67 protein-coding genes, 3 pseudogenes and 1 other annotated feature (2 of these 71 cut by a window edge) are annotated in these 55,587 nt (G+C 35.6%); of the genes and pseudogenes, 50 read left to right on the top strand and 20 right to left on the bottom strand.

Going from position 1 to position 55,587, the window contains the following annotated elements; translation table 11 throughout:
* The 13 genes and pseudogenes from ACK1U5_RS11775 to ACK1U5_RS11715 form a co-directional block, all read left to right on the top strand.
* On the top strand, nucleotides 1–102 hold the 3' portion of the coding sequence (locus ACK1U5_RS11775) for a hypothetical protein (protein WP_000356684.1). The gene continues 93 nt to the left of window position 1, outside the view; 102 of the gene's 195 nt are visible here — the last part of the coding sequence; the start codon falls outside the window, past its left edge; the stop codon is at nucleotides 100–102.
* A 99-nt stretch (nucleotides 103–201) separates the two neighbouring features.
* Nucleotides 202–519, top strand: coding sequence for a hypothetical protein (locus tag ACK1U5_RS11770; protein ID WP_000502197.1), 318 nt, complete (start codon nucleotides 202–204; stop codon nucleotides 517–519).
* Nucleotides 520–996: 477 nt separating this feature from the next.
* Complete coding sequence (gene nrdI / locus ACK1U5_RS11765) at nucleotides 997–1,356, top strand: class Ib ribonucleoside-diphosphate reductase assembly flavoprotein NrdI (RefSeq protein WP_000959447.1); 360 nt, start codon at nucleotides 997–999, stop codon at nucleotides 1,354–1,356.
* The gene (nrdE, locus tag ACK1U5_RS11760) at nucleotides 1,343–3,427 is read left to right on the top strand and encodes a class 1b ribonucleoside-diphosphate reductase subunit alpha (RefSeq protein WP_001215839.1); all 2,085 of its coding nucleotides are present in this window, start codon (nucleotides 1,343–1,345) and stop codon (nucleotides 3,425–3,427) included. Before nrdI ends, nrdE begins: the two co-directional genes overlap by 14 nt.
* A 154-nt stretch (nucleotides 3,428–3,581) precedes the next feature.
* Nucleotides 3,582–4,160: pseudogene (locus tag ACK1U5_RS11755) on the top strand (ribonucleotide-diphosphate reductase subunit beta); the annotation flags it as partial.
* Between the two features lie 189 nt (nucleotides 4,161–4,349).
* Nucleotides 4,350–5,123, top strand: coding sequence for a GIY-YIG nuclease family protein (locus tag ACK1U5_RS11750; RefSeq protein ID WP_000274263.1), 774 nt, complete (start codon nucleotides 4,350–4,352; stop codon nucleotides 5,121–5,123).
* A 129-nt stretch (nucleotides 5,124–5,252) separates the two neighbouring features.
* Nucleotides 5,253–5,648 (top strand): annotated as a pseudogene (locus tag ACK1U5_RS11745) (ribonucleotide-diphosphate reductase subunit beta); the annotation flags it as partial.
* A 216-nt stretch (nucleotides 5,649–5,864) separates the two neighbouring features.
* Nucleotides 5,865–6,245: a GntR family transcriptional regulator gene (locus tag ACK1U5_RS11740; RefSeq protein ID WP_000687512.1), complete on the top strand. Its 381-nt coding sequence runs from the start codon at nucleotides 5,865–5,867 to the stop codon at nucleotides 6,243–6,245.
* On the top strand, nucleotides 6,242–6,940 hold the full coding sequence (locus tag ACK1U5_RS11735; RefSeq protein ID WP_030024219.1) for an ABC transporter ATP-binding protein: 699 nt from the start codon (nucleotides 6,242–6,244) through the stop codon (nucleotides 6,938–6,940). The genes ACK1U5_RS11740 and ACK1U5_RS11735 overlap by 4 nt, the downstream gene beginning before the upstream one ends.
* A complete protein-coding gene (locus tag ACK1U5_RS11730) occupies nucleotides 6,937–7,728 on the top strand; it encodes an ABC transporter permease (protein ID WP_113710733.1) in 792 nt (263 codons plus the stop codon). The genes ACK1U5_RS11735 and ACK1U5_RS11730 overlap by 4 nt, the downstream gene beginning before the upstream one ends.
* Nucleotides 7,729–7,742: 14 nt before the next feature.
* On the top strand, nucleotides 7,743–8,645 hold the full coding sequence (locus ACK1U5_RS11725; RefSeq protein ID WP_000528818.1) for an ABC transporter ATP-binding protein: 903 nt from the start codon (nucleotides 7,743–7,745) through the stop codon (nucleotides 8,643–8,645).
* Nucleotides 8,645–9,421 (top strand): ABC transporter permease, encoded by a 777-nt coding sequence (locus tag ACK1U5_RS11720; RefSeq protein WP_000475428.1) that lies wholly within the window; start codon nucleotides 8,645–8,647, stop codon nucleotides 9,419–9,421. The genes ACK1U5_RS11725 and ACK1U5_RS11720 overlap by 1 nt, the downstream gene beginning before the upstream one ends.
* Before the next feature lie 56 nt (nucleotides 9,422–9,477).
* Nucleotides 9,478–9,855 (top strand): annotated as a pseudogene (locus ACK1U5_RS11715) (AbrB/MazE/SpoVT family DNA-binding domain-containing protein); the annotation flags it as partial.
* Nucleotides 9,856–9,884: 29 nt separating this feature from the next.
* Here the strand turns inward: ACK1U5_RS11715 and ACK1U5_RS11710 are convergent.
* Both ACK1U5_RS11710 and ACK1U5_RS11705 read right to left on the bottom strand, forming a co-directional pair.
* On the bottom strand, nucleotides 9,885–10,067 hold the full coding sequence (locus ACK1U5_RS11710) for a DUF3913 family protein (RefSeq protein WP_000707107.1): 183 nt from the start codon (nucleotides 10,065–10,067) through the stop codon (nucleotides 9,885–9,887).
* Nucleotides 10,068–10,167: 100 nt separating this feature from the next.
* Entirely contained in the window at nucleotides 10,168–10,620 is a 453-nt protein-coding gene (locus ACK1U5_RS11705; protein ID WP_001175505.1) for an Lrp/AsnC family transcriptional regulator, read from the bottom strand.
* A gap of 126 nt (nucleotides 10,621–10,746) precedes the next feature.
* Between ACK1U5_RS11705 and ACK1U5_RS11700 the strand changes: the two genes are divergently transcribed.
* The 3 genes from ACK1U5_RS11700 to ACK1U5_RS11690 all read left to right on the top strand — a co-directional run bounded on the left by ACK1U5_RS11700 (nucleotide 10,747) and on the right by ACK1U5_RS11690 (nucleotide 12,207).
* Nucleotides 10,747–11,157, top strand: a complete 411-nt coding sequence (locus ACK1U5_RS11700; RefSeq protein WP_000439753.1) for a carboxymuconolactone decarboxylase family protein — start codon at nucleotides 10,747–10,749, stop codon at nucleotides 11,155–11,157.
* 10 nt (nucleotides 11,158–11,167) lie between these two features.
* The gene (locus ACK1U5_RS11695) at nucleotides 11,168–11,722 is read left to right on the top strand and encodes a cysteine hydrolase family protein (protein WP_000184430.1); all 555 of its coding nucleotides are present in this window, start codon (nucleotides 11,168–11,170) and stop codon (nucleotides 11,720–11,722) included.
* A gap of 86 nt (nucleotides 11,723–11,808) precedes the next feature.
* A complete protein-coding gene (locus ACK1U5_RS11690; RefSeq protein ID WP_000435266.1) occupies nucleotides 11,809–12,207 on the top strand; it encodes an SseB family protein in 399 nt (132 codons plus the stop codon).
* Between the two features lie 27 nt (nucleotides 12,208–12,234).
* Here ACK1U5_RS11690 and ACK1U5_RS11685 read toward each other — a convergent pair whose 3' ends face one another.
* Nucleotides 12,235–13,155 carry a S66 peptidase family protein gene (locus tag ACK1U5_RS11685; RefSeq protein WP_069604780.1) on the bottom strand — a complete coding sequence of 307 codons (921 nt, stop codon included), beginning with the start codon at nucleotides 13,153–13,155 and terminating at the stop codon, nucleotides 12,235–12,237.
* A 115-nt stretch (nucleotides 13,156–13,270) separates the two neighbouring features.
* On the opposite strand from ACK1U5_RS11685, the gene ACK1U5_RS11680 reads away from it, so the two are divergent.
* Entirely contained in the window at nucleotides 13,271–14,359 is a 1,089-nt protein-coding gene (locus tag ACK1U5_RS11680; protein WP_069604781.1) for an NAD(P)H-dependent flavin oxidoreductase, read from the top strand.
* Nucleotides 14,360–14,380: 21 nt separating this feature from the next.
* On the opposite strand, the gene dltD is transcribed toward ACK1U5_RS11680, so the two are convergent.
* The 5 genes from dltD to ACK1U5_RS11655 all read right to left on the bottom strand — a co-directional run bounded on the left by dltD (nucleotide 14,381) and on the right by ACK1U5_RS11655 (nucleotide 18,706).
* Complete coding sequence (dltD, locus tag ACK1U5_RS11675) at nucleotides 14,381–15,556, bottom strand: D-alanyl-lipoteichoic acid biosynthesis protein DltD (RefSeq protein WP_001030268.1); 1,176 nt, start codon at nucleotides 15,554–15,556, stop codon at nucleotides 14,381–14,383.
* Nucleotides 15,553–15,792 (bottom strand): D-alanine--poly(phosphoribitol) ligase subunit DltC, encoded by a 240-nt coding sequence (gene dltC / locus ACK1U5_RS11670; RefSeq protein ID WP_000807310.1) that lies wholly within the window; start codon nucleotides 15,790–15,792, stop codon nucleotides 15,553–15,555. The genes dltD and dltC overlap by 4 nt, the downstream gene beginning before the upstream one ends.
* A gap of 68 nt (nucleotides 15,793–15,860) precedes the next feature.
* The gene (dltB, locus tag ACK1U5_RS11665; RefSeq protein ID WP_000127953.1) at nucleotides 15,861–17,036 is read right to left on the bottom strand and encodes a D-alanyl-lipoteichoic acid biosynthesis protein DltB; all 1,176 of its coding nucleotides are present in this window, start codon (nucleotides 17,034–17,036) and stop codon (nucleotides 15,861–15,863) included.
* Complete coding sequence (gene dltA / locus ACK1U5_RS11660; protein WP_069604782.1) at nucleotides 17,033–18,547, bottom strand: D-alanine--poly(phosphoribitol) ligase subunit DltA; 1,515 nt, start codon at nucleotides 18,545–18,547, stop codon at nucleotides 17,033–17,035. The genes dltB and dltA overlap by 4 nt, the downstream gene beginning before the upstream one ends.
* Nucleotides 18,548–18,559: 12 nt before the next feature.
* Nucleotides 18,560–18,706 (bottom strand): teichoic acid D-Ala incorporation-associated protein DltX, encoded by a 147-nt coding sequence (locus tag ACK1U5_RS11655; RefSeq protein WP_000440293.1) that lies wholly within the window; start codon nucleotides 18,704–18,706, stop codon nucleotides 18,560–18,562.
* 337 nt (nucleotides 18,707–19,043) lie between these two features.
* Between ACK1U5_RS11655 and amaA the strand changes: the two genes are divergently transcribed.
* The 5 genes from amaA (at nucleotide 19,044) to ACK1U5_RS11630 (ending at nucleotide 22,117) form a co-directional block, all read left to right on the top strand.
* Nucleotides 19,044–20,213, top strand: coding sequence for an N-acyl-aliphatic-L-amino acid amidohydrolase (gene amaA, locus ACK1U5_RS11650; RefSeq protein WP_001082785.1), 1,170 nt, complete (start codon nucleotides 19,044–19,046; stop codon nucleotides 20,211–20,213).
* 224 nt (nucleotides 20,214–20,437) lie between these two features.
* Entirely contained in the window at nucleotides 20,438–20,620 is a 183-nt protein-coding gene (locus ACK1U5_RS11645; protein ID WP_000929021.1) for a hypothetical protein, read from the top strand.
* Nucleotides 20,613–21,059, top strand: coding sequence for a flavodoxin (locus ACK1U5_RS11640; protein ID WP_000041153.1), 447 nt, complete (start codon nucleotides 20,613–20,615; stop codon nucleotides 21,057–21,059). Before ACK1U5_RS11645 ends, ACK1U5_RS11640 begins: the two co-directional genes overlap by 8 nt.
* Nucleotides 21,060–21,083: 24 nt before the next feature.
* The gene (locus ACK1U5_RS11635) at nucleotides 21,084–21,857 is read left to right on the top strand and encodes a hypothetical protein (protein ID WP_069604783.1); all 774 of its coding nucleotides are present in this window, start codon (nucleotides 21,084–21,086) and stop codon (nucleotides 21,855–21,857) included.
* 98 nt (nucleotides 21,858–21,955) lie between these two features.
* On the top strand, nucleotides 21,956–22,117 hold the full coding sequence (locus ACK1U5_RS11630; protein WP_000651084.1) for a hypothetical protein: 162 nt from the start codon (nucleotides 21,956–21,958) through the stop codon (nucleotides 22,115–22,117).
* A gap of 2 nt (nucleotides 22,118–22,119) precedes the next feature.
* Here ACK1U5_RS11630 and ACK1U5_RS11625 read toward each other — a convergent pair whose 3' ends face one another.
* Nucleotides 22,120–23,022, bottom strand: a complete 903-nt coding sequence (locus ACK1U5_RS11625) for an aminoglycoside phosphotransferase family protein (RefSeq protein WP_000378981.1) — start codon at nucleotides 23,020–23,022, stop codon at nucleotides 22,120–22,122.
* 83 nt (nucleotides 23,023–23,105) lie between these two features.
* Here ACK1U5_RS11625 and ACK1U5_RS11620 point away from each other — a divergent pair, with 83 nt between their 5' ends.
* On the top strand, nucleotides 23,106–23,624 hold the full coding sequence (locus tag ACK1U5_RS11620; RefSeq protein WP_000715262.1) for a hypothetical protein: 519 nt from the start codon (nucleotides 23,106–23,108) through the stop codon (nucleotides 23,622–23,624).
* 83 nt (nucleotides 23,625–23,707) lie between these two features.
* Here ACK1U5_RS11620 and ACK1U5_RS11615 read toward each other — a convergent pair whose 3' ends face one another.
* The 3 genes from ACK1U5_RS11615 to ACK1U5_RS11605 form a co-directional block, all read right to left on the bottom strand.
* Nucleotides 23,708–23,857: a hypothetical protein gene (locus ACK1U5_RS11615; protein ID WP_000743742.1), complete on the bottom strand. Its 150-nt coding sequence runs from the start codon at nucleotides 23,855–23,857 to the stop codon at nucleotides 23,708–23,710.
* Between the two features lie 18 nt (nucleotides 23,858–23,875).
* The gene (locus ACK1U5_RS11610; protein ID WP_000341062.1) at nucleotides 23,876–24,049 is read right to left on the bottom strand and encodes a hypothetical protein; all 174 of its coding nucleotides are present in this window, start codon (nucleotides 24,047–24,049) and stop codon (nucleotides 23,876–23,878) included.
* Nucleotides 24,050–24,125: 76 nt separating this feature from the next.
* Nucleotides 24,126–25,484 (bottom strand): MATE family efflux transporter, encoded by a 1,359-nt coding sequence (locus tag ACK1U5_RS11605; protein ID WP_000665550.1) that lies wholly within the window; start codon nucleotides 25,482–25,484, stop codon nucleotides 24,126–24,128.
* Between the two features lie 186 nt (nucleotides 25,485–25,670).
* On the opposite strand from ACK1U5_RS11605, the gene uppP reads away from it, so the two are divergent.
* Nucleotides 25,671–26,462: a bacitracin resistance undecaprenyl-diphosphatase gene (uppP, locus tag ACK1U5_RS11600; protein ID WP_000796256.1), complete on the top strand. Its 792-nt coding sequence runs from the start codon at nucleotides 25,671–25,673 to the stop codon at nucleotides 26,460–26,462.
* A gap of 29 nt (nucleotides 26,463–26,491) precedes the next feature.
* Here the strand turns inward: uppP and ACK1U5_RS11595 are convergent, their stop codons facing one another.
* Nucleotides 26,492–27,079: a thioredoxin family protein gene (locus ACK1U5_RS11595; protein WP_113710732.1), complete on the bottom strand. Its 588-nt coding sequence runs from the start codon at nucleotides 27,077–27,079 to the stop codon at nucleotides 26,492–26,494.
* Nucleotides 27,080–27,112: 33 nt separating this feature from the next.
* Complete coding sequence (locus ACK1U5_RS11590; RefSeq protein WP_069604785.1) at nucleotides 27,113–27,544, bottom strand: regulatory YrvL family protein; 432 nt, start codon at nucleotides 27,542–27,544, stop codon at nucleotides 27,113–27,115.
* A 160-nt stretch (nucleotides 27,545–27,704) separates the two neighbouring features.
* On the opposite strand from ACK1U5_RS11590, the gene ACK1U5_RS11585 reads away from it, so the two are divergent.
* A complete protein-coding gene (locus ACK1U5_RS11585) occupies nucleotides 27,705–28,124 on the top strand; it encodes a MarR family winged helix-turn-helix transcriptional regulator (RefSeq protein WP_000081432.1) in 420 nt (139 codons plus the stop codon).
* A gap of 154 nt (nucleotides 28,125–28,278) precedes the next feature.
* Entirely contained in the window at nucleotides 28,279–28,434 is a 156-nt protein-coding gene (locus ACK1U5_RS11580; protein WP_000184928.1) for a hypothetical protein, read from the top strand.
* Nucleotides 28,435–28,456: 22 nt separating this feature from the next.
* Here ACK1U5_RS11580 and ACK1U5_RS11575 read toward each other — a convergent pair whose 3' ends face one another.
* Nucleotides 28,457–29,692: a dicarboxylate/amino acid:cation symporter gene (locus ACK1U5_RS11575; protein ID WP_113710731.1), complete on the bottom strand. Its 1,236-nt coding sequence runs from the start codon at nucleotides 29,690–29,692 to the stop codon at nucleotides 28,457–28,459.
* Between the two features lie 1,271 nt (nucleotides 29,693–30,963).
* On the opposite strand from ACK1U5_RS11575, the gene ACK1U5_RS11570 reads away from it, so the two are divergent.
* On the top strand, nucleotides 30,964–32,307 hold the full coding sequence (locus ACK1U5_RS11570) for a TrkH family potassium uptake protein (protein WP_069604955.1): 1,344 nt from the start codon (nucleotides 30,964–30,966) through the stop codon (nucleotides 32,305–32,307).
* 35 nt (nucleotides 32,308–32,342) lie between these two features.
* On the opposite strand, the gene ACK1U5_RS11565 is transcribed toward ACK1U5_RS11570, so the two are convergent.
* Nucleotides 32,343–32,717, bottom strand: a complete 375-nt coding sequence (locus ACK1U5_RS11565; RefSeq protein ID WP_000136535.1) for a hypothetical protein — start codon at nucleotides 32,715–32,717, stop codon at nucleotides 32,343–32,345.
* 188 nt (nucleotides 32,718–32,905) lie between these two features.
* On the opposite strand from ACK1U5_RS11565, the gene ytfJ reads away from it, so the two are divergent.
* Nucleotides 32,906–33,373, top strand: coding sequence for a GerW family sporulation protein (gene ytfJ, locus ACK1U5_RS11560; protein ID WP_000204234.1), 468 nt, complete (start codon nucleotides 32,906–32,908; stop codon nucleotides 33,371–33,373).
* 108 nt (nucleotides 33,374–33,481) lie between these two features.
* Nucleotides 33,482–33,571, top strand: a complete 90-nt coding sequence (locus ACK1U5_RS11555; protein WP_000608227.1) for a hypothetical protein — start codon at nucleotides 33,482–33,484, stop codon at nucleotides 33,569–33,571.
* A 352-nt stretch (nucleotides 33,572–33,923) separates the two neighbouring features.
* Here the strand turns inward: ACK1U5_RS11555 and ACK1U5_RS11550 are convergent, their stop codons facing one another.
* Together ACK1U5_RS11550 and ACK1U5_RS11545 are read right to left on the bottom strand one after the other, a co-directional pair.
* Complete coding sequence (locus tag ACK1U5_RS11550; RefSeq protein WP_000101017.1) at nucleotides 33,924–34,163, bottom strand: YkuS family protein; 240 nt, start codon at nucleotides 34,161–34,163, stop codon at nucleotides 33,924–33,926.
* 86 nt (nucleotides 34,164–34,249) lie between these two features.
* Nucleotides 34,250–34,489, bottom strand: coding sequence for a DUF3911 family protein (locus ACK1U5_RS11545; RefSeq protein ID WP_000752512.1), 240 nt, complete (start codon nucleotides 34,487–34,489; stop codon nucleotides 34,250–34,252).
* A 59-nt stretch (nucleotides 34,490–34,548) separates the two neighbouring features.
* On the opposite strand from ACK1U5_RS11545, the gene ACK1U5_RS11540 reads away from it, so the two are divergent.
* The 21 genes from ACK1U5_RS11540 to ACK1U5_RS11440 all read left to right on the top strand — a co-directional run bounded on the left by ACK1U5_RS11540 (nucleotide 34,549) and on the right by ACK1U5_RS11440 (nucleotide 53,135).
* Nucleotides 34,549–34,785 carry a hypothetical protein gene (locus ACK1U5_RS11540; RefSeq protein WP_000794204.1) on the top strand — a complete coding sequence of 79 codons (237 nt, stop codon included), beginning with the start codon at nucleotides 34,549–34,551 and terminating at the stop codon, nucleotides 34,783–34,785.
* A 118-nt stretch (nucleotides 34,786–34,903) separates the two neighbouring features.
* Nucleotides 34,904–35,800, top strand: coding sequence for a branched-chain-amino-acid transaminase (gene ilvE / locus ACK1U5_RS11535; RefSeq protein WP_001005486.1), 897 nt, complete (start codon nucleotides 34,904–34,906; stop codon nucleotides 35,798–35,800).
* A 15-nt stretch (nucleotides 35,801–35,815) separates the two neighbouring features.
* Nucleotides 35,816–36,043 (top strand) — a binding site (T-box leader).
* A 72-nt stretch (nucleotides 36,044–36,115) separates the two neighbouring features.
* The gene (gene ilvB, locus ACK1U5_RS11530; protein ID WP_000095832.1) at nucleotides 36,116–37,816 is read left to right on the top strand and encodes an acetolactate synthase large subunit; all 1,701 of its coding nucleotides are present in this window, start codon (nucleotides 36,116–36,118) and stop codon (nucleotides 37,814–37,816) included.
* The gene (gene ilvN / locus ACK1U5_RS11525) at nucleotides 37,813–38,322 is read left to right on the top strand and encodes an acetolactate synthase small subunit (protein WP_000822952.1); all 510 of its coding nucleotides are present in this window, start codon (nucleotides 37,813–37,815) and stop codon (nucleotides 38,320–38,322) included. Before ilvB ends, ilvN begins: the two co-directional genes overlap by 4 nt.
* A 26-nt stretch (nucleotides 38,323–38,348) precedes the next feature.
* Complete coding sequence (ilvC, locus tag ACK1U5_RS11520) at nucleotides 38,349–39,359, top strand: ketol-acid reductoisomerase (RefSeq protein ID WP_069604954.1); 1,011 nt, start codon at nucleotides 38,349–38,351, stop codon at nucleotides 39,357–39,359.
* Nucleotide 39,360: 1 nt separating this feature from the next.
* Nucleotides 39,361–40,881 carry a 2-isopropylmalate synthase gene (leuA, locus tag ACK1U5_RS11515; RefSeq protein WP_069604953.1) on the top strand — a complete coding sequence of 507 codons (1,521 nt, stop codon included), beginning with the start codon at nucleotides 39,361–39,363 and terminating at the stop codon, nucleotides 40,879–40,881.
* Nucleotides 40,882–40,958: 77 nt separating this feature from the next.
* Nucleotides 40,959–42,023, top strand: a complete 1,065-nt coding sequence (gene leuB / locus ACK1U5_RS11510) for a 3-isopropylmalate dehydrogenase (RefSeq protein WP_000415386.1) — start codon at nucleotides 40,959–40,961, stop codon at nucleotides 42,021–42,023.
* On the top strand, nucleotides 42,023–43,417 hold the full coding sequence (gene leuC, locus ACK1U5_RS11505) for a 3-isopropylmalate dehydratase large subunit (protein ID WP_098202679.1): 1,395 nt from the start codon (nucleotides 42,023–42,025) through the stop codon (nucleotides 43,415–43,417). The genes leuB and leuC overlap by 1 nt, the downstream gene beginning before the upstream one ends.
* Nucleotides 43,395–43,976 carry a 3-isopropylmalate dehydratase small subunit gene (gene leuD, locus ACK1U5_RS11500; RefSeq protein WP_000433189.1) on the top strand — a complete coding sequence of 194 codons (582 nt, stop codon included), beginning with the start codon at nucleotides 43,395–43,397 and terminating at the stop codon, nucleotides 43,974–43,976. Before leuC ends, leuD begins: the two co-directional genes overlap by 23 nt.
* 309 nt (nucleotides 43,977–44,285) lie before the next feature.
* Complete coding sequence (locus ACK1U5_RS11495) at nucleotides 44,286–45,548, top strand: ATP phosphoribosyltransferase regulatory subunit (protein WP_000170293.1); 1,263 nt, start codon at nucleotides 44,286–44,288, stop codon at nucleotides 45,546–45,548.
* A complete protein-coding gene (gene hisG / locus ACK1U5_RS11490) occupies nucleotides 45,524–46,159 on the top strand; it encodes an ATP phosphoribosyltransferase (RefSeq protein ID WP_001244487.1) in 636 nt (211 codons plus the stop codon). Before ACK1U5_RS11495 ends, hisG begins: the two co-directional genes overlap by 25 nt.
* 11 nt (nucleotides 46,160–46,170) lie before the next feature.
* Nucleotides 46,171–47,460: a histidinol dehydrogenase gene (gene hisD / locus ACK1U5_RS11485; RefSeq protein ID WP_000402914.1), complete on the top strand. Its 1,290-nt coding sequence runs from the start codon at nucleotides 46,171–46,173 to the stop codon at nucleotides 47,458–47,460.
* Nucleotides 47,460–48,044: an imidazoleglycerol-phosphate dehydratase HisB gene (hisB, locus tag ACK1U5_RS11480; RefSeq protein WP_001249951.1), complete on the top strand. Its 585-nt coding sequence runs from the start codon at nucleotides 47,460–47,462 to the stop codon at nucleotides 48,042–48,044. Before hisD ends, hisB begins: the two co-directional genes overlap by 1 nt.
* Nucleotides 48,045–48,674, top strand: coding sequence for an imidazole glycerol phosphate synthase subunit HisH (gene hisH, locus ACK1U5_RS11475; protein WP_069604951.1), 630 nt, complete (start codon nucleotides 48,045–48,047; stop codon nucleotides 48,672–48,674).
* Nucleotides 48,647–49,366, top strand: coding sequence for a 1-(5-phosphoribosyl)-5-[(5-phosphoribosylamino)methylideneamino]imidazole-4-carboxamide isomerase (hisA, locus tag ACK1U5_RS11470; RefSeq protein WP_000402298.1), 720 nt, complete (start codon nucleotides 48,647–48,649; stop codon nucleotides 49,364–49,366). Before hisH ends, hisA begins: the two co-directional genes overlap by 28 nt.
* Entirely contained in the window at nucleotides 49,360–50,118 is a 759-nt protein-coding gene (gene hisF, locus ACK1U5_RS11465) for an imidazoleglycerol phosphate synthase cyclase subunit (protein ID WP_000880110.1), read from the top strand. The genes hisA and hisF overlap by 7 nt, the downstream gene beginning before the upstream one ends.
* Entirely contained in the window at nucleotides 50,115–50,420 is a 306-nt protein-coding gene (gene hisI, locus ACK1U5_RS11460) for a phosphoribosyl-AMP cyclohydrolase (protein WP_000803962.1), read from the top strand. The genes hisF and hisI overlap by 4 nt, the downstream gene beginning before the upstream one ends.
* Before the next feature lie 10 nt (nucleotides 50,421–50,430).
* Entirely contained in the window at nucleotides 50,431–50,754 is a 324-nt protein-coding gene (gene hisE, locus ACK1U5_RS11455) for a phosphoribosyl-ATP diphosphatase (RefSeq protein WP_000426357.1), read from the top strand.
* 12 nt (nucleotides 50,755–50,766) lie between these two features.
* The gene (locus ACK1U5_RS11450; protein WP_000861846.1) at nucleotides 50,767–51,783 is read left to right on the top strand and encodes a histidinol phosphate phosphatase domain-containing protein; all 1,017 of its coding nucleotides are present in this window, start codon (nucleotides 50,767–50,769) and stop codon (nucleotides 51,781–51,783) included.
* 68 nt (nucleotides 51,784–51,851) lie between these two features.
* On the top strand, nucleotides 51,852–52,019 hold the full coding sequence (locus ACK1U5_RS11445) for a YozQ family protein (RefSeq protein ID WP_001118880.1): 168 nt from the start codon (nucleotides 51,852–51,854) through the stop codon (nucleotides 52,017–52,019).
* Nucleotides 52,020–52,163: 144 nt separating this feature from the next.
* Complete coding sequence (locus ACK1U5_RS11440) at nucleotides 52,164–53,135, top strand: NAD(P)-dependent oxidoreductase (protein ID WP_001062829.1); 972 nt, start codon at nucleotides 52,164–52,166, stop codon at nucleotides 53,133–53,135.
* Between the two features lie 30 nt (nucleotides 53,136–53,165).
* Here the strand turns inward: ACK1U5_RS11440 and pssA are convergent, their stop codons facing one another.
* Nucleotides 53,166–53,867: a CDP-diacylglycerol--serine O-phosphatidyltransferase gene (gene pssA / locus ACK1U5_RS11435; protein ID WP_000285417.1), complete on the bottom strand. Its 702-nt coding sequence runs from the start codon at nucleotides 53,865–53,867 to the stop codon at nucleotides 53,166–53,168.
* A 188-nt stretch (nucleotides 53,868–54,055) separates the two neighbouring features.
* Nucleotides 54,056–55,587: the 3' portion of an LTA synthase family protein gene (locus ACK1U5_RS11430; protein ID WP_000939082.1), read on the bottom strand. Its footprint extends 355 nt past the window's final position; only the last 1,532 of its 1,887 coding nucleotides appear in the window; the start codon falls outside the window, past its right edge; its stop codon occupies nucleotides 54,056–54,058.

Raw genomic sequence — 55,587 nt, 5'->3', positions numbered from 1 at the left:
AGAGAAGTTGTTGTAAATAGAGAAGACTTTAAGCATTTCATTGGTAACGCACAGCGAGGCGGGCAAGTGATTTATACATATTCAGAAACGCCACGTTCATAAAGGAGAATTTTGATCAGCAGGGCATCTCTCACTGATTAGTAGCCTTCACCAAACGGACGTTTCATGCGGGATAAATAAAAGATAAAGGAGAGGGGAATTATGGGCGATTTTAAACAAGGCATTTTACCACATTGGGATTATATGTGGAAAGATAGAGCCGGCAATCGATTTATGGGAATGGTTATGTATCCAGAGAAACGAAAATGTTCAGCAAAAATGCTTCAGAAAATAAAAAGAGCATATGAAGAAGCAATAGAAATTAAAGTAACTGTACAAGTTCAACATACATATCAGTACGTAGAAGGACTGATTGTATACTTTGATGAAGAGGCTCCTGTATGTACAATGCTTGATAAAGATGAAAATCCACATCATATATTTGTAAAAGATATTTTGCGCATTGAGTACTCTGAATAAACTTTTCATAAATAAATTGAAGTTCCATAATAATAATCTTTTTCTATAATAGTTATCTTTTAGTATGTAACGAAAAACGAAAGTATATGTATAATATATTTAATAAGGTAAATTTGATAAATGTAATCGTTTTTTAGAGCAGATTATAGTTTCATATCTGTTCTTTTTTGCGTGATGCTGGAGAAATATATTTCTTCAGCATCTACCGTTTTATGACAAAATATATTGTTAACTTTTTTAAAAATAAGGTTAAATTCGTTGACAACTTTTTTGAAAAGCACTTTATTGACATGAGTTTTAGAATGTTGTTTCATAGTCATTGTATTGAAAAAAAACGGCTATCATGTCGAAAAGTAAAAGTTAAAAAAAGAAAGAATTTATACATATATCTTGTGTCTTATTTTGAAACGTAATACAATATATAGAGAAATCAAGAACAACATATAGAGAATATAGATTTGAGAGGGAGGGTCGGAAATGTTAGTTGCATATGATTCTATGACAGGAAACGTGAAGCGTTTCATTCACAAATTAAATATGCCGGCCGTTCAAATTGATGAAGATCTAGTAATAGATGAAGACTTTATTCTTATTACGTATACAACAGGTTTTGGAAATGTACCAGAACGTGTTTTAGACTTTTTAGAGCGCAATAATGAAAAATTAAAAGGCGTATCTGCAAGCGGCAATCGTAACTGGGGAGACATGTTCGGTGCAAGTGCTGACAAGATTTCTACTAAATATGAAGTGCCTATTGTATCAAAATTTGAGTTATCTGGAACAAATAACGATGTAGAATATTTTAAGGAAAGGGTGCGGGAGATTGCGACACATTGAACTGAATAATGAAATCACGCAAATGCAGGACGGTTTTTATCAGCTTCATAAAGATAAAGAGGCATTAGAAGTCTTTATGGAAGAAGCTAGAGAGAATACCGTTCCTTTTAATAGCGTGGCAGAGCGAATGGAGTATATGAAAGAACATGATTACTATTACAACGTTCTGGACGAGTATAGCTTGGAGGAAGTAGAGGAAGTATATAACATCGCTTATGGTGAAAACTTCGAGTTCCAATCTTATATGGCAGCATCTAAGTTCTACAAAGATTATGCGTTAAAAACGAATGATCAAAAACAATACTTAGAAAGCTATGAAGATCGTGTAGCAATTGTTTCATTATACTTAGGACGCGGTGATGTTTCGAAAGCAAGACAATTCGCAAGCATGATTGTAAAACAAAACTACCAACCAGCGACACCAACCTTTTTAAATGCGGGAAGAAGCAGAAGAGGAGAAATGGTGTCTTGTTTCTTGTTAGAGATGGATGATAGCTTAAATTCAATTGGCTTTAACATTAATACTGCGATGCAATTATCAAAAATCGGCGGGGGAGTAGCTTTAAACTTATCTAAGCTACGCGCACGTGGTGAGCAAATTAAAGGTATCGACAACGCTGCAAGTGGCGTAGTACCTGTTATGAAATTGCTTGAAGATTCGTTTTCATATGCGAATCAGCTTGGCCAACGAAAAGGTGCCGGTGCAGTATATTTAAACATTTTCCATTGGGATATTATTGAATTCCTTGATACAAAAAAAATAAATGCCGATGAGAAGAGCCGTATTCAGTCTCTATCAATCGGAATTATCGTTCCAAGTAAGTTCTTTGAGCTTGCTGAGAAAAACGAACCTTTCCATGTTTTCGCGCCTTATACGGTTTATAAAGAATATGGCAAGCATTTAGATGATATTGACATTGATGAAATGTACGATGAATTAATGAGCAATCCGAAAGTGAAGAAGAAGCCACTAGATATTAGTGCACGTGATATGCTTATTAAAATCGCTATGATTCAGCTTGAGTCTGGTTACCCATACTTAATGTTTAAATCAAATGCAAATAATCAACATCCATTGAAGGATATTGGAACTGTGAAGATGTCGAACTTATGTACAGAAATCTTCCAGCTTCAAGAAACTTCAGAAATAAATGATTACGGTACAGATGACATTATCCGTCGTGATATTAACTGCAACTTAGGATCGTTAAATATCGTAAACGTAATGGAAAATAAAGAAATTCGTGAAGCAGTTCATGCGGGAATGGAAGCTTTAACAGCTGTTTCTGATATGACGATTATTCCGAATGCACCAACTGTGAAAAAAGCAAATGACGAGCTTCATTCAGTTGGACTTGGAGCAATGAACTTACACGGATATTTAGCAAAAAATAAAATCGCTTATGAAAGTGCAGAAGCGAAAGAATTCGCTCGTACATTCTTTATGATGTTAAATTACTATTCTATTGAGAAAAGTATGGAAATCGCTACAGAAAAAGGCGAGACATTTAAAGACTTCGATAAATCTGATTATGCGAATGGCACATACTTCGAAAAGTATGAAACGACAGATTACAGTCCTGTAACTGAAAAAGTTCAGCAACTATTTGAAGGAATTCATATTCCGACAAAAGAAGATTGGACAAGTTTAAAAGAGCAAGTGCAGAAGAATGGTTTATACAACTCATATCGTCTTGCCATTGCTCCAACACAATCAATCAGTTACGTTCAAAATGCAACTTCAAGCGTAATGCCGATCGTAAGTCAAATCGAATCAAGAACATATGCGAATGCGACAACATATTATCCAATGCCGTATTTATCAAAAGATACGTTCTGGTACTATAAATCTTCTTACGATATGAATCAGTTTAAATTAATTGATTTAATCGCAGAAATTCAAGAACATATTGACCAAGGAATTAGTACAATTCTTTACGTTAATAGTGATATTTCAACACGTGAATTAGCACGTTACTACATCTATGCACATAAAAAAGGCTTAAAGAGTCTGTATTATACGAGAACACGTAAATTAAGCGTGGAAGAGTGTGTGGCTTGTACCGTTTAATGGCATATTGCCATACTAAATGAATAACCCAATAGTATGAGCAGGGTTATGAACCCTGCTCATACTTGGTTTGTTCTACTAAACGGTTAGCTTTTCATTGTTAGATGGAAATTTAACCGTTCAGTAGAACAATAATAGATATAGGGGTGATTCAATGCGCGCTGTTAACTGGAATAAAAAGGAAGATGATTTCAGTTTAATGTTTTGGAAGCAAAACATCGCTCAGTTTTGGACAGAAGAAGAAATCGCGGTTTCGTCTGACAAAAATACTTGGGTGCAATTATCGAAAGAAGAGCAAATTGCTTATAAGCGTGTATTAGGTGGTTTAACACTTTTAGATACGAAACAAGGTGGCGAAGGAATGCCACTTGTACTTGTTCATCTTGAAAATTTACAAGCGAAAAGTGTATTAGCTTTCATGGGAGCTATGGAAGAAGTACATGCGAAAAGTTATAGTCACATTTTCACAACATTAGCTACAGAAGAAGAAATTGATGATATTTTTGACTGGGTAGACAATCATCCGTTACTTGAGAAAAAAGCTGGTATTATTACTAGTTACTATCGTCGTTTATTAAAGCCTGAAGTAACGAAAAAAGAGTTATACATGGCAATGGTAGCAAGTGTGTTCTTAGAAAGTTACTTATTCTATAGTGGATTTTTCTATCCACTTTACTTAGCTGGTCAAGGTAAACTGACGGCAAGTGGTGAAATTATTAACCTTATTATCCGTTAACTTATGGCGGCTTTTGGTAGAGATACCAATTGAAAAACCCTTTTAATTGCTGGGACCCCCTATTGTAAATTTATCTGTATTATTATTGATGAATATATGCATTCAGGTTATTCTCTAACTATCAATAGATGGAAAGGAGAATAGCTGATAGGGCAATCAGCAGCGAAGCCTTTATCTAGCGATAACATGTACGGAATTTACTATTTAAAAATCAATGGGAAGTATTATATTGGTAAAGATGTGAACGTTTCAAATTTAAAACGAATTAGGGAACATATGTGGATGTTAAAGAGTGGTACACATTATAATAGGTATTTACAAGCAGTATACTGTAAATATGAATCCACTTTAGAATATGGAATTCTAGAGGAAATAGAATGTTCATTGGAAGAATTGAGTGAGATTGAGCAACAGTATATTTGGCTGTATGATTCTTATAATAATGGCTATAACTTGACGTTAGGCGGAGAAGGATTGGGTGGAATTAAATTCACTGAAGAACAATTAGAGAAGAAAAGGCAACGTGTTATAGGTGAAAAAAATCCACAATCAAAAATTACAGATGCACAATTTTTTGAGATTGTAGAACTACTAAAGTGCGGAAAGACAAATCCAGAAATTGCTGATATGTATAATCTTCATCCTAATTATGTATCTTTAATTCGACATAAGAAACGTTATAAATATCTTTGGGGAAAAGTGCAAAATTATATGCCGGTTAAATCTGAACACCAACTGAAAACAAGGGGACGTGTGACTCTTGAAATGTTTTTGGATATCGTTCAGATGCTACAAGCCGGTGAATCTAATGCATCCATTGAAAGAAAACATGGGTTATCGAGCGGCACAGGAAGCCGTATCAGACATCGAAAACTGTATAAACAGTGGTGGGTGCGATACGTAGATAAAGGAACGTTCAACGACTATCCCAATGGCGGTGAAATTCCGCAAGAGGAGTAGGGCCAAGCGGTGGGTGAGAATCCCTTAAATCGAAATGGAGGGCTACCTGAGAAGGTAGATGATATAGTCTCTTCTTACAGGAAACTGTAAGCTGTATAAACGGCATAGGAGTAGCGAACTTATGTGAAGGTAAAGGATGAGTCAATTCACGGCGTATTCGTCGGTATTTTAGCACAACAAATCTTCGCAGAACTTTCTGTAGAAGAGCAACAAGAAGTGCAAAAAGAAACACAAGAGTTATTAATGGAACTATATGAAATTGAAATGGCCTATACAGAAGAAATTTACACTTCTATCGGTCTTGTAGAAGATGTAAATCGTTTCGTTCGTTACAATGCAAATAAAGGGCTTATGAACTTAGGGCTTGAGCCGAAGTTTGAAGAAGAAGAAATTAACCCAATCGTTTTAAATGGTTTACGTACAGATACGAAAAACCATGATTTCTTCTCTGTAAAAGGAAATGGTTACGTAAAAGCAACGAACGTTGAAAAGTTAGCTGACGATGACTTCGTGTTTAACTTTTAATATAGGATTATAAGGAAAAGCTGTCTTATTGATTGATAAGACAGCTTTTCTTTATAATTTTGTTTACATAACACTATTATTTTTGTATAGCGATTTATATTTGGGAAGTTCTATTCGGTTAACGGATAGAACTTTTTTGTAATTAAATGGGTATTTACAAACCTTTTGTATCAGTGTATTATTTAACTAGTACACCGATACAAAAGGAGGGAAGAAATGAAAATAGAGTTTTCTCCAAATACACCAATTTACATTCAGGTAATGGAATACATAAAAAAAGAGATCGTAACAGGACATTTATTGCCTGGTGATAAAATTCCCTCTGTCCGTGAATTAGCGAGTGAATTACAAGTGAATCCAAATACGATTCAGCGTACATTTCAAGAGCTAGAACGGGATGGAGTTGTTGTCACACGTAGAGGAATGGGACGGTATGTAACGAATGAAGGGGAGAAAATTATGGAGCTGCGAAAAGAGATGGCGAAAGAATTACTTCATTCTTTTATAGATGGAATGGACAATTTAGGTTTTTCAGAAGAAGAAATTCTTACAATTCTTCGTTCTTCATTACATGATAAGAGGGAGGAGAGCCAATGACAGAGCTATTGAAAATAGAAAACTTATGGAAGAGATACGGATTAAAAGCAGTGATCCGTGAATTAAACATAGAGATTACGGAAGGGAAAATCGTTGGGCTTGTTGGAGATAACGGGAGCGGGAAAACGACGTTATTGAAAATGATTGCAGGCTTGCAACACCCTTCTGAAGGTAGTATTACAATAGACGGTAAAAAGGTAGGATTACAGACGAAAGAAATCGTTTCATTTATGTCCGATAAGCCAGTCTTTGATGATTGGATGACTGTAAAAGATGCTTTATTTTTTTACCGAGATTTTTATAAAGACTTCGATATTCAAAAAGCGGTAGATACGATTGCAGAATTTAAAATACCGTTAGAAGAAAAAATTACAGCATTGTCAAAAGGTATGGTTGAGAAGCTGCAGATTATTTTAACATTTTCTCGAAAAGCGAAGCTATACGTACTGGATGAGCCATTGGGCGGGATAGATCTTGTTTCTAGAGAACATGTACTTGAGCTAATACTTAAATTTTATCGTGAAGATTGTACGCTACTTATATCGACTCATTTAATAAGAGAAATCGAAAATATATTCGATGAAGTAATCTTTTTGAAAGATGGAGAAATAATATTGCATGAAAATGTGGAAGAACTACGATTTCAAAAGGGTAAAGCAGTACATGAGCTGTTTAAGGAGGCCTATGAGAAATGAGTCAGCTTTTTCATTATCTGTATAATTGTAATAAGAGAAAGATAGCCATTATTTACTTTGGTTTTATTACAGTTTCATTCATTCTTTTATTTAATATGAAAGGAGTTTCAGGAGTTAGAATTTCAGGTAGGCAAGATATAATTATTATTATATTCTTTATCGTACTAGGTATAAATGGATTTGCAATTCTTTTAACAGGTATATCGTCTTTTCGGAAAATGTTAAAAAACTCTATGCTACGTTATACTTCTATTTCAGCAAAAAAGTATATATGTGCAAATATTTTATTCTGTGTACTACTCTTTATGATTTTGCTAGGAATAGGAATCATTTTTCTATACTATTTTTCTTTAAATATTTACAATGGAAAAACTAATTTAGGTATTCAGCAAGCAATACACAGTTTATATAATTATGGAATATTACATCATATGTTATCTATTTTCTTATGGGGACTAGATTTTCTTAATATGCTAGTTTCTATTTATTTTATTATAGTAATTGTAAAACTATTCAATGTGAAATCATCGATGAATAAAGTTGCTTGTTTAGTTTTATTCGTCATTTTTACCGCATTTAATGGAGGAATAACGTATATTTTTCAGCAAATAGAAAAGTATGTGTTTGCTATAAATAATATTGGATTTATAGATCAAAATGGTTTTTTAAATACATCATTTTATTCTGGTACAGAGGTTACAATTTTAAATCTATTTTTTAATTGTTTATTAACAATTATATTACTAGTAGTTACAGGTCACATTATCGATAAAAAACTAGAAGTCTAAAGGAGGAATCAGCATTGGGAAACGTAGTAGTAAAGTTAGAGAATGTTCGAAAAAGGATTGGTGGAACGGAAATTATTCGTGGTTTATCATTTGAGGTTCGTGAAGGAGAAGTATACGGATTCCTTGGGCCGAACGGTAGCGGTAAGACGACGACGATCCGTATGATGACAGGTCTTATTTCAATGACAGAGGGCGATATTACAATTTGTGGACATAGTATTCGCTCGGAGCGTGAAAAGGCACTAGAGCAAATTGGAGCGATTGTAGAAAATCCTGAACTATATGATTATATGACAGGAATGCAAAACTTAAAGCATTTTGCGAATATGGCCATTACACCAATTAGTAAAGAGCGCATTGCTGAGATTGTAAAGCTTGTTGAATTAGAGCATGCGATTCATAAAAAGGTGAAAACATATTCACTTGGTATGAAACAACGTTTAGGAATTGCACAGGCATTACTTCATCAGCCGAAAATCTTAATTTTAGATGAGCCGACAAATGGATTAGATCCAGCTGGTATTCGCCAAATTCGTGATTATTTACAACGTTTAGCGAAAGAAGAGAATATTGCTGTAATCGTATCAAGTCACTTATTGAGTGAAATTGAATTAATGTGTGATCGCGTCGTTATTATTAAACAAGGTGAGTTTGTACAAGAGTACAACTTACATGAAAAAGTGAAACATGATGAGGCAGCCGTTGTAGCGTTTGAAGTAGGTGAAGTTCAGAAAGCAAATGAAATCATTAAAGGTAAAGCAAAAGGGAATGTAATTGTAGCATCTGTAACAAAAGACAACATTCCGCAACTTGTAAAAAAACTTGTTCATGCTGATGTGCTTGTATATGGCGTTACTGTTCAAAATAAAACTTTAGAGGATGAGTTCTTAGCGATTACTGGGGGAGTGAAAGCGTAATGTTTAAATTAATTCAAAATGAATTTTTAAAGTTGCATGCGAAAAAAGGTATGTATATTTTAATTGGTGTCATTGCGGCACTCGAAATTTTAGGTACTTTAGCAATGTTGAAGTGGGGAAAAGGTGATGAGTTTAAGGGATCATATTTAGATTATGCAAACTCAGAGATTGGCTTAATTGTTTTATTTACAACGATTTTTGGGATTACACTTGCTGCCCGTACTCTTACTGATGAGTTCCAAAAAGGTACAATTAAACAATTGTTAATCCGTCCAAGAAAAAGACTTGCAGTTTTATTTTCTAAATATATTACAGTGTTATTAGCAATGTTATTTATCGTATTAGCTGGTATGCTAATTGCAATGATTATTGGCGGTATTGTAATGGATGGTAGTAAAACAGAATTAACGTTAGGAATCGTAATGAAGTCAACTTTATATCAACTACTTTCACCGTTCTTTTTTGCAACACTTGCATTTTTCCTAGCAAATGTCTTTAGAAAATCTGTATTACCATTAATTATTACGATGTTCCTATTCTTCTTACAAGGTGCAATTAATATGGTATTAATAATGTTTGCAAAAGGTGTAGCGAAGTTTGTAGTATTCAACCATTTGGATTTAAGAGCTTACGATAGTAATAAATTAATCAATGGTGGAATGGAACCAACATTTACAGAATTTACGTTTACAACTTCATTATTACTTGTAGTTGCATACTTTGTTGTGTTACTTGTAGCATCAAGTGCATTATTCCAAAAACGTGACGTATTATAATAAAAGAAATCCCCGCTTGTAAAAACGGGGATTTTTATTACATAAAATTCACTTAGATTGCAACAAGTATGCAATTTTTCGGTGGAGAAGAAAGTGGTACAATCTCAATTACTGAATTACAAGCGCAAAGTAATTTATGGATTGGTATCGGTCTTACAGTTGTTGGATTACTTTGGTTAATTCCTTATGTTTGGAAACAATGGCGTACAGTAAAAGAAGTTGGCGTGCCACGAGTACGTTTTATAAATGAGCAAAAAGTAGTGAGTTCATCCCAAGAAAATGAAGTGTATAGTCAAGTGATCGTAACCGATAGATTGATGGCCATAGAGTTACCAGATGAGGCTGTAAATAAGCTTCGGTTAAAAGAAAATGATTATGTAACAGTATCTGTAGAAGAAGATAAAATCGTTATAAAGAAAGCACATAATAGATAATTAAAAAGTAGCTCCTTAGGAGCTACTTTTTAATTTGTAATAATTTCTACACGAAAATTATTACCGTTCTTTACATATTTAATATCTGTAACAGTGCGGACCGTCTTTAAAATCTCCACTTTTTCACCAATTCGTGGGATGGTCGGAACATTGTCCCAAATACCAAGCAAGTCATCTAATTGTGCCGTTTTTTCATAAAACCAGATTTTCAATGTAAAGCCCCTTTCTCGAACTTTATGTATTTTAATACATAATATATTATTTTTATTCTTATTGTAAGGGGTTTTTTTATATTTTATGAATAAAAATAAATTAATCTTCTGGGAAGATATGTTCAATATCAGGAGTAAGAGATACTTCTGATAATACGATATGAGAAACGGTCGTTGCATATGAAGAAACATCATTGATAAATTCTTCCAGTTCAACGAGTGAAGGAACAGAAATTTTTACAATGTAGCATAAGCTTCCTGTTACTCGGTAACAAAAACTTGCAGATGGATAAGATTGAATAAACTGTTGCATACGTGTTGTATCACCATTTTTTAAAGTGATTTCTAAAATACAATCTAAAACGAGTCCTGCTTTTTTATAATCAATATCGATTGTGTATTTTTGAATAACACCTTCGCTTTCGAGCTTACGAACACGTTCTGAAGTAGATGGAGCAGATAAGTTTACTCGTTTCGCCAATTCACGCATCGAAAGGCGACTATCATTATATAATTCATTTAAAATTTTCCGATCAACACGGTCTAATTGCATTTGTAAATATACCTCCAGTAAAATGATGATTTTTGTAAAGGGAAAATATAAATTAAGATTCATATGAAATGTAAAGTGAACGTTATTTATTTTACAATAAAACAGAAGGAAATAGGAGGGGAAATGATGGAGAGAATTTCATTATCAAATGTAGGAGATACAAAGTTTCAAAAGTTATTAGGGCATAATTCGGATATATTACATTCGTGGAGTACGTTAGAAGATACACTGTACAATAAAGGAACTCTTTCAGCAGAGTTGAAGGAGCAAGTGAGAAGAACATTAGCGTATGGGAATGAATGTCCGTACTGTATGGCAAAAGGAAGACCTGATGATATGCAAAAGGCAGAGGAGATTGGTGTAGCCGTTACTTTTGCGCATACATTTGTTCATGACCGAAAAGCAATAGATGATACTATGTTTCACGTATTAAAACAATATTGGACAGAAAAAGAAATTGTAGAGCTTTGCGCCTATGTTTGCTTTATTACTGCGTCACAACAACTTGGTTTTCTATTTCAATTACAGCCAAATTAAGGGGGAAATGATGACAAATCAAATAGCACTTATCATAATCGATGTACAAAAGGCATTTCAATTACCAGATTGGGGCGAGAGAAATAATATTTTTGCTGAAGAAAACATGAGAATTTTATTAGAAGAATGGAGAAAAAGGGAACGACCAGTTTTTCATATTCAACATGTAAATAAAGAAAATGCTCAGTCAATGTTTTATGAGAGAGCGGAAACGGTAAACTTTAAAGAAGAAGTGCAACCACTACTTGGTGAAGTGGTTATTCAGAAATTCGTTAACAGCGCGTTCATTGGGACAAATTTAGAAGAGCAATTAAGAAAGAACAAATGTAATGCAGTAGTGGTTGTAGGATTAACGACAAATCATTGCGTGGAAACTACAACACGAATGGCAGGGAATTTAGGATTTACAACATATTTAGTGAGTGATGCAACGGCTACTTTTAACCGTAAAGGTTTAGATGGTAAGGAGTATAGTGCAGAAGATATTCACAATATGACACTTGTAAATTTACATGAAGAGTTTGCTACGATTGTGACGACAAAAGAAGTATTAAAATTATTTTAAGAAAATAATTGCAAATTATGTGGAAAAAAATAAGAATATTTCGTATAATCTAAGTACAATCATTTTGAAAATAGGGGTGGCATCATATGGAGCAAATTTCAGTAAAGAAATTAGAAGAGGTACTTGTTGTAGCAGGGGATGATAAACAGAAGCAAAAGGAATTTTATGAATTGCTCTTATCTACTGAGTTTTATGTTGCTGGTTCACTAGAAGCAGAGGACGGGGCAACAGAGGGAATACTTCGTTTGCGTCATTTCCAAGGAGAAGGTAGATGGATCGTTCCGTTCTTTACACAAATGGAATTTGTAAAAGATGTGTTGCCAGAAGGAACGCCCCTTATTACGATACGTGGGAAAGAGTTATTTGGTAGCATTGAGAAAGATGCTACAGCTGTATTAAATGTTGGTACTGATATAAGTAAAACATTTATTCCAGAAGAAATTGCAGATATCTCATCTGGACGAATTTTTAATTATTATAAGTAAAAGGAAAAGCGTAATCGCTTTTCCTTTTTAATTTGAATATGGAGTGGCTATACCGGAAGAAATAGAGACTGTTTTATTATTCGTGTTTATTGTCGCTGTAGCTCCAAGTGGAATACCGATGTTTGGACTTATATGTCCAATTGGTAAACCGAATAGGACCGGTATATAATATGGTACGAAATATTCATATAATATTGCTTGCAATGATTGAGATGGCTTTGAAGGAGTGCAGTCGTGACAACTTGTGAAAATAACGCCCCTGCATTCATTAAACTTTCCAGATAAAAGTAGCTGATTTAACATACGGTCAATGCGGTACGGTTCTTCACCAATGTCTTCAAGTAATAAAAGTGTATTGTCCGTATTTATCTCGTAGGGCGAGCCAATTATACTTGTTAACACAGCTAAATTTCCGCCAACTAACGTACCTGTAACTGTACTGTGAGAGCTAGATACGATACATTCTGATGCAGATAAAATGGTTGAATACGGATGGAATAGCTGATTGAAAGAGGATAAAGATAGGGAATCAATACCTTTTCCTAGTTCTTCAATCATCGGACCATGAAATGTTATAAGCTTTGCATAACGTGAAACAGCAGTATGTAAAGCTGTAATATCGCTATATCCCCAAAAGATTTTAGGGTTTTGCCGAATGATTTCATATTGAATGTGAGGGAGGAGACGAGCACTTCCGTAACCACCTCGTGCACAGAAAACGGCCTTCACTTCATTATTTGTAAATGCTTCATGTATATCGTCAAGCCGAACTTGATCACTTCCGGCTAAAAATCCATATTTCTCGTAAACGCTCTTCCCGATTATTACGGATAACCCCATCTCTTGTAATACATTCACACCTTGTAATACATTTTCGATTGTAGGTGGACCAGATGGTGCAATGATCATTACTGTATCACCTTGTTTTAATGCATTTGGATAAATCATTAAGCTCAGCCTCCTTCTCTTTCAATATATTCGCTTCATATGAAGTTCAACCCTTGCAAAAGCAGGGGAAAGCTTATCAAATAAAGAAGATATAAGGGAAATAGGAGGGAAAATGATGTTTACAAGTCGAGTAACAGATATATTAAAAATTGAGTATCCCGTTGTTCAAGCCGGTATGGCAGGCGCGATTACGACGCCAGAACTTGTTGCAGCAGTAAGTAATAGCGGAGGATTAGGGACGCTCGGAGCGGGCTATATGAGCCCAGAACAAATTCGTGAAGCGATTTATAGAATAAGAGAACTAACAGATAAGCCTTTCGGTGTTAATTTACTTGTAACGAAAGAGATAGAAATAGAAGAAGAGAAGGTAAATGAGGCGAAAGTATTACTAAGCGGAGTGAATAGAGAATTAGGTATAGAAGTAGAAGGAACGTTAAAGCTTCCAAAAAGCTATAAGGAACAATTACAAGTGCTATTAGATGAAAAAGTACCGGTCGTTAGCTTTGCATTTCAAACGTTAGAAAAAGAAGAAATAAATGATTTAAAAAGAAGTGGAATAAAAGTTATCGGAACAGCTACCCATGTGAAGGAAGCGAAAGTACTTGCTGAGCTAGGAGTAGAGATTATTATTGGGCAAGGTAGCGAAGCAGGAGGGCATAGAGGAACATTTATTGGGAAAGAACGAGATGCTATGATTGGTACTTTTGCGTTGATACCTCAGTTAGTAGGGGCTGTTCCACATATCCCAATTGTCGCAGCAGGTGGTGTAATGAACGGACAAGGGCTTGTTGCGGCATTGGTACTAGGAGCAGAAGGTGTTCAAATGGGATCGGCCTTTTTAACAAGTGAAGAGAGTATTACGCACGATGTGTATAAAGAAGCGGTTTTACATAGTACAGATACGAGCACAACTGTAACTCGTGCGTTTTCTGGGAAATATGCGCGGGGTATTCGGAATGAATTTATAGAGAGACATGAAGGAAAAGAAGAAGGGCTACCGATGTATCCAGTGCAAAACGTATTAACTTCTAAAATACGCCAAGAGGCAGCGAAGCAAAATAAGGAAGAATATATGTCACTTTGGGCAGGACAGGCAGCATCATTAGCTCGAATCGAATCAGCTCAGCATGTAGTGGAGCGAGTTATGAAAGAAGCAGAGAATGCAATCGAACAATTACAAAATATATACAAAAAGACCACTTGAGTAATTCAAGCGGTCTTTTCATTAGTTTGCTTTATAAAATTGTTGGATGGCTTCGTCGATGTAAACCCAGCCTTTCCAACCTAAGTGCATATGATCTTTTAAGAAGTATTTATCGTATTCATGATTTGAGAAGTCGGCAATTGGATAACCAGCTTTTTCAATTTGCTCATGAACTTTCTTATAGTATGCTTCGCGGCGTTCTTTTGGGAAGCCAGCGTAGTCGTACCAAGGACCTTTTACAGGAACAGAAATGAAGAGTGGTTTTGCACCAGATTGTTTTAATAAATCAAGTACAATTTGTAAATCTTCATATTCTGGCGATTGGTCGTAAGCATCATTTTTTAAGTAACCTTCACGTTGCTTTAATTTTTTCTTAATTTTGCTATTGAAGTAACCATCTTCGATACCATATTCATTAGATCCAGATTCTGCTGCACCTGTTTGATCCGCATGTTTACGAGCTTCTTCCCAGTTCATTTGTTTTAATGAAGGATCGAGCTTCTCTTTGTGCGGTTTAATATTAAACATAGCTGTAAATAAATCTTTACGATCTAAAATGTTACGGTAAATATAAGCGAAAGGTTTAGCAGCAAGTGCTTTTACTTTATACTTCGTATCATCATAAGCGATGCCTTCAAGCGAGATTTTTAATAAAGTTTCTTTTTTTACAATCTCAAAGTTTAATAAACGCTTTGCAATTTGTTTTTTCATTTCAGGTTTTAAATCATTGTTGAAAATGAAGTGGTAACCTTGTTGTTTTGAAAAGTTAGGTGCAAAGTGCGTCTCGTCAATACCTTGTGGTACAAACCATTGCGGAGAAAGAACGAATACCATTTTCTTATCTTTCAATTGATCCATTGTAGATGCGAAGTTTAACACATGTACAAGGTCTTGTGTTCCGCCGCGTCCAAGAAGGAATGGCGTAAATCCTTCAGGCTTTACTTTAAAATAATTAGATGGATGGAAAGCATCCATACGTGCGAATTCCGATGAACCGTACATCGGAAGATATTTTGGATCTGCTAACATCTTTTGCTGTAAAATCATACTTTGAATTTTTTCTTCTTTTAAAGAAGTGGCAGCTTGTTCTACTTTTTCATCACTTAAAAGTGGAAGTAGGAAGCGCGTTGGAATAAGTAAGAATACAGCAAAAAGGGCCAATGCTAAAAGCATCGGACCAAATTTTGCTTTGTTCATCGGATTTCTTCCAACTTTTTAATAACCATGTTTGGTGTAGCCCACTCGTCACGGTCAAAATCAGAAATAGAAACTTCAATATCTAAACGCTCTTGGAATTCAACTAATAAAGATACTACAGCGAAAGAATCAAGGATACCTTCTTCAAATAATTGAACATCTAAGTTTTCTTTCACAATATCGTTTTCACATACTTCTTCTAAAATATCTAATACTTGCTCTTTGAATTCTGCCATTTTTAAAATCTCCTTTATATCCGAAATATATTATATGTGCAACTTCTTAATGGAATAAGAAGGGTGCATTAAAAGTATCTGTTAAGGTGTCCAGAGAAGATTAGGAAACCGAAACATACAATGTGGAACGTAATTACAATCGCAAGGATGCGTGTGAATTTATTGTTTGGCCAAAATTTATGCTTCTTGTTTTTTCGTTCGAAAATATCGAATAAAATAAACAGTGCGGCATGATAGAGACCATAAATAATATACTGCGCAACAGCGCTTCCTTGGATATGCCAAATTCCCATAATGAAGAAGTTTAAAAATGCACCGATATACGAAATTGTGTAACGGTTCTTAATTAACTTTTTCTTCGTTGCAAAAAATACGAAACGCATGTAGATGAAGTCACGGAACCAGAATGATAAACTCATGTGCCAGCGGTTCCAGAAGTCTTTAATATTACGACTAAGGAATGGTTTATTAAAGTTTTCTGGCGTTTTAATTCCCATCATATAACTTACACCAATTACAAAAGAGCTATAACCAGCAAAATCAAAGAATAGATATAAGCTATAGCTATACATGTAAATCATATTTGAAAAGATTGTATCGTGTTGAGCGAATGCTGGATCCATACAATATTGCTTTATTAAGTAAGCAATAATAAATTTATACAAGAAACCTTGGAAAATACGATTTAGTCCTGTATATAGTAAATTTTGATATTCTTCAGCGCTAGGTGGCTTTTGAATATCTTTTTGGAATCTACGGTAACGATCGATAGGTCCTGTTGAAATCGCAGGGAAAAATAAAACGAATTCCCAGAAGTTAAAGAAAGAAAGCTCTTTAATTAAACCATCACGAACTTCAAATACCATTTGAACTGCTCTGAATGTTACGTAAGATATACCTAGAAAAACAACAAGTTTTAACTCAGGTAGTAACGATGCAAATGGTGCGATTTTTGCCAAAATAAGAGGCAAAATCGATAAAATAACAGCTATGCAAAATGTGAATGTACTATTATTTTGTTTTCTTAAAATTAAATAGCCTTTAATTAGGGCATATTGCCAAATAATAAATGCGGCTAACATCATTGCTTGCTTTGGTTTATCTGAGAAGATAATAGCAAGCATGACTAATGTTAATACTGCATTATATTTACGCAACATTTTACCTTTTAATCCAGCTATGATAGTAGGTATTAATAAAATGCCCACTATAGCGAAAAAATAAAATGATCCATATGCGGTCATGCTGTAACCTCACTCAATAATTTTTTGCGATCTACCTTTCCATTTGGTGTCATTGGAATAGAAGATTGATACATGAATTTACGTGGAATCATGTAGTTTGGTAATCGCTCATTGAGTTCTTTTTTGATTGCAGATGTTAATTTGAATTCTTTTTCAAACGAATGCTCCCCAGGAACAACAACCGCTAATAAATAATCGTATTTCTCACCTTTTTTAATTGGAACGATAACTGCACCTTCTACGTAAGAACACGCACGAAGGTGATGCTCAATTTCTTCTAATTCCATTCGATAACCATGCAACTTAATTTGGAAATCAAGACGACCATTATAGAATAGAAGACCATTTTCAACATAGCCAGCATCGCCTGTTTTATAGGCGCGCTCACCGTCAATCATAGTAAATGCTTTTTCTGTTAATTCAGGGCTTCCTAAATATCCAACGCTTACGCTTGGACCGACAATTACGATTTCACCTTTTTCACCATCAGGTGCAATCGTTCCATCTTCTTTCATAATAAGAAGGCGACAGTCTGATTTACAGTAGCCAACTGGAAGTGATTTGTATTGATCAAGCACTTCTTCTGTAACGTGAATACCTGTTACAGCGACAGTAGCTTCTGTTGGACCGTAAGTATTCATAATTGTTGCTTTTGGGAAACGCTCAATTAATTTTCTAGCCACTTCATTTGGTAACACTTCACCGCAGAATAAGAATGTTTTCATGTTCGGTAGCATACTCTCAGAGAAAGATGCTTCCATTAAACACATTTCAGCGAAAGAAGGTGTGGAAGTCCATACTTGAATATCCGATTGCTCTAAAGAAGCAAACAAGTCTTTTGGACGCGCAATCATATCTTTATCGATTGCCCAAAGTGTACCACCTGTTACTAATGATGGGTAAATATCCATTACAGATAAATCGAAAGAGAAAGGTGCTTGATTTAAGAATACTTGCCCTGTTTGTAAGTTGAAATCTTCTACAGCCCATTTTGTAAAGCTAACAAGGCAGTTATAAGTAATCTGAACCCCTTTCGGATTACCTGTGCTTCCTGATGTGTAAATAATGTAGAAGTTCTCATCACCTTTTACCGCATGTTCAGGATTTGGAGTGTTCCCTTTATGAGTAAAGAAAATATCTTTTAAGTTGTCTTCACTTACGATGCGAACTGGTAAATCAGTTACAGTTACTGCTGTTGCCGATAAAAGTAATTTCGCACCAGAATTTTCAGCAATACGTTGTACACGATCAGCTGGGATAGATAAATCTACAGGAATGTAAGCATGTCCAGCTTTTACACATCCTAAAAAGTTAACAATCATTTCAGGTTGCATATGGCCATACACCATAATTGGTGAACGATCGTCTGGATACTCAGAAGAAATCCAATGTGCTAACGCATCAGAATCTTCCTTTAATTGTTTGTACGTAATTTTCGCATCTCGCCAAACAAAAGCGGTTTGATCAGGCGTTTCTGCAGCCCACTTTTCAATTTGTTCTAATAACTTCATAACGTTCCCACCCTAGAATTCATTGTAAATAAATGTACTTGTGTTTGTATCATGGAATCCATACAACCAAAGTAATGCAAATAAAATTGCAAGATAATAAACCGTCTTTGCAACCCATTGTGTGAGTGGTCGAGACCATATCTCTTTTAATCTTTCCATGTCTTTCCCTCTCTTAATGAAATAATAGCTCTTTGTAGGTATCATGTCCTACATTATTGTGAAAAAAACAAAATCCCACATTTTAGGTAAAAATAAGTCAAAAGGCTCTTTTTTGATATTAGCACTAAATACTAAAAAAGAAAATCCCTAACTTAGCAATTATATTACATTCAGTATGAATTTGTAATGGGTTTGACATGTAAATAGAAAGTGGATTGTGTGAATACATAAAAGTGGACTATAAGAATACGTAAAAATACAGTATTTGTTTTTATTAATCATTCAAGACGGAGTAAACTTTTAAATTTCTAGTTCTTTTGAAAAGGAGGAAATTATCATGAATAGAGTGTGGAAGAATCTAATTTCGGAAGAAAATATCGTGAAATGGAGAAGGCACTTCCATAAGTATCCGGAATTATCATTTCATGAAAAAGAAACTTCGCAATTTATATATGATACATTATGCTCATTTTCTTCTTTTGAAGTAACGAGACCGACGAAGTATAGTGTACTAGCAATTAAAAGAGGTGTGAAGCAAGGGAAAGTAATTGCGATTCGAGCTGATATAGATGCTTTGCCAATTCAAGAGGAGACAAGTAAATCTTATACATCTGTGAATAAAGGAATGATGCATGCATGTGGGCACGATGCTCACGCAGCTATTTTATTAAGCACAGCAGAGGTGCTATCAAATATAAAGGAAGATTTTGCAGGTGAGATTCGTCTATTCTTTCAGCACGCAGAAGAGGTGTATCCCGGTGGGGGACAAGAAATGGTTGAGGCAGGTGTAATGGACGGTGTTGATTATGTAATAGGTTTACATGTTATGTCTGGATTGGAAAGCGGAAAGGTAGGAATTGCGTATGGGCCGATGATGGCGGCACCAGACGTATTTACAGTTGAAATTCAAGGCAAAGGAGGACATGCGGCGCGGCCAGAAGAAACGATAGACCCTATTGCTATCGGAGCACAGATTATTACAAATTTACAACATATCGTATCAAGAAATACGAGTGCTTTTATGCAAAGGGTTATTTCAGTTACACAATTTCATGGGGGAACGGCTGACAATATTATTCCTAGTACAGCAACTTTAATGGGAACCGTTCGTTCATTTAATCAAGCATTGAGGGTGGAAGCAGAAGGGAAAATCGAGAAAATTGTGAAAGGAATTACAGAAGCACATGGAGGATCGTATACATATACGTATCGATATGGATATGATCCGGTTATTAATGATGAATATATTACGAAAATAGTAGAAGAAAGTGCACTACATTTGTTTGGGAATGAGCGTGTTGTGAAGCTTGAACCTTCTATGGGTGGGGAAGATTTTTCAGCATATTTAAGAAAAGCACCCGGTTGTTTCATTAAATTAGGAACAGGTAATGAAAATATATATACTTGTTATCCACATCATCATCCGAAATTTGATGTGGATGAATCAGCATTAATTTGTGGAGTGGAGCTATTTTTAGAGACGACTATAAGATTACTAAAATCATAGAAAAACAAAAAAAGGCAACTGCACTCTATTGCAGTTGCTTTTATTTCTTTCCGTCAGAGAGGGCTGAGAAAGAACTATGCTCATTCATAGTATATGAATAGCTAACGGACAAGCTTGTACATTTTAATCATTTTTTTAAAAATAGTTGTTGACATTGATAATCAATGTCAATTAATCTAAAAGTAGTTGAAATTGATAATTATTATCAATAGGATGGATGCGACATGTTAATGAGAAAAAATTTTCACCTTCTGCGGAGGGGATTAAAAGATAAAAATAAAGATAAAGATGTTGATCAGCATATGGAATGGCAAAGAAATGTAATTCGGTCTGAATATGTAGATGAGAAGAAGAGCATTCAAACAGAAAAAGAGATACAAAGTAAAGGGAGAGGTTCAGTTGAGTAAGTTAGTAATGATTTTTGCAAGTATGAGTGGAAATACCGAGGAAATGGCTGACCACATTGCCGGCGTAATTCGTGAAACAGAAAATGAAATTGAAGTTATTGATATTATGGATTCACCAGAAGCTTCTATATTAGAACAGTATGATGGAATTATTTTAGGTGCATACACTTGGGGAGATGGTGATCTTCCTGATGATTTCTTAGATTTTTATGATGCAATGGATTCTATTGATTTAACTGGGAAAAAAGCGGCAGTATTCGGATCATGTGATTCGGCTTATCCGAAATACGGAGTGGCAGTTGACATTTTAATAGAAAAGCTACAAGAGCGCGGGGCAGCAGTTGTGTTAGAAGGACTAAAAGTAGAATTAACGCCAGAAGATGAAGATGTAGAAAAATGTTTACAGTTTGGAGCTGAATTTGTAAAACACCTTTCTTAATGGCAGAAGGGAGATGAAGAGCAAGTGCATGAGAAAATCTCAATCAAAACGATGACAGATTATCATTTGTATGATTTTATGCGTTGTCCGCATAAATTTTATTTTCGTCATATAAAAAGAAGAGAACCTTCTTCATTTGAATGGCAACAAATAGCACAAATGATTGTCAATCAAATTATTAACGAGTATTACACGCTACCTGCGGGTCAACAAACGAAAATTGTACTTTTAATATTAATAGAAAAGTATTGGAAAAAAGTAAGGATTAATATGTTTGCTTCGAAGACGGAGTACTATATTGTATTAGCTAAGCTAACGGATCACTTATTACAGTTTGTTGAAAAGGATGATAGTCAGACACCACCATTGTTTTTATACGAGAAGTTTCAAACATATATGGAAGAGTTAGGTGTCCACATGTCATTGACATTTGAAGTTGGTGAGTGGAGTGCTGGGGCGTTTGTAATTAAAAAGTATGTCGTCGATGCGGATGAGGAAATGCTTGCTCTTTGTCAGAAGCTAATGACAGTATTCAGTTATAAAGCTTTCGGCGTTCTTCCAGGAAAGATTGAAGTTATTAATTTAATAGAAGGAACTAAGTATGAGTACATTCCAAAACAGGAAGATATTATAACTGGAATGGCTGATTTATCTAGAATGAAAGAAATGTTGCAACAACCTGAGCATTATACAGAGCGTCATTTTCGTTCTGAGTGTATAAGTTGTGCATTTCGTAGTGAATGCCAAGGGGAAGAAGTAAAGAAAGAAGCGGAGCAGAAGAAAAATATCGTACATTAAAGGATGCAACTTTGCATCCTTTTTTGTTGTTGACATGAAAAGCTTTTCATCATTTACCGTATATTTGTAGCAGATTTTAATAAAGGGAGGAATAATCAATGAAAGATGAAACGAAAGTATTTCAGTGGTTAAAAGAACAGAATGCTCCTTTTGAAATTCAACTGCAAATTTTACAAGCATTTCAACTGTATAAAGTCATTGTTGAAATGGATAAAAAGTTAATGTTGTATGAGGAGAGAGTATATAGGGAGAGAATGTAATCTCATCCCTGTAATATCGTTTTTAGCTGTTCTGTGCCTGTAATGAATTCGAGTTTATTCTCTGACTCAAAGTTATAAATAATATTATGTAGTAAAGGACTGTATTGATAGAAGATAGTAATGCGATGAATGAGTAATGGATCATGATGAGAAATAAGTGTACTGTACTGTTCATATACAGATGTAGTAAACTCATGTCCGAAATCATAATATAGTCCTGCAAAATCAAAAGCAGGATCGCCAATTTGCGCATCACCAAAATCGATAACACCTGAAATACTTTTGTTATGCTTGTTAAATAAAATGTGATGATGAGTAAAATCAGCGTGAATGATTGTGTTTTGAAAAGTGGATGTAGCTAAACATGCAAAGAAATTTTCAAATAAGCGATTTAAGGCTAGTTTCTGTAATGAAGTAAGGCTAGTAGTGAGATATTGGTTTAATTTTGTTTGTAGCTCTTTCCAGTAGGTACATGTTTTTTCAATAGGGAAACATAGCGTTGTAACTTGGTGTAAAGGAATGCTATGTAGTACCGCAAGGAAAGTAGCTAATTGTGTAATAATTGCTTTCAGCTCTGGATCCTCCAGCGTGGCAACTGTGTCTGTTTTTAATGGTTCACCATGAATGAGAGTATAGTAACTACAAAGAGGAACCTCATCAGATTCATTTTTATAAATTAGGTGATATTGTGGAACTTCGATTTCTTGTAGTGATTGAGTGAGAATTGCGCATAGTTCTTTTTCTAACGGAATTCGCATCGCATATTCCTGTTTTCGCGGGAAACGAAACAATAGCTCATCATTTACTATAACTGCTACATTATCCCATCCTTCTTCATTTTGTTTATATGAATGTATAGAAAGATTAGGCAAAGCTTCTTTTATATAATGTTTGTAAGAGTCCATAATTGTTCCTCGTTTCTAAGTTAAGTTATTCCACTTTGTGATATCAGAATTTTCTTTCTATATGTTAAAATATAGCTATCATTATTAAGAAGGGCGGGAGTATTACGAAAAAAAGACTGTTAATCAGTTCTCTATGTATCGCTTTTATATTGTTATGGTCATATAAAGAGGAGGTTTTTGCTACCTTTAAACCGATTGATCAGTACGAGTTAAATAAGGAGTTAAAGAACAAAAGTATAGAAAATTTAACTCATAATGAAATGAAAAAGGTAGGAGAGCATTTTGTGACCGAGCAACTATCAGTGTTTGGGTCTACTAATAAAGAAGATGTGAAACGAAAAGGTGAAGAACTATTTTTAAATAGAGGGTATGAACAATTAATGGGAAATTATTATCCAAATCGTTTTCGAGATTTAGAGTATAAATTTACAAACGAGGAGATACGTGAAGAGACCGATGAGAGTTTTCTTTATCAAGCTGTAGCGTACGTTGCGGGTACTGAAAATGGTAAGAGAAGCGAAATGAAATTGAATTATGAAGTGAAAATTGTAAAGGTTAATAATATATTTATGGTGCTAGAACAAAAGCAGCGCGTACAATAAAGGAAATTCATTGCTCAATAGAACATTTTGGGGTGTGTACTACTTAATGCGGAATAAAAAGGCCCTCAAGGAATAAAGGGCCTTTAAAGATTTTCATTTTGTTGACCAAGTTCTTTTTGAGCAATATATAAATTTCCTTGCTCGACTTGTTTAAGGGTATGAACAGAATCCCCTGCATATCCTTTTTGTGTTTTAACAGTTCTTTTTGAACGATTGGAATCTTGTTTCTTCATATAATAGGCCACCTTTCATCAAAAATAAACGAAAATGATAAGTATGAGTAATACAGCAGCGAAAATGGTAATGCCCATTAAAAACGAAGTGTTTTTATATTTAGGTGGCTTATGTACATCTTGCCGATATCCAGGTGAAATTTCAGGGGCAAATTCTTCATCGAATGATTGCTTTTTTTCTTTGTCGTCCATATGTACCCACCTTTCTTGTTCATTATATTATACGTTACAAGAAAAAATATGCATAAAGAAAACAGCCGCTTTATTATTAGCGGCTGTTTTGTGTTGTATATTTTCGTTGTACTTGAAAGAGACGGATAAGTAGGAAGGCAGCGCCAAATGCTAGACCGATAATAAGACCGATCCAATAGCCTTTTGCGGCCCATTCTGTATACGTTGCTAATATATAACCTAGTGGTAGACCTATTATCCAATAAGCAATTAAAGTCATAATTAGAGCGACATTTACATCTTTATAACCACGCAGAGCTCCTTGTACAGGGGTTGCAATTGCATCTGAAATTTGAAATAAAATCGCAAAGATAAGAAATTCTTTTGCTAAATGATGAACTTTTGCATCTGTCGTATAAATAGAAGCAATTTGATCATCAAAGAAGTAGAGAAGAATCGAATATAATAAAGCAAAGGCAAGGGCTAATCCAATTCCAATCAGTCCGTATTGTTTTGCATTATCGAAACGTTTTGCACCAACTTCGAATCCGACCGCAATAGTCATTGCCATTGCTAAACTTAGCGGAGTCATATATAACAAGGAAGCAAAGTTCATAGCTGCTTGGTGAGCTGCAATAGTTGTCGTACTAAAATTACTCATCATAAGCGTTACCGCAGCGAAAATACTCGTTTCAAAAAAGATAGCAAATCCGATAGGGACGCCAAGCTTTAAGAATGCTGTCCAACTCGAAAGAGAAGGGCGGTATAATTGTTTGAAAATGTTGAAAGAGGCAAAAGGCTCTTTCGTCTGAATAATAATGACTGTAATAATTAAAATGCACCAATATGTTGCAGTGGAAGCAATTGCCGCTCCAACACCACCAAGCTTTGGGAAACCGAAGTTACCAAAGATTAATAAGTAATTTAATATTACGTTAATTGGTAATGATAGTAATGTAATAATCATCGTTGTTCGAGTTTTTCCTAATGCATCAATAAATCCACGTAAAACCGTGTAAGTGAATAAAGGTATAATTCCTATTGCGATAATACTTAAAAATTGAGCTGCAATACGTTCCACAGGTTCTTCTAAGCGCATGCCGTTTAAAATAGGTGAAACGACGAAGAAACCGATGAGGATAACAACGAAGCTAGCACAAATTGCTAAATAAACTGCTTGTATGACAACGTGAGGAACGTCCTCTTTTTTCTTGGACCCAACGAGCTGGGCAACAATGGGAGTCGTGGCCATTAAAATCCCTGTTAACCCAGTACTAACTGGAATCCATATACTTGTTCCAATTGCGACACCTGCTAAATCAGTTGGGCTTGCATGTCCTGACATTGTTGTATCAAAAAAACTCATCGCAAATAATGACATTTGCGTTACGAAAATCGGAAAAAATAGTAATACAAATTGTTTTAACTTTTGTGAGAATGAAGTAGTTTCTTTCATAAAATCCCCTTTCCGTATAAAAAAACAAACTCTTACTATCATACAATTTAATCAAAGATTAGAAAAGAAATACGCGCCTACAACATATGAAACCAATAAAAAAAGGATGCACTTTGAAAAGGGATAAGGTATTATGATAAGGTGTGAAAAAATTACATATTATTTGTTATTAAGGAGGCACTACTTGTGGCTGATTGGTTAATTGGTTTAATCATGGGTGCTGTTGAAGGGTTAACAGAGTTTCTACCAGTATCATCAACAGGACATATGATTTTAACAGGACATTTAATTGGATTTGACGATGAGAGAGCGAAAGTTTTTGAAGTTGTTATCCAATTGGGATCGATTTTAGCAGTTGTTGTTATATTTTGGAAGCGTCTATGGTCGTTAGTTGGAATAGGTAAAGTAACAGACGGACCATCGTTAAATTTATTACATATTATTATCGGGATGATTCCTGCCGGGGTACTTGGCGTATTATTCCATAGCACTATTAAAGAGGTTTTATTTGGTCCAGGACCAGTTGTTATTAGCTTAGTAGCCGGTGGTATTTTAATGATTGTTGCTGAGAAGTTTTCAAAACCAAGTACAGCAAGAACGTTAGATGAAATCACATATAAACAGGCATTTACAATTGGAATGTTCCAATGTTTAGCTCTTTGGCCAGGATTTTCTCGTTCTGGTTCTACAATAAGTGGTGGTTTATTAGCTCGCGTGTCGCATACAGCGGCAGCTGAATATACGTTCATTTTAGCGGTACCGATGATGGTAGCTGCAAGTGGCTTAGATTTAATTAAAAGCTGGGATGTATTAAGCTCAGCAGATATAACGCTATTTGTAACAGGATTTGTAACTGCATTCGTTGTTGCGATGCTTGCAATTGTTTCATTCTTGAAATTATTATCTCGTGTAAAACTAACACCGTTCGCTTATTATCGTTTCATTTTAGCTGCGGTATTCTATTTCTTCATTATGTAAAATAAAAACCTGCCGAGCTCGGCAGGTTTTTATTTTACTAATTTTTCTATCATGTTTTCCATTACATGTTCCCAAAGAGAAGTATCATCAGCTAATGTAGCACGGAAATTAGCATACATTTCTTTTTGTTTTTCTTCGAATGTTGGATCTTCTTTTTCAGGTAATGTAGCGCGCATTGAAGTTACTAATTCTTGTACTTTTGGAGCGCGTGGTCCAAAGACGGCTTGTTCATTTCCATCTTTATCAATGAAAATAAAGATTGGAATCGCACGTGCTGTTCCATTTGTTAAATATTGATCCATTAATTCTAAGTTTTCATCGCGAATTAATAAACTCATATCAATATTTGCAACTTCAGAAATTCGTTTCATAACAGGTACACATAAAAGAGCATCGCCACACCAATCAGCAGTTAATACGATAACACGCCAGCCATCATTTTGACGTTCTTCTAATACAGGAAGTAATTCATTTGGAATTAAAAAGTTATTGTAAATGTGTAGTAGCTCGTATTGGTTTACTTTCATTTCATTCACATATGTATCAAAGGACATACCTTTATCAGCCCATTGTTGTAAGTTCATAATTAACACCTCTTTAGTAAGATTTGCTTTCATTGTACCAATTTTTATATAGAAAAGCTTGTATTCTTACTCTTTCTTGTCACTTAATAATTTATTTAATAGAAAAAAGAATAGTACGACACATAATTCAGTTAAGTTGGACATTTGTACGCTTTCTATCCAATCATCAGCAGTATGAATGACGAACCAATCTAGTGTAATTTCAATGAATGAGAAAAGAGTGAGAGAAATCCAATTTGGCATGTTTTGAGTCAATGGATATAGCAACGCTTTGAAGAAACTGAAAATAAATAATGTAATACCATCTAAGAAAGTGATTAATAAAAAAAAGAGAAGTAAAGCAGTACGTGAACTATACGCTATACCTGTAATTTGAAAGATTCCTACATATACAAAAAATATAAATGTAAAAACTATAATGAGAAAAAGAGCAATAATACTAATGATAATTGTTTTATCTATTAGGCTGAGATTTGAGAACCTATCCTCCTCATGCATTAAAATACCCCTTTTTCTGGAAGTTGACTTCATTTTATCATGAACTACATATTAAAAAACTACGAATTATGGGAAAATAAGGTGACAAAAAGTAAGATTTCATGTAAAATTATTAATAAGGTTTTTATTTAACTAAATGAAATAAAAGGAGCTGTCAATGTTGTCTCAAAATCGAGAGCAATTAATGGAAGAACTATCGACAAATGTGTTTGCTATGTTTCGCACGTTGCGTAATGATATCGGAAAAATATTCGGTGGTTACATACCGTGGAATGAATTCATCGTCCTAAGAATATTAAATCGTACGAATAAAGAAATGGTATCGCGTGTAGCAAATGAATTAAATGTGTCGAATAGTCATATTACAGCTGTTACAGAAAAATTAATTAATAAAGGTTTTGTAACTCGTTCACGTTCTACATCAGATCGCCGAGTTGTGTATTTAGAGATTACAGAACAAGGGAAAGATTTAGTTGCGAAAATGGAAGATGCAAAAAAACAATATTTACAAGAAAGATTCTCTGCACTTTCAGAAGATGAAATGAATGTAATGATTTCAATTTCCAAAAAACTTATTTAAGTGATTATAAACAAGAAAACGCTTACGTGATAAAATAGAAGGTCTTCCTTATAGATGGGAGATCTTCTTTCGTGTGTAATAGATGTTAATAAATAAAATGTGTATGAAAAAACATAGAGCGCCATACTACTAATACAAGGAAGGAGGGAGAAATATGACGAATCGTAACGGTAGTAAAGGGAGCGGTAATCAAGGATCACCAAAGTCCGGCCAGTTTAATCAGGAATTTAGCACTGAATTTGAAACTGGTAATGATAATAAAGGGAAAGAATATCGTTCTAAAAAAGGGAGTAAATCAAAAAAGGAGTGAATTAATTCACTCCTTTTTTGATTTACGATGCTGCCGATTGATCCGTATTATATTTTTCTTCTGATTTTGCGACAATCATTGCGCAAATTGCATCCCCAGAAATGTTTACGGCTGTTCTAGACATATCTAGAATACGGTCAATACCGATAATTAAAGCGATACCTTCTACTGGTAGATTTACTTGATTTAAAACCATTGTAAGCATTACAAGTCCAACACCAGGTACACCAGCAGTACCGATACTAGCTAGTACAGCAGTTAATACGACCATAGCTAATTGCGGTAATGTAAGTTCAACTCCGTATACTTGAGCGATAAATACAGTGGCTACTCCTTGCATAATGGCAGTACCATCCATATTAATAGTTGCCCCTAGTGGTTGTACAAATGAGCTTATCGCTTTTGGAACGCCAAGCTTATCTTGTGCTGTTTTCATTGCAAATGGAAGCGATGCATTAGAGCTAGATGTACTAAATCCAATTGCCATTACTGGCCCGAAATGTTTAAAGAAACGAACAATACTTTCTTTTGCTAATATCTTTAATAAGCCACCATATACAAAGACCCCGTGAATAATGAGTACTAACATAACGACAATCATATACTTGAACATCGCAGCGACGCCTGCAAGCCCCATTTTACCAACGGATGAAGCGAGCAAACCGAATGTTCCAATTGGGGCTAATTTCATAACGAGATTAACAAGATACATCATTAATTCGTTGCCCTGTTCAAGTAATGAATGGATACCTTGAACTCGTTTTCCTAAAATAGCTATACCGAGTCCAATCAATACGGCAAAGGCAATGATTTGTAACATGTTTCCGTCAGCCATCGCTTTTGCTGGGTTATCTGGTACGATATTTAGCAATGTGTCAACGAAAGATGTTTCAGTTTTTGCACCTTCATACGTAAGACCTTCTGTTTTAAAATTACCGCCAGCTCCTGGTTTTATAATAAGTGCAAATGTAACCGCTATAGAGATGGCAACCGCAGTTGTTACGAGAAAGAATGAAATTGATTTTAAACCGATTCTTCCAAGTTGTTTCGGATCTCCAAGGCCGGCAGCACCAAGTACGATAGAAATGAACACAACAGGAACAACTAGCATTTTAATAAGTCGAATAAACAATTGACCAATTGGGTTGAACACATATTGATTTAGTGGCTCAAAGATAGATGGAGCAGTTAAATTTAGAGTGAGTCCAACAACTAGACCTAGAAATAATGCGATTAAGATTGCTTTTGTTTGTTTCAATAAAATCCCCCCTTTTGTTTTTGTGAAATTTTTTTCTAAAGTAATTATACCGAAAAAATCCCTAATTTAACAATATTTTCTGAATCTTTTGGTTTTTAGGTGTAGATAGACTGATTTTGTGTTTGGAAAATAAAATAGACCATCACATAGGATGGTCTAGGGAAGGGGACAATTTATGTCAATTTAATTAGGGATGGAAGTTGCTTTAAGACACTGGGGAATGTCTTATAAATTAGGGAGGAACAACTTCAATACATATACTATAAAAGGTAGGTGTGACTCTCATGTGAACATAGGGTGAAAGAGAGAGGGAGTTTTAAATAAAAGATAGAAAGACAAAAAATAAGACCATCACATAAGATGGTCAAGGAAGGGGACAATTTATGTCAATTTAATTAGGGATGGAAGCTGTTCAAAGACACTGGGGAATGTCTTATAAATTAGGGAGGAACAACTTCGATACATATACTATAAAAGGTAGATGTGACCTCTGTGTGAACATAGAGTGAAAGAGAGAGGGAGTTTTAAATAAAAGATAGAAAGACAAAAAAATAAGACCATCATTTATAAGATGGTCAAGGAAGGGGACAATTTATGTCAATTTAATTAGGGATGGAAGTTGCTTTAAGACACTGGGGAATGTCTTATAAATTAGGGAGGAACAACTTCGATACATATACTATAAAAGATAGATGTGACCTCTGTGTGAATATAGAGTGAAAGAGAGAGGGAGTTTTAAATAAAATGAAAATTTAATGAGTGTTTTTTGTTCATCCCCTGTTGATTATTAGCCTTAACCAATCGGGCGTTTATTGCCCACAAATAGCGGAATAAAAGATAAAGCAAACAAAAAATAAGACCATCATTTATAAGATGGTCAATGGAAGGGGACAATTTATGTCAATTTAATTAGGGATGGAAGCTATTCAAAGACACTGGGGAATGTCTTATAAATTAGGGAGGAACAGCTTCGATACATATACTATAAAAGGTGGATGTGACCTCTATGTGAACATAGAGTGAAAGATATGGGGATTTGAAAGATAGTACATATGAAATTGTTATTGCTAGCAATATAGAATTAGGATATAGAGTTTTCCAGCATAAAACGAAAAGGAATCTGAATATAAATAAAAGTTGTAATCTATGAAAAAAAAGATTATGCTCAACTATATTATGAGAATATAAGGTTTGTCCCAATTATTTAAGGGCTTTTAAAAAGCTTTTTATTGTATGAGGGGAAGCTTCACTTTAATAAGGGAGTTAGTGATATGGACGTAACAAAAAAACAAGGGCTGTATAATCGTCTTATACGATTAAACCCACCACAAATATTAGCATTAGGCTTTTTCTGCTTAATTGTGGTTGGCGGTTTGTTATTAAAATTACCATTCGCAACGAAAGCACATATTAGTTGGGTAGATGCTTTCTTTACAGCAACGTCAGCAGCGACCGTAACTGGTTTGGGAGTAGTGGATACAGCAAGTACATTTACGATGTTTGGCGAAATTGTTATTATGTTTTTAATTCAAACAGGTGGTCTAGGTCTTATGACAATTGCCATTTTAATTGTTTGGGTACTAGGTAAAAAAATCGGATTACGCCATCGTTTATTAATTGGAGAAGCATTTAATCAAACAAATATAGGTGGTCTTGTAAAATTAGTAAAGCGTGTCTTTATATTTTCGATTTGTATTGAACTTATTGGGGTCATCTTTTTATCGTTTCGCTTTATTCCAGAGTTTGGTTTTGGAAAAGGTTTATACTATAGTATTTTTCATGTAATTGCATCTTATAATAATGCAGGGTTTGCTTTATGGCCAGATAATTTAACAAGATATGTAGGGGATCCCATTATTAATATTGGGATTTGCTCTTTAATTGTAATTGGTGGACTCGGTTTTACCGTATTAATTGATATATGGTATAGTCGCAGTTTTCGAAAATTATCACTTCACTCAAAAATAATGATTATTGGAACAGTAGTACTAAATGTTATAGCAATGATTGTGATTTTTGTATTGGAATATAATAATGTGAAGACGTTAGGGAGTTTATCTTTAAATGAAAAACTATGGGCTTCCTTCTTTCAAGGTATTACTCCGCGGACAGCTGGATTTAATACGGTTGACTATGGAGGTATGGAAGAATCATCTATATTATTTACGATGATTTTAATGTTTATTGGTGCAGGAAGTGTATCGACAGGTGGAGGAATTAAATTAACGACGTTTGTTATCTTAATTACATCTGTCCTTTCTTTCTTTAGAAAAAAGGAGGAAATTGTTTTATTTCAGCGTACAATTAAAATGTCGACAGTAACGAGGGCCTTAGCGATTGCTGTTGCCAGTCAAATACTTATTTTAGCAGCGGTATTCATATTAATGCTTACAGAAAACTTCAGCTTTATTCAATTATTATTTGAGACAATATCAGCGTTTGGCACAGTCGGATTAACGATGGGAATTACTGCAAAGCTATCGGCATTCGGAAAATGTATTATTATGTTTGTTATGTTCTGCGGATTAATTGGACCATTAACACTTGTGTTCTCTTTAGCGCGACCAGCAAAACAAAAAATAAAATATCCATCGGAAGATGTGTTTACAGGATAAGGTATCCCGCGTTAAGCGAGATACCTTTTTCTTTTTTAGAACAGGGAGAACAATAGACCAATAAGTGCTACTCGGAATAAAATTGCGATAAGTGCAGCAATTCCACCGACAACTGCAGCGATACCGCCAGTTACAGTAGCGCCGCGATTATAAGCGTAAATACCGAGTAAAACAGAAACAAGACCAAATAGTGTTGGAAATGTAAATAGCGATAAGATAGATAGCGCAAGAGCGATAAAACCAGCAGTTGATCCAGCAGCGGACGATTTTACAACATCTTTATCGTCTTTATCATCGTAATCATAATCAATGCGTTGTGGTGCAACCTCAGCGGCGTACTCTTCTTTATAGTCACTATAATCACTATCTATTCTATCTCTTTTTTTATAATCATCAAATTTCTCAGTCAAAGTCATGACTCCTTTCATAACAAGGTTCAATAGTAGTATGTATCTCTTTTTCTTTTTTATCCCGCTATTTGTGGGAGTCGAGCTACGTACACATCCCACTGATTAAAGTTTCACTATACCGGAGCATGTACAGGGAGTAGTATCTTTTAAAAGAAGGAAAATGTTTTTTTGAAATAGGAAAAGTTAGTATGACTTCCTCTATTTTGGAAAATATAAAAAGGAATAATGAGGAAAGGGTGCAATACATAATGGAACATCCAATTGAAAATTTAATGAAAACGGCAATGACAAATTTAAAAGAGATGGTAGATGTAAATACAATTGTTGGGAGCCCGGTTTCAACAGCTGACGGAAATGTAGTATTAACAGTATCTCAAGTGGCTTTTGGTTTTGGAGCTGGTGGAAGTGATTTTAAAGGGGATTTCATCACTGAAAAACATAACGGTGGGCAAAATCAGCATAAAGAGAACAAACAAGGGCATCCATTTGGAGGAGGAAGCGGGGCTGGGGTTTCCATTAGTCCAGTAGCTTTTTTAGTAGTTGGTTCTAATGGGGTGCAAGTATTACATCTCAACAGCAGTACACATTTAATTGAAAAGGCTTTAAATACTGTACCAAGCACTGTAGATAAATTTGTGAATGGTCGTCAAAAGTGAACTTGCATTTTTTAGGAATTATGATATATTAGAAAAAGTGCGCTTTAGGATGATCGGAATAATTGAAATGTAAATATATATGATGTGTGGAATAAGGGAGAGGAATTTATGATTAATATCAAAAACTTAGTAGTTGGCTTATTTATGTTAGTTAGCGGCTTTGTTGTATATGTAATAAAAGAAAAAGCTCCATTCTAAAACAGACAAACCGTTAATGTCTGTTTTTAATTTGCGGGAAAAAGTTGACAAGTTATTGTATTGGTGTTAGAATTTTGATTCGTGTCTCGGTTACAGCTAGTGTAAAGTAAATATCTCTTATGAATGCAATACGAAAAGTTTGCGAAAGATCGGGTAATTTTATCAACAACTTTTGTGAACAAACCCTATAAATTGTATTTGTAAGCTATATATGTATACTAGTGAATCAAGGAGCGGTCAGTGGAACCGTAATGATGAGAGAGAGGTAGGGCTTTCATCCAGTATATGTTACTTTCCCGTTAGGTGAATATAAAAAAGAGGACTCCTTTTAAAAGGGGTCCTCTTTCATTTTTTAAGTGCGACTTTCAACTTGTTGACAAATTTCATCCGTTGTTAAACCGTGAGCTGTAATGACTGATCCTTTAATTGATGTATCTGCAATGCCCATCACATTAGAATCTTGCCCAGTTACAATGCAACAATCACACCCTTGTGCATCCTGTTCTGAGTTAAGTGTAACAACTTCATGACCTTGTTGTTGAAGAGCTTGTTGAACGTCTGTTAATGAGTTTTCAACGCCAATTCTAGCCATAATTATCACCTCCTACCATCTAATTGCTAGTATGCTCAAGTTCACTGCATATATTTATGAAAAGACGGTAGGAAGTAAATCTTTGTTTAGTCGTTATATACGCCAGTAAGCATTTGACTAACGAATTGATCGTTTAATGTATCTTGTGCTGAAGAAGTATTTGAATGGATGTCGATTGAAGCAATAAAATGATTATGTTCTTTCGTATTTGGTTCTACCTCTACGTAATTATCGAATTTACAAAAACCTTTCGTATCCATTAGATCAAATAATTGCAGCATTTCTACTACCTCTTGTCTCGTTCCTTTAATTTGTACACACGCCATATTTATTTCCTCCTTTATTTTGACAAATTGTTTTTTAAAAATAGGATTATGATTACGAAATGAAAAATATGAATGTTATTTTTAGACAGCGCTATTTTTGTTATTTTCCCCCTTTTTCAGCAAAAGTCGTTATATATTCCCAGATTTATAAAATAGGACGTCCGTTTATTGAATACAATAGATTCGTATCAATTGATGAAAATCCTTCTTTTAAACAAATATTTTTTTTAGTGGAAATTGGCGAAAAAATTTTTGACTTTTTTGTAAACGTTAACAATGTTGTTAAATCAGTATAAGTAAAGAAGTACGTACGAATAAAAATTATAAATTTTCTAAAAATTCACTTGATTTATTTAGAAAGGAGAGTAAACTAGGAAACAATAAAAAATTCATAGAACATAGGAGGCGCTTCTAGTGAATGAGCAATGGATTTTCTTAAATGGAGAATTTGTTCCAAAAGATGAGGCAAAAGTTTCAGTATATGATCATGGCTATTTATATGGCGATGGAGTGTTTGAAGGAATTAGAGTTTATAGCGGTAATGTTTTCCGTTTGAGAGAGCATCTTGTCCGGCTGTATGAATCAGCAAAATCAATCCTTTTAGAAATTCCATATTCATTAGATGAAGTAACAAATATTGTTGTTGAGACGATTCGACAAAATAAATTATCTAATGGATACATTCGCCTTGTTGTATCAAGAGGAGCAGGAAATCTTGGATTGGATCCCGATTCATGTAAGAAGCCGAATGTAGTAGTAATTGCAGAACAATTATCTTTATTCCCACAAGAATATTATGAGAAAGGGATTCCAGTTGTAACAGTTGCAACGCGCCGAAATCGTCCCGATGTTTTATCCCCTCAAGTAAAATCTTTAAATTACTTAAACAATATTTTAGTTCGTATTGAAGCGAAATTAGCTGGAGTACAAGAAGCACTTATGTTAAATGATCAAGGATATGTAGCTGAAGGATCAGGAGATAACGTGTTTATTGTTAAAGGAAATAAATTAATTACACCACCAAGTTCTGCTGGAGCGTTAGAAGGTATTACACGAAACGCCATTTTAGAAATCGGCGAAAAACTTGGGTATGACGTAAGAGAAGAGTTATTTACAAGACATGATGTATATGTAGCTGATGAAGTGTTTTTAACAGGAACAGCTGCTGAAGTGATTGCTGTTACGACAGTAGATGGTAGAACGATTGGCTTAGGGCAAACAGGTCCACATACGAACCGTTTATTAGAAGAGTTTCGTAAGTTAGTTGTAGAAGATGGAGAGAAAATTTACGAAGAAAATAAAGTTGGATAACAACTTTTTTAACATAAGAAAGCGTTGATAGGGAGGAGTAGTTGATTGTGAAGCCTCACAGAGAGTCGGTGGTTGCTGAAAACCGATGGTTCACGTCGACGAACATCGCCCTTGAGTGCTAAGCTAAAGCATTTGTCTAGGCTTAGACGGTAGCTCCGTTATTAGCTAGATCCATTTATGGATCACTGAGGCAAGAGTATTCTTGCGAAGAAGGGTGGTACCGCGAAATCTTTCGTCCCTTCAGCACATAGCTGGAGTGTGGACGTAGGATTTTTTTATTGTATAAAAGTTTGAAAAAGGGGGCTTATAAGAACAATGTCTTCAAAAACGGAAGAGAAACTGGCAACTGGTGCACAGCTATTGTTAGAAGCGCTAGAAAAGGAAGGCGTAGAAGTGATTTTCGGTTATCCGGGTGGTGCCGTTTTACCTCTCTATGATGCATTGTATGATTGTGAAATTCCGCATATTTTAACAAGGCATGAGCAAGGAGCAATTCACGCTGCTGAAGGGTATGCCAGAATTACAGGGCATCCAGGGGTTGTAATTGCAACGAGTGGGCCAGGCGCTACAAATGTAATTACGGGTCTAGCTGATGCGATGATTGATTCATTGCCACTTGTAGTATTTACAGGCCAAGTAGCAACAACGTTAATTGGGAGCGATGCTTTTCAAGAGGCAGATATTATGGGACTTACGATGCCAGTGACAAAACATAACTATCAAGTGCGAAAGGCCTCAGATTTACCTCGAATTATTAAAGAAGCATTTCATATTGCTAAAACTGGAAGACCAGGACCAGTCGTTATTGACCTTCCGAAAGATATGGTAGTCGAGAAAGGTGAGCAATGTAGCAATGTACAAATGGATTTACCGGGATATAACCCTAATTATGAACCGAATCTACTTCAAATAAACAAATTACTCAAAGTAATTGAAACCGCAAAAAAACCGTTAATTTTAGCTGGAGCGGGTATATTGCATGCGAAAGCTTCGAAAGAATTGACAAATTTTGCTCGTAAATATGAAATCCCTGTTGTGCATACATTACTTGGTCTTGGTGGTTTTCCACCAGATGATGAACTATTTCTAGGGATGGGAGGAATGCATGGTTCTTATACAGCAAATATGGCGTTATATGAATGTGACTTACTCATTAATATAGGCGCGAGATTTGATGATCGGCTTACAGGGAATTTAGCTTATTTTGCTAAAGGGGCTACTGTTGCGCATATCGATATCGATCCAGCAGAAATCGGGAAAAATGTGCCAACTGAAATTCCTATTGTTGCAAGTGCTAAGCGGGCATTGGAAGTATTACTTGAACCAGAAGGGGGAAAAGAAAATCATCATGAATGGATCACTTTATTAAAGGGGAGAAAAGAACAATATCCATTCTCTTATAAAAGAAATTCTGAAAGTATTAAGCCCCAATACGCAATTGATATGTTATATGAAATTACGAAGGGAGAAGCGATTGTAACAACAGACGTTGGGCAACACCAAATGTGGGCAGCCCAATATTATCCGCTGAAAAATCCAGATAAATGGGTAACTTCTGGTGGGTTAGGAACGATGGGGTTTGGATTTCCAGCAGCAATCGGTGCGCAAATTGCAAAGCCTGAAGAATTAGTTATTGCAATTGTTGGTGATGCTGGGTTTCAAATGACTCTACAAGAATTAAGTGTATTAAAAGAACACGCTTTACCCGTTAAAGTATTTATTTTAAATAATGAAGCTTTAGGAATGGTAAGACAATGGCAAGATGAATTTTACAATCAAAGATATTCACATTCTTTATTACCATGCCAACCAGATTTCGTCGCTCTTGCGAATGCATATGGCATAAAAGGTGTTCGTATTGACGATCCACTTCTTGCAAAGAAGCAAATCCAGCATGCTATTGAATTACAAGAGCCAGTCGTAATTGATTGTCGTGTACTTCAATCAGAGAAGGTTATGCCGATGGTTGCGCCAGGAAAAGGTGTTCACCAAATGGAGGGAGTGGAAAAAGGGTGAAGAGAATTGTTACAGCGACAGTTCGAAATCAAAGTGGTGTTTTAAACAGAATTACAGGGGTTATGACACGAAGACATTTTAATATTGAAAGTATTTCAGTAGGTCATACAGAATCATCAGATATATCGCGAATGACGATTGTTGTACACGTTGAAAGTGAACAGCAAGTGGAGCAGTTAATTAAACAACTGCATAAGCAAATTGATGTACTGAAAGTATCAGATATTACAGAAGAAGCGATGATTGCTAGAGAGCTTGCTCTTATTAAAGTAGCAACTTCTGTAGCGAGGGCAGAATTATATAGTTTAATTGAACCGTTTCGAGCCGCTGTAATAGATGTTGGGAAGGATTCCATAGTTGTGCAAGTAACAGGTACGCAAGATAAAGTAGAAGCGTTAATTGAATTACTTCGTCCATACGGTTTGAAAGAAATTGCTAGAACAGGTGTAACAGCATTTACACGTAGTATGAAAAAACAAGATAAGCAAGTTATGTTAATTCAATAATCATTTAAATATAGGGGGAAATGAAAATGGCAAAAGTTTATTATGAGAAAGATGTAACAGTAAATGTATTAAAGGAAAAGAAAGTAGCAATCATCGGATATGGCTCGCAAGGTCATGCACATGCGCAAAATTTACGTGATAACGGATTTGATGTAGTAGTAGGTTTAAGAAAAGGTAAGTCTTGGAATAAAGCGAATGAAGATGGATTTTCTGTATATACAGTAGCAGAAGCAGCGAAAAAAGCTGATGTAGTAATGATTCTACTGCCTGATGAATTACAACCAGAAGTATATGAAGCTGAAATTGCACCAAATTTACAGGCTGGAAACTCTCTCGTGTTCGCACATGGATTTAATGTTCACTTTGATCAAGTAAAACCACCAGCTAATGTAGATGTATTTCTAGTAGCGCCAAAAGGACCGGGGCATCTCGTACGCCGTACGTTCGCCGAGGGCGGGGCTGTTCCTGCATTATTTGCAGTATATCAAGATGCAACAGGAGTTGCGACTGAAAAAGCACTTTCTTATGCTGACGGAATTGGAGCAACGAGAGCTGGTGTACTAGAAACGACGTTTAAAGAAGAAACAGAAACAGATTTATTTGGAGAGCAAGCTGTACTCTGCGGCGGAGTGACTGCACTTGTAAAAGCAGGGTTTGAAACGTTAGTTGATGCAGGATATCAGCCTGAACTTGCATATTTTGAATGTTTACATGAACTGAAGCTAATCGTTGACCTTATGTACGAAGGTGGACTTGAAAATATGAGATATTCAGTTTCAGATACAGCGCAGTGGGGAGACTTCGTATCAGGACCACGCGTTGTTACTGAAGATACGAAGAAAGCGATGAGGGCAGTATTAGCAGAAATTCAAGATGGTACATTTGCAAGAGGCTGGATTGCAGAGCATAAAGCAGGAAGACCAAATTTCCATGCGACAAATGAGAAAGAGAATAAACATGAAATCGAAGTAGTTGGACGTAAATTACGTGAAATGATGCCTTTCGTACAGCCGCGAGTAAAGGTAGGGGTTAAATAATATGAAGCAGGTTTTGTTCATGGATACAACGCTTCGTGATGGCGAACAATCACCAGGAGTAAATTTAAATGAACAAGAGAAATTACAAATTGCTAGGCAATTAGAGAGGCTTGGTATTCATGTAATGGAAGCTGGATTCGCGGCAGCTTCCGAAGGTGACTTTCAATCGGTAAAACGTATTGCGAATACAATTCAAAATGCTACGGTTATGAGTTTAGCTAGAGCGAAAGAAAGTGACATTCGAAGAGCATATGAAGCTGTGAAAGGTGCTGTATCTCCTCGTCTACACGTATTTTTAGCTACGAGTGATATTCATATGAAATATAAACTTTGTATGTCAAAAGAAGATGTGTTAAATAGTATTCATCGCTCGGTTACGCTTGGAAAATCATTATTTCCGACAGTACAATTTTCTGCAGAAGATGCGACAAGAACATCGAGAGCATTTTTAGCTGAAGCAGTAGAAATTGCAATTCGAGCAGGAGCGAATGTAATTAATATTCCGGATACAGTTGGATATACGAATCCAGAAGAGTATTATTCTCTTTTTAAATACTTACAAGAATCCGTTCCATCATATGAAAAAGCGATTTTTTCTTGTCATTGTCACGATGATCTTGGTATGGCAGTAGCAAATTCGTTAGCTGCGGTTGAAGGAGGAGCATTGCAAGTAGAAGGAACGATTAATGGCATTGGAGAAAGAGCAGGGAATGCAGCGTTAGAAGAAGTTGCGGTAGCTCTTCATATTAGAAAAGATTTTTATAAAGCAGAGCCTTCAATGACTTTAAAAGAAATTAAGGCGACGAGTATATTAGTAAGCAGGTTAACGGGTATGGTTGTACCGAAAAATAAAGCAATCGTTGGAGCGAATGCATTTGCTCATGAATCGGGCATTCACCAAGACGGGGTTTTAAAAGAAGTAACAACTTATGAAATTATCGAACCAGCGCTTATAGGAGAATCTCAAAATCTCTTTGTACTTGGGAAACATTCTGGCCGTCATGCGTTTACGGAAAAAATGAAAGAGCTTGGTTATGAATTTACAAATGAAGAGCGAGATGCGGCATTCGAAGCATTTAAAAAATTGGCTGATCGTAAAAAGGAAATTACTGAAGAAGATTTACGCGCACTTATGCTTGGTGAAGCAGCATTTGCAGTTCAGCAATATAACATTACGCAATTACAAGTGCATTTCGTATCAAATAGTACACAATGCGCAACAGTTGTGCTGAAGGATGAGGAAGGAAATGTATATGAAGATGCAGCCACTGGTTCTGGTAGTATTGAAGCGATATACAATGCGATTCAAAGAATTTTAGGATTAGAATGTGAATTGGCAGATTATCGCATACAATCTATTACACAAGGTCAAGATGCACTTGCTCACGTTCATGTTGAATTAAAAGAAGGTAGTCACCAAATATCAGGTTTCGGAGTTGCGCAAGACGTATTGGAAGCGTCGGCGAGAGCTTATGTCCATGCAGCAGGGAAATTAAAATCTCTTATAGCGCTTGTGAAATAAATATTTGATAGGTGAGAGAAGCTTTCCTCACCTATTAAATTAAAGTTCTGAAAATTCAGTTAAAAGGAGTGTTAAAAATGGAAAAACGTATCGTTTGTTTAGCTGGTGATGGTGTTGGTCCAGAAGTAATGGAAAGTGCGAAGGAAGTATTGCATATGGTAGAAAGGCTATATGGACATCATTTTCATTTGCAAGATGAGTACTTTGGTGGTGTTGCTATCGATTTAACTGGGCAACCATTACCACAGCGAACACTTGCCGCCTGTTTAGCGAGTGATGCGGTTTTACTTGGAGCAGTAGGTGGACCAAGGTGGGATAGTGCGAAAGAAAGGCCTGAGAAAGGATTATTAGCATTAAGAAAAGGACTTGGTGTATTTGCGAATGTTCGCCCTGTAACGGTAGAAAGTGCAACTGCACATTTATCACCATTAAAAAACGCTGATGAAATTGATTTCGTTGTCGTTCGTGAATTAACAGGCGGAATTTATTTTTCTTATCCGAAAGAGCGAACGGAAGAAGTGGCGACAGATACACTTACGTATCATCGCCATGAAATTGAACGTATCGTTTCGTATGCTTTTCAATTAGCGAATAAGCGGAAGAAAAAAGTAACATCTATTGATAAAGCGAATGTTTTAGAGTCTAGTAAATTATGGAGAACTGTGACAGAAGAAGTAGCACTTCGCTACCCAAATGTGGAAGTAGAACACATTTTAGTAGATGCAGCAGCTATGGAATTAATTCGGAATCCAGGAAGATTTGACGTTATTGTAACGGAAAATTTATTTGGTGATATTTTAAGTGATGAGGCTTCAGTATTAGCTGGATCATTAGGAATGCTTCCATCAGCAAGTCACGCTGAAAAGGGGCCTTCATTATACGAGCCTATTCACGGATCAGCACCGGATATTGCGGGGAAAAATAAGGCGAATCCAATTGCGATGATGCGTTCTGTTGCAATGATGCTTGGGCAATCGTTCGGATTAACGAGAGAAGGATATTCAATTGAAGAAGCAGTTTCTGCAGTCCTTAAATCAGGAAAATGTACAGCAGATATCGGGGGGACTGAAACGACAACTTCATTTACAAAGGCAGTTATTCAAGAAATGGAAGAGCAAGCGTTAGTAGGGAGAGGAAGATAATGGGGAAAAGGTTACTAGATAAGCTTTGGGAAAGACATGTAGTTGCGACTAATGAAAATGGATTGGATTTATTATATATCGATCTACATCTTGTTCATGAAGTAACGTCACCGCAAGCCTTTGAAGGCTTGCGGCTTACAAATCGAACAGTCCGCAGACCAGATTTAACATTTGCAACGATGGATCATAATATTCCAACGAAAGATGTTTGGAATATTACCGACCGCATTGCGAAGCAGCAACTAGATACACTTCGGGAAAACTGTAAACAATTTCAGGTGCCATTAGCGGATATCGGAGATGAAGAGCAAGGGATCGTTCATGTAATAGGACCAGAACTTGGACTCACACAGCCAGGAAAAACGATTGTTTGTGGTGATAGTCATACAGCAACACACGGTGCTTTTGGCGCACTAGCGTTTGGTATTGGTACGAGTGAAGTGGAACATGTATTGGCGACGCAAACGTTATGGCAACGAAAGCCGAAAGCAATGGGCATTGAGTTAAAAGGAAAGTTACCGCAAGGTGTTTATGCGAAAGATATTATTTTACACCTTCTTTCAAAGTACGGAGTAGCAGTTGGAACAGGTTACGTAATGGAATTTTACGGAGAGGCCATTCATGCTATGGATATGGAAGAGAGGATGACGCTTTGCAATATGGCAATTGAAGGGGGAGCAAAGGCTGGCATTATTGTACCAGATGAAAAAACGGTTGCTTACGTAAAAGGGCGTAAATATGCACCGAAAGACTATGAATCTATTAAGAAAAAATGGTCAGAACTTTATACAGATTTAGATGCAGTTTATGATTTACATATTCTAGTAGATGTTACGGATTTAGCGCCGTACGTTACGTGGGGAACAAATCCTAGTATGGGCGTTCGGATCGATGAGAAATTGCCAGAAAAGCATGATGCAAATGACGAAAGAGCGTTTTCTTATATGGGATTGAGTCCCGGACAAAGTACGTATGACATTCCAGTTCAACATGTTTTCATTGGATCTTGTACAAATTCCAGGCTTTCTGACTTAGAAATTGCTGCATCTGTCGTGAAAGGTAAAAAAGTAAAAGAAGGTGTGCGAGCACTTGTTGTACCTGGATCTCAAAGGGTAAGAGAAGCAGCGATGCATAAAGGATTACATCGCATATTTGAAGAAGCTGGATTTGAATGGAGAGAGCCCGGATGCTCAATGTGTCTAGGTATGAATCCAGATCAAGTGCCTGAAGGGGAACATTGTGCCTCTACGTCAAATCGCAATTTTGAAGGAAGACAAGGAAAGGGAGCACGAACGCATTTAGTTAGCCCGGCAATGGCGGCAGCGGCTGCGTTATATGGTCATTTTGTTGATATTAGAAAGGAGAGTTATGATGGAGCCATTTCGTATTCATAAAGGTACTGCCGCAGTACTGATGAATGATAACATTGATACAGATCAAATTATTCCGAAGCAATATTTAAAGAGAATTGAAAGAACTGGGTTTGGGAAGTTTTTATTTGATGAGTGGCGATATGATAATAATCGCCAAGAAAACCCTAATTTCCCGCTTAATGCACAAGAAAGAAAAGGAGCCAGTATATTAATCACAGGTGATAATTTTGGATGTGGCTCGTCAAGAGAACATGCTCCATGGGCGCTTGCTGATTATGGTTTCCGCGTTATTATCGCTGGAGGATTTGCCGATATCTTTTATATGAATTGTATGAAGAATGGCATGTTACCGATTGTAATGGATAAAGATATGCGTGAACAACTTGCTAAAACAGATGCGAGGGAACAAATTACAGTTGATTTAGAAAATGAAATAATGACAACGAATACGCATAGATTCCATTTTACAATCGAGAAAATGTGGAAAGAGAAGTTATTAAATGGTTTAGATGAAATTAGTATTACAATGCAATATGAACAAGAAATAAAAGAGTATGAAAGAAAAGTGGCTTTACATTAAAAAAGTGACGGAATATTAAAAATGTATTTACATTCAAAATTAACTGTTATATACTATGTGAAAATCAGAGGAGAAAGGGAGTAAGTATTATGAATATCGTGCAATCTATTACAATGCTTACACAACTACATCATCATACATGAAACCCTTGAACCTAGCGTGAAAACGTGTAGGTACAAGGGTTATTCCCGTTGTACCTACACTCTACTGAAGAGCCTTGTAGGTATTTTGTCTACAAGGCTCTTTTTATTTTCGGCTTAGGGGAATGAAATAGGCATACATTAGAAGGGGAAAGGTGTGAAAATTTAGATGACAAAATGGAAACGAGCAAACCCGAATGGAACGAGAGATTATTTATTCGAAGAATGTACGTTAATTGAAGAAGTAGAACAGAAATTAAGGCTTACTTTTTTAGAGAGAGGTTATGAGGAAATAAGAACACCTACAATTGAATTTTATGATGTTTTTGCATTTCAAAATAGACCGATAGATGAAGAGAAGATGTATAAATTTTTTGATGAAAAGGGAAGGATTATCGTTTTACGTCCAGATATGACAATTCCTTTAGCGAGAGTTATTGGAACACAGAGATGGGATACGCCACTTAAAGTGACGTATAGCGGGAATGTATTTCGAGCGAATGAATCCCATTCTGGAAAATATAATGAAATCGTACAAAGTGGTATTGAAGTTATCGGGATTGATAATGTAAGAGCTGAAATTGAATGTGTAATAAGTGTCATTCAAGCACTTCAAAAGTTGAAGGTGCAATCTTTTACAATTGAGATTGGGCAAGTACAGTTATATAAATGTATTGTAAAAAAACTCTCCATCCATGATGAAGAAGAAAGGGTACTTAGAACGTATATAGAAAGTAAAAATTATGCAGCCCTCTCAAATTTTATCGGAGAAAAGAAATTAAATCGATGCGATGAGACAGTAAGGTTACTTGAGAAATTGCCAAGGCTATTTGGAAATTTAGAAGTTATTGAGGAAGCAGAAAAGCTTGCTTCAAGTAATGAAATGAAAATGGCAATTGCAAGAATAAAAGAAATGTATGAAACAATTGAAACGTTAGGATATGGTTCTTACATATCAATTGATTTGGGCATGATTCAACACTTAGATTACTATACGGGTGTTATTTTCAAAGGATATATATATGAAATTGGAGAAGAAATCGTTAGTGGCGGAAGATACGATGAGCTAATTGGCAATTTTGGAGAAATGCTGCCAGCTGTTGGACTCGCGGTACAAGTAAATCAAATTGTGAAGGCGCTGCAAGAGCAGCAAGAACCATATGAACGAAATCAAATTGATATTGTGATTCATTATGAGTTAAATAGATTAGCGGAAGCAGAAAGGTTACGAAATTTACTTCGAAAGGATGGGAAGAATGCTTGGTTATCTCTATTCTCTAATTTAAGCGATACCTTTCAATTTGCAAGAAAAAATAAAATAGGAACGGTTGTTGAGGCAAAGAATGAATATTTAGTGGAATATGTATGGAATGAGAAATGGGTAGTCCAGAAAGAAGGAGAGGCTTCATGCGTAACATTCAAATTGCGTTAACGAAAGGAAGATTAGAAAAACATGTCATTCCACTTTTTGAGCAGATTGGAATTGATTGTTCCGAGCTCAAAAATAAAGGTCGGAAGCTTGTATTTCAAAGTAAAAATACAAATATTTCATTTATTTTAGTAAAAGCGGTTGATGTTGCTACTTATGTAGAACATGGGGTAGCTGATATTGGCATCGTTGGAAAAGATATTTTAATGGAAAACGAGAAAGATATTTATGAAATGCTGGATTTAGGAGTGGGGATTTGTAAGTTTTGTGTTGCTTCTATTCCTACGTATAATCCGAAGAGTTACCGGAAGAAAAGAATCGCTACGAAATACCCACATATTACTTCTACTTATTTTCATGATAAGGGAGAGGATGTAGAAATTATTAAAATAGAAGGTTCTGTAGAAATCGCTCCTCTTCTTGGATTGGCAGATGCGATTGTAGATATTGTTGAAACAGGAAAAACATTACAAGAGAATGGACTCATTGTATTTGAGGAAATGTACTTTATATCGGCTCGGATGATTGTAAATAAGGCAGCCTTAAAAACTAAAAAAGACGAAATATTCAGCATTATAAATATGATGGAGCAAGAAATCTTATCAGGGAAATAGGAGGATTTAAAATGGAAATCATTTATGAAGACTTTAAGGAGGCATTATCTAAAATAAAAGTGCTAAGAGAAAACGCTAATATAATAGAAGAAACTGTTCAAAGAAGTGTAAGAGAAATCATTAGACATGTAAGGGAAGGAAATGATGAGGCTTTATCTTTCTATACAAAAAAGTTTGATGGTGTAGAGATGAAAGATTTTCGTGTAAGTGAAGAAGAAATACAGCAAGCGAGTATGTTTGTAGAGAATTCATTTTTAGAAGCTTTAAAAGAGGCGAAGAAAAACATTGTTTCGTATCACGAAAAACAAAAGAAGTATTCAATCTTCGATTGTGAAAGTAAAGGCATAATTAGAGGGCAGCTTATTCGGCCATTAGAAAATGTAGGTGTATATGTACCAGGTGGGACAGCTTCATATCCTTCTTCAGTATTAATGAATGTATTGCCGGCGAAACTTGCAGGTGTGAAAAAAATTGTAATGGTAACACCGCCGAGGAAAGGGGGAATTGATCCTCATATAGTAGCTGCTGCAAATCTTGCGGGAGTAGATGAAATTTATACGATAGGTGGCGCACAAGCAATTGCTGCTTTAGCATACGGGACGGAATCGATTCCGAAAGTGGATAAAATAGTTGGACCGGGAAATTTGTACGTCGCTCTAGCGAAACGAGAAGTATACGGGATAGTAAATATCGATATGATTGCTGGTCCATCAGAAATTGTAGTTGTCGCGGATGAAACAGGTAATGCAAAATATATCGCAGCGGATTTATTATCGCAAGCAGAGCATGATGAGAGAGCAACGGCGATTTGTATTACAACGAATATGGAACTAGCTAAAGAAGTAGAAAAAGAGGTAGAAAGACAGTTAGAAACGTTACCAAGAAGTGAAATTGCACGTGAATCAATAAATAGAAATGGAGCCATCTTTATCGTTGCTTCTTTAGAGGAGGCACTAAAGTTATCAAATGAAATTGCTCCAGAACATTTAGAGTTACATATAAAAGAACCGATGAATGCTCTAGATTATGTGAAACATGCAGGCTCTATTTTCCTTGGGCCATATGCACCTGAACCGCTCGGGGATTATTTGGCGGGACCGAATCATGTATTACCAACGAGCGGAACGGCAAGATTTTTTTCTCCGTTATCAGTCGATGATTTCGTGAAAAAATCAAGTTTTATTTCTTATACAGAGGAAGCATTAAAAAATGTACAGCATCATATTGTAGAGCTTGCAAATAAAGAAGGGTTACATGCACATGCGAGAGCAATCCAAATAAGGTTTGAGGAGGAAAAATAATGCGTCAGTCCAGTCAAGCACGTGAGACGACAGAAACAAAAATTAAATTAAGTTTGCAGCTTGATGAAAGTACGAGTGTATCTATTCAAACGGGGGTTGGTTTTTTCGATCATATGCTGACTTTATTTGCTAGACATGGAAGATTTGGATTGCAAGTTGAGGCAGAAGGTGATGTATTTGTCGATGCACATCACACCGTTGAAGATGTTGGAATTGTACTCGGAAATTGCTTGAAAGAAGCATTGCAAAATAAAGAAGGAATTAATCGTTACGGTTCCGCGTATGTACCGATGGATGAATCTTTAGGATTTGTTGCAATTGATATAAGTGGACGCTCATATTGTGTATTTCAAGGGGAATTAACAAATCCGAAGCTCGGGGATTTTGATACAGAATTGACGGAAGAATTTTTTAGAGCAGTTGCACATGCTGCCAATATTACATTACATGCGCGCGTTCTATACGGAAGTAATACACATCACAAAATTGAAGCATTATTTAAAGCTTTTGGTAGAGCGCTTAGAGAAGCGGTCGAAAAAAATGCCAACATTACTGGTGTAAATTCAACGAAAGGGATGTTGTAATTGATTGCCATTATAGATTATGGAATGGGGAATATTCGCAGTGTAGAGCAAGCATTAAAATATACTGGCGGAGAGTACATTGTAACGAGTGATAAAGAAGAGATATTGAGAAGCGATGGCGTGATTCTACCGGGAGTAGGTGCATTTCCGAAAGCGATGGAAGTATTAAAAGAAAGAGATTTAGTGTGTGTACTAAAAGAAGTTTGTGACATAGGAAAACCACTCCTCGGTATATGTTTGGGCATGCAACTTTTATTTGAACGAAGTGAGGAACTAAAAGATTGTAGCGGGTTAGGTTTACTACCAGGTGAAATTCGGAAGTTAAAAGTTTCGTATAAAATTCCTCATATGGGATGGAATGAATTAAGGAAGGAAAGAGAATTTCCGCTTTGGAATGGATTAGTGGATGGTTCTTTCGTGTATTATGTTCACTCATATTACGCGGATTGTCCAGATGAAATTGTATGCGGAGTAAGTGATTATGGAATGCAAATACCAGGGTTTGTCGCGAAAGGAAATGTATTTGGTGCACAGTTTCATCCAGAAAAAAGTGGCGAAATTGGCATGCAAATATTAAAAAATTTTCAAGGAGTGGTAGAAGCATGGAAATCTTCCCAGCTATCGATTTAAAAGAAGGGCGATGCGTTAGACTTTATCAAGGAGAGTTTAGTAAAGAAACGGTGATGAATGAAGATCCGGTAGCGCAGGCGATCATATTTGAAAAGCTTGGAGCGGAAATACTACACATTGTTGATTTAGACGGTGCAATTGCTGGCGAGTCGTTAAATTTGCCCGTCATTGAAAAAATCTGCAAGGCGGTACGTATTCCTGTACAAGTGGGAGGAGGAATTCGTTCACTTGTAACGGTGGAGAAGTTATTGTCAGCAGGTGTAGAAAAAGTGATTTTAGGAACAGCAGCTCTTTATGATAAGTCATTTTTAGAGGAAGCAGTTCGTCTATATAAAGAGAAAATCATTGTTGGAATTGATGCGAAAAATGGTTTCGTAGCAACGAGAGGTTGGCTTGATCTGTCTGAAATTTCTTACGTTAGTTTAGCGAAACAAATGGAAAGTTTAGGTGTTCAAACGATTGTGTTTACAGACATTTCGAAAGACGGGACGCTTGCAGGTCCAAATTTTGAACAATTAGCGATACTTCAAAAAAGTGTGGGCATTCGTCTCATCGCCTCTGGAGGAGTGGCATCTATTCAAGATGTGAAAAAGTTAAATGATATGAATATATATGGTGTCATAATTGGAAAGGCGCTTTACGAGAAAACGATTGATTTAGAAGAAGTGTTACAGGTAACGAAGTTATGTTAGCGAAACGAATCATTCCATGTCTAGATGTGAAAGAAGGGCGAGTCGTAAAGGGTGTAAATTTTATAGGATTACAAGATGTCGGTGATCCGGTTGAAATAGCTGAAGCATATAACGAGGCAGGGGCAGATGAAATCGTATTTTTAGATATTACAGCGACTCATGAAGGAAGAAAAACGATTATAGATGTTGTAGAAAAAACAGCAGCTAAAGTATTTATTCCTCTTACGGTTGGCGGGGGGATTTCAAGTGTGAAAGATATGTACAATTTACTAAGAGCTGGAGCAGACAAAGTTTCAATAAACTCAGCGGCAGTGCGAAACCCGAAGCTTATAGAAGAAGGGACAGAACACTTTGGATCACAATGTATTGTCGTGGCAATTGATGCTAGAAAAGTAGCAGAAGGTAAATGGAACGTATACGTCAACGGCGGAAGAGTTGACACAGGAATGGATGCCATAGAATGGGCGAAGCGTGTTGTTAAACTTGGGGCAGGTGAAATTTTGTTAACGAGTATGGATGCAGATGGAACGAAAAGCGGATATGACCTTCGTTTAACAGAAGAAATTTCAAAAAGTGTTTCCATTCCAGTCATCGCATCAGGGGGCTGTGGTCATACGGATCACATTATAGAAGTTTTTCAAAAGACAACAGTTGATGCAGCGTTAGCGGCATCCATCTTTCATTATGGTGAGGCGACAGTGCAGAGTGTAAAGCGAAAATTAAGAGATGCAAATGTTGAGGTGCGGTTATGAAACCTAATTTTTCAAAAGGATTAATACCAGCAATTGTCATCGAAGAAGGTACGAAAGAAGTTTTAATGCTAGCTTATATGAATGAAGAAGCATATGAAAAAACGTTAGAGACGAAAAGAACATGGTTTTATTCTCGTTCTAGGCAGTCGTTATGGAATAAGGGGGAAACATCAGGGAATCTTCAATATGTGCAATCTTTATATTTAGATTGTGATCAAGATTCAATTGTTGTGAATGTGAAACAAGTAGGATCTGCTTGTCATACGGGAGAGAAGACATGTTTTCACTATCAAATTATATAGGGGGATACATATGGAAAATGCCTTTAAGTTGCTGTATAAAACAATTGAAGAACGAAAGGAAAGCCCACTTCCTGAATCGTATACAAATTATTTATTTTCAAAAGGAGAAGATAAAATTTTAAAGAAAATTGGTGAAGAGTGTGCTGAAGTAATTATCGCATGTAAAAATAATGATAAAGAAGAAGTAGTGAAAGAAATGGTTGATGTATTTTATCACTGTTTCGTTTTATTAGCTGAAAAAAATATTACATTGGAAGATGTCATGCGGGAGGTGAAAGAACGAAATGGAAAGCTTTCGAGAGTTGGGGATAGAAGGGAAATAGATACATTATAAGGGGGAATGTATATGAAAGTAGATTATCATCTTCACTTAGAAGAAGGACCGTATTCAATAGGATGGCTTGCTAAAATAAATGAAGCGCTGGAACGTTATGAACCGCTTCAAGAAAGGCATTCTATTGATTGGCTTATGAAAACACAAGAGCGTTTGCAAAAGCGTGTGAAGGAAGGGCCATTTACAACAGAATGGATGGACCTCTATTTAGAAGAAGCTGTGCGAAAAGGTATAACAGAAGTTGGGATTGTTGATCATTTATATCGTTTTCATGAAGCGAAAGGATATTATGAAAAATATGTAGATATTAGTGATTCTAAGCTCGGTCGTATACAGAAGGAATGGTTAGATCAAGTAAGGGTAGTTTCACTGTATGATTTTACAAAGGTCATTGAAGAGGCGAAAGAACGATGGAGTAAAAGAGGTGTCACACTTAAACTTGGAATTGAAGCGGATTATTTTATTGGTTGTGAAGGAGAGTTAAAAGAATTATTAGCGCTAGGAGACTTTGATTATATAATTGGTTCCGTTCATTTTTTAAATGGCTGGGGATTTGATAATCCAGATACGAAAGAATATTTTGAGAAGCATGACCTACGCGCATTATATGATATGTTTTTTAAAACAGTTGAGAGTGCGATTCGTACCGAGTTATTTGATATTATCGCTCATCTTGATAATATAAAGGTATTTAATTATCGATTGGATGAGAATGAACAGCTTTCTTATTATGAGGAAATTGCCTGTGCGTTAGTAGAAACGAATACGGCAACAGAAATAAATGCAGGATTATACTATCGTTATCCTGTTCGTGAAATGTGCCCAAGTCCACTATATTTACAAGTATTAGCTAAGTATGGTGTTCCAATTACGATTTCTTCGGATGCCCATTATCCAAATGATTTAGGGAATTATGTACAAGAAAATGTACAAACATTACTAGCTCACGGTGTTACTCAGGTTGCAACATTTACGAAGCGAGCAAGAGTAATGAGGTCGCTTGAAGAAGAAGTAACAAATTCAAAATGAAACGCAATTTTTTGATGAAAACCGTCCTTTTTGTTCAAAATAAGAAAGAATGAAAAGGAGGGTAAGAAATGGCGAAACAACAAAATAAACAAAATGTACAAGGTGCACAGCAACAAGCTTATACTTCTGAAACGAATGCTGAATCTCAATCGGTTATTGAGGAGCAAATTAGCGATACGGTTGCAGAAGGAACGATTGATGTGAAGCTTGGAAAAGAATCGCAGGAAAAAGCGTAAGAAAAGGGGAGAGTTGCATCTCCTCTTTTTTCATGGAAAAGTGTCGATTTTTAAAACTATAATCAAATTCCTTGGTTTTTATATGTGGATTTCTTACAATGAAATATAAGAGATATCTTATTTTCTATAGAAGAGGTGTTAGTAGTGGCAAAAATATTAGTAGCGGGAAAAATTCCGGAAATTGGATTAGAACTATTAAAAGATCATGATGTAGAAATGTACGATAAAGAGGAGTTAATTTCTATAGATGAATTAACAGAGCGTGTAAAAGATAAAGATGCATTGTTAAGTTTACTTTCGACAAAGGTGCCAAAAGAAGTTATTGATGCAGCGCCTCATTTAAAGATTGTTGCAAACTATGGTGCTGGTTACGACAATATTGATTACAAGTATGCGGGCGAAAAAGGAATTGCAGTTACGAATACACCGAAAGTATCAACGGAAGCGACTGCAGAATTAACATTTGCACTTCTTTTAGCAGCGGCGCGTAGAATTCCTGAAGGGGATACGTTATGTCGTACGACTGGATTTAACGGATGGGCACCGTTATTTTTCTTAGGACGAGAAGTTCATGGTAAGACAATCGGAATTATAGGTCTTGGAGAAATCGGGAAGGCTGTTGCAAAACGTGCGAAAGCATTTGGAATGGATGTTTTATATACAGGGCCAAATCGTAAGCTTGAAGCTGAAAGTGAGCTGGGGGCAACGTATGTGATGTTGGAAGAATTATTACAAACAGCAGACTTTATTACAATTAACTGTGCTTATAATCCAAATTTACATCATATGATTGATGAAGAGCAGTTTAAAATGATGAAGAAAACAGCGTATATTGTAAATGCTTCACGTGGACCAATTATGAATGAAGCAGCACTTGCTCATGCATTAAAAACGAATGAAATTGAAGGAGCAGCTCTTGACGTGTTTGAATTTGAACCGAAAATTACAGAAGAGTTAAAAGAATTAAAGAATGTAGTACTTGCTCCACACGTAGGGAATGCAACATTTGAAACTCGTGATGCGATGGCTGAAATGGCTGTCAGAAATATTTTAGCTGTATTAAACGGCGAAGAGCCAGTAACACCTGTAAATCAAAAGGTATTAGTTACAAAATAAAAAGAAACCTTCCGGACTCGGAAGGTTTTCTTATTTTTCTTTATTCGCTTTTTTAGACGGTCTTTGTCTAATGAATTGAGATAACATGTACAAAATATATAGTGGAATGGCAATAAATAAGAAAACAGAAAAATTTCCAAATCCTGTTTGATACATTGTAATAATGATTCCAACTAAAAATAGTGTAATAATGATGCTATATCGTGGAATTGGTACATCTTTTAAACTTGGGATACGAATGCGGCTCACCATTAAAAATGCGAACGTTACAAATACGGTAATAAGAACGATTTTTGGAATGGTATGTGAAAATAATGTTAAGAAAGCAACAAGCCCTCCCGCTGCTGTAATCGGTACTCCAGTGAAATATTTCATTGAAGTAGAAGATGGTGTTACATTAAATCGTGCTAAACGATATGCTCCGAAAAGAGGGAATAATCCCGCTATGTATAATCCGATGATTCCGTAGTTTGAGAAAGATGTGTAATACATTAAAACAGCTGGTGCTGCACCAAATGTTACGACATCTGCAAGCGAGTCGAGCTCTTTTCCCATTTGTGAATCAACACGTAATAAACGAGCAACACGACCATCAAGACTATCTAACATCATCCCGATAAGTACTAAAATAGCAGCTGATTTATAATATCCTAAAGATGCATAGCCGATTGATAAAAATCCGCTATATAAATTTCCGAGCGTAAATAAGTTTGGAATAGCTGCTCTATACAAAATCTGATCCCTTGCTTTCTGTAATAAATTCTTAATTAGTGTATGAAAGTTTACTTATTTTATCATACCATAAATTTATTCCTCATACGAAAGAAATTACCAATTTGTGAAAGATTTCATAGAAGGATGGTTTGAAAATTAAGTGAAAATAAAAAGAGGAAGCAACTTGTATAAAGTTGCTTCCTTTACTATTCAAATTTCGTTGTCATCGTTCCAGTTTTATATCGATTATTAGGATCGAAGCGTAATAAATCTCCATAAATTAATTTATCGGAGAGTTTTAATTCTGTTTTTGCTTTTTCAATATACGGCTGACATAGCGTCATGTCAGCTTCTTCACCCGTACTTCTTTTGTAGCACATATTTTTTGTATAAACATACTCTTCAGAAACAAAGCTACCATCACGCATTACCATAAGCGGGTCTTTCTCTTTAATAAATAAGTCAGTTCCAAATTCAACGGATTTATTTGTTTTAATACCAAGTAAATGAAGGAGCGTTGGCTTAATATCAATTTGACCGGATACTTTAGAAACAACTTTTCCTTCTTGGCCAGGCACATGAATAATAAGAGGGACTCGTTGTAATTGCATAGAATCGAATGGTGTAATAGTATCTTTTCCTAGGAACTGTGCCATAGCTGCGTTATGGTTTTCGGAAATACCGTAATGATCACCATAGATGACAATAACGGAATTATCATATAATCCTTCTTCTTTTAATTGTTTAATAAATAATTTAAGAGCTTCATCTGTGTAACGAACAGTTGGGAAGTAGCGGTTTACAACACCACTTTCCGAGTTGAATTCATCAACATATTGATCTTCCGGATTTAGAAGAAATGGAAAATGATTTGTTAATGTAATAAATTTTGTATAGAACGGTTGCGGTAAAGATTTTAACTTTGGAATAGATTGTTCAAAGAACTCTTTATCTTTTAATCCCCAACCGACAGACATTTGCTCCGTTCCTGCGTAATCATTTAAATTAAAGTAACGATCATATCCAAGCGCAGGATACATTACATCCCGATTCCAAAACGTTTTATCATTTGAATGGAAGACGGCAGAAGAATATCCGTATTTCTTTAATTGTTCTGGTGTCGCTGTGTATTCATTTGTTGCATGAGTAAAGAATACAGAACCACGATCTAGCGGATAAAGTGAGTTTTCAACGATAAATTCAGCATCAGAAGTTTTACCTTGTCCAGTTTGATGATAGAAGTTATCGAAATAGAAACTATCCTTAATAAATTCATTTAAAAATGGTGTAATTTCTTTTCCATTTATTTTTTTATTAATAACAAAGCTTTGTGTAGATTCCATTGAAATTAAAATTACATTTTTACCTTTTGCAGCTCCAAATAAGTTTTTATCAACTTGTTTGTCTTTTGAGTCTGTATAGTTTTTAATTTCAGAAAACCCATCCCCACTTGCAAATACACGCTCAGCTGAGGACTTGGATTGAAGCGTAATATCAAATAGATGATATGTGTATAAACCTAAATTCTTCACGACAGTTTGACGGTCAAATGAGCGTGAGAACATTTGTGGTTTATAAATAACTGATACAACAATTTGTAGTGCTAATAAAGCTGTTACACCGCTAAAGAAAGTTCGCTTCTCTGAGCGGGAAAGTGGTGTTTTGTCGCCAAATGATGGGAATTTACGCGAAATAAACATTAAAATAATTGCATCTGCAAATAAAAGTAATGTTTTGT

It is taken from the genome of Bacillus sp. XB1, from assembly GCF_053557995.1.
Note: the sequence above shows the minus strand (reverse complement) of the source record. Positions and strands in the feature narration are given on the sequence as shown.

What these genes read in the sequence shown, in the direction of transcription:
- ACK1U5_RS11540 (WP_000794204.1), top strand. Translation starts at nt 34,549, where the DNA reads ATGAAAAATATGAATGTTATTTTTAGACAGCGCTATTTTTGTTATTTT.
- ACK1U5_RS11545 (WP_000752512.1), bottom strand. Translation starts at nt 34,489, where the DNA reads ATGGCGTGTGTACAAATTAAAGGAACGAGACAAGAGGTAGTAGAAATG.
- ACK1U5_RS11685 (WP_069604780.1), bottom strand. Translation starts at nt 13,155, where the DNA reads ATGATTTATCCAAATGCATTAAAACAAGGTGATACAGTAATGATCATT.
- ACK1U5_RS11770 (WP_000502197.1), top strand. Translation starts at nt 202, where the DNA reads ATGGGCGATTTTAAACAAGGCATTTTACCACATTGGGATTATATGTGG.
- hisD (WP_000402914.1), top strand. Translation starts at nt 46,171, where the DNA reads ATGGAAATCATTTATGAAGACTTTAAGGAGGCATTATCTAAAATAAAA.
- ACK1U5_RS11655 (WP_000440293.1), bottom strand. Translation starts at nt 18,706, where the DNA reads ATGGAAAGATTAAAAGAGATATGGTCTCGACCACTCACACAATGGGTT.
- ACK1U5_RS11495 (WP_000170293.1), top strand. Translation starts at nt 44,286, where the DNA reads ATGACAAAATGGAAACGAGCAAACCCGAATGGAACGAGAGATTATTTA.
- ACK1U5_RS11690 (WP_000435266.1), top strand. Translation starts at nt 11,809, where the DNA reads ATGGAGCAAATTTCAGTAAAGAAATTAGAAGAGGTACTTGTTGTAGCA.
- ACK1U5_RS11615 (WP_000743742.1), bottom strand. Translation starts at nt 23,857, where the DNA reads ATGAAGAAACAAGATTCCAATCGTTCAAAAAGAACTGTTAAAACACAA.
- ilvC (WP_069604954.1), top strand. Translation starts at nt 38,349, where the DNA reads ATGGCAAAAGTTTATTATGAGAAAGATGTAACAGTAAATGTATTAAAG.
- hisB (WP_001249951.1), top strand. Translation starts at nt 47,460, where the DNA reads ATGCGTCAGTCCAGTCAAGCACGTGAGACGACAGAAACAAAAATTAAA.
- ACK1U5_RS11450 (WP_000861846.1), top strand. Translation starts at nt 50,767, where the DNA reads ATGAAAGTAGATTATCATCTTCACTTAGAAGAAGGACCGTATTCAATA.
- leuD (WP_000433189.1), top strand. Translation starts at nt 43,395, where the DNA reads ATGGAGCCATTTCGTATTCATAAAGGTACTGCCGCAGTACTGATGAAT.
- nrdI (WP_000959447.1), top strand. Translation starts at nt 997, where the DNA reads ATGTTAGTTGCATATGATTCTATGACAGGAAACGTGAAGCGTTTCATT.
- hisA (WP_000402298.1), top strand. Translation starts at nt 48,647, where the DNA reads ATGGAAATCTTCCCAGCTATCGATTTAAAAGAAGGGCGATGCGTTAGA.
- dltC (WP_000807310.1), bottom strand. Translation starts at nt 15,792, where the DNA reads ATGGCAGAATTCAAAGAGCAAGTATTAGATATTTTAGAAGAAGTATGT.
- amaA (WP_001082785.1), top strand. Translation starts at nt 19,044, where the DNA reads ATGAATAGAGTGTGGAAGAATCTAATTTCGGAAGAAAATATCGTGAAA.
- ACK1U5_RS11680 (WP_069604781.1), top strand. Translation starts at nt 13,271, where the DNA reads ATGTTTACAAGTCGAGTAACAGATATATTAAAAATTGAGTATCCCGTT.
- dltD (WP_001030268.1), bottom strand. Translation starts at nt 15,556, where the DNA reads ATGAACAAAGCAAAATTTGGTCCGATGCTTTTAGCATTGGCCCTTTTT.
- hisI (WP_000803962.1), top strand. Translation starts at nt 50,115, where the DNA reads ATGAAACCTAATTTTTCAAAAGGATTAATACCAGCAATTGTCATCGAA.
- ACK1U5_RS11750 (WP_000274263.1), top strand. Translation starts at nt 4,350, where the DNA reads ATGTACGGAATTTACTATTTAAAAATCAATGGGAAGTATTATATTGGT.
- ACK1U5_RS11555 (WP_000608227.1), top strand. Translation starts at nt 33,482, where the DNA reads ATGATTAATATCAAAAACTTAGTAGTTGGCTTATTTATGTTAGTTAGC.
- ACK1U5_RS11570 (WP_069604955.1), top strand. Translation starts at nt 30,964, where the DNA reads ATGGACGTAACAAAAAAACAAGGGCTGTATAATCGTCTTATACGATTA.
- ytfJ (WP_000204234.1), top strand. Translation starts at nt 32,906, where the DNA reads ATGACTTCCTCTATTTTGGAAAATATAAAAAGGAATAATGAGGAAAGG.
- hisG (WP_001244487.1), top strand. Translation starts at nt 45,524, where the DNA reads ATGCGTAACATTCAAATTGCGTTAACGAAAGGAAGATTAGAAAAACAT.
- dltB (WP_000127953.1), bottom strand. Translation starts at nt 17,036, where the DNA reads ATGACCGCATATGGATCATTTTATTTTTTCGCTATAGTGGGCATTTTA.
- dltA (WP_069604782.1), bottom strand. Translation starts at nt 18,547, where the DNA reads ATGAAGTTATTAGAACAAATTGAAAAGTGGGCTGCAGAAACGCCTGAT.
- ACK1U5_RS11590 (WP_069604785.1), bottom strand. Translation starts at nt 27,544, where the DNA reads ATGCATGAGGAGGATAGGTTCTCAAATCTCAGCCTAATAGATAAAACA.
- ACK1U5_RS11610 (WP_000341062.1), bottom strand. Translation starts at nt 24,049, where the DNA reads ATGGACGACAAAGAAAAAAAGCAATCATTCGATGAAGAATTTGCCCCT.
- ACK1U5_RS11550 (WP_000101017.1), bottom strand. Translation starts at nt 34,163, where the DNA reads ATGGCTAGAATTGGCGTTGAAAACTCATTAACAGACGTTCAACAAGCT.
- ilvB (WP_000095832.1), top strand. Translation starts at nt 36,116, where the DNA reads ATGTCTTCAAAAACGGAAGAGAAACTGGCAACTGGTGCACAGCTATTG.
- ACK1U5_RS11700 (WP_000439753.1), top strand. Translation starts at nt 10,747, where the DNA reads ATGGAGAGAATTTCATTATCAAATGTAGGAGATACAAAGTTTCAAAAG.
- ACK1U5_RS11645 (WP_000929021.1), top strand. Translation starts at nt 20,438, where the DNA reads ATGTTAATGAGAAAAAATTTTCACCTTCTGCGGAGGGGATTAAAAGAT.
- hisF (WP_000880110.1), top strand. Translation starts at nt 49,360, where the DNA reads ATGTTAGCGAAACGAATCATTCCATGTCTAGATGTGAAAGAAGGGCGA.
- ACK1U5_RS11605 (WP_000665550.1), bottom strand. Translation starts at nt 25,484, where the DNA reads ATGAAAGAAACTACTTCATTCTCACAAAAGTTAAAACAATTTGTATTA.
- ACK1U5_RS11735 (WP_030024219.1), top strand. Translation starts at nt 6,242, where the DNA reads ATGACAGAGCTATTGAAAATAGAAAACTTATGGAAGAGATACGGATTA.
- ACK1U5_RS11705 (WP_001175505.1), bottom strand. Translation starts at nt 10,620, where the DNA reads ATGCAATTAGACCGTGTTGATCGGAAAATTTTAAATGAATTATATAAT.
- ACK1U5_RS11580 (WP_000184928.1), top strand. Translation starts at nt 28,279, where the DNA reads ATGACGAATCGTAACGGTAGTAAAGGGAGCGGTAATCAAGGATCACCA.
- ACK1U5_RS11595 (WP_113710732.1), bottom strand. Translation starts at nt 27,079, where the DNA reads ATGAAAGCAAATCTTACTAAAGAGGTGTTAATTATGAACTTACAACAA.
- ACK1U5_RS11720 (WP_000475428.1), top strand. Translation starts at nt 8,645, where the DNA reads ATGTTTAAATTAATTCAAAATGAATTTTTAAAGTTGCATGCGAAAAAA.
- ACK1U5_RS11740 (WP_000687512.1), top strand. Translation starts at nt 5,865, where the DNA reads ATGAAAATAGAGTTTTCTCCAAATACACCAATTTACATTCAGGTAATG.
- hisE (WP_000426357.1), top strand. Translation starts at nt 50,431, where the DNA reads ATGGAAAATGCCTTTAAGTTGCTGTATAAAACAATTGAAGAACGAAAG.
- ACK1U5_RS11625 (WP_000378981.1), bottom strand. Translation starts at nt 23,022, where the DNA reads ATGGACTCTTACAAACATTATATAAAAGAAGCTTTGCCTAATCTTTCT.
- ACK1U5_RS11445 (WP_001118880.1), top strand. Translation starts at nt 51,852, where the DNA reads ATGGCGAAACAACAAAATAAACAAAATGTACAAGGTGCACAGCAACAA.
- ACK1U5_RS11695 (WP_000184430.1), top strand. Translation starts at nt 11,168, where the DNA reads ATGACAAATCAAATAGCACTTATCATAATCGATGTACAAAAGGCATTT.
- ACK1U5_RS11630 (WP_000651084.1), top strand. Translation starts at nt 21,956, where the DNA reads ATGAAAGATGAAACGAAAGTATTTCAGTGGTTAAAAGAACAGAATGCT.
- leuC (WP_098202679.1), top strand. Translation starts at nt 42,023, where the DNA reads ATGGGGAAAAGGTTACTAGATAAGCTTTGGGAAAGACATGTAGTTGCG.
- leuA (WP_069604953.1), top strand. Translation starts at nt 39,361, where the DNA reads ATGAAGCAGGTTTTGTTCATGGATACAACGCTTCGTGATGGCGAACAA.
- leuB (WP_000415386.1), top strand. Translation starts at nt 40,959, where the DNA reads ATGGAAAAACGTATCGTTTGTTTAGCTGGTGATGGTGTTGGTCCAGAA.
- ACK1U5_RS11730 (WP_113710733.1), top strand. Translation starts at nt 6,937, where the DNA reads ATGAGTCAGCTTTTTCATTATCTGTATAATTGTAATAAGAGAAAGATA.